We start from the raw sequence: 57,671 nt of genomic DNA on the forward strand, positions 1-57,671 counted from the left end.
TTCCTTTGTATACCCAGAGTATTTTGGGATGGACGGCGCTTCAGTCGGGTGCTTTAATGATTCCGGCGGCTTTAACGACGGCTTTCATGATGCCGATTATCGGAAGACTGCTTTCGAAAGGAGCCAAACAGCAGATTTTGGTTTCACTGGGATTGTTTATCTTCTTTATCTACAGTTTCTGGGGATATAAAATATTAACTCCGGATACAGGAAAAGATGCCTTCTTCTGGATGCTGATTGTAAGAGGAGCCGGACTGGGTTTACTGTTTATCCCGATCACCTCGCTTTCCTTAAGTACATTGAAAGGGCAGGAAATCGGACAGGGAGCTGCATTTACAGGGATGATGAGACAGCTTGGAGGTTCCTTCGGAATTGCAGCGATTACAACATTCATTGCCAATGCGAGCCAGAAATACAGAGTGAATCTTATTTCGCACCTCGACCAGACCGATTTTGCGGTACAGCAAAGATTACAGGCTCTGAAAGGCAGTTTTATCGCAAAAGGAATGACTCCCGATGCTGCAATGAACGCCGCCTACAAAATGCTCGATCTTTCGGTGACGAAACAGGCAACCGTACTTTCTTACATGGATGTTTTCCTTTATCTGGGAGTGATCTTCCTTGTCTGTATTCCGTTCATTTTATTTATTAAAGAACGAAAAAGCAAAGAGAAGATTGATCTGAGTGGGGTGCATTAAACATTTTACTTACATAAACTAAACCTCCTTTTGTGGAGGTTTTTTTTATGACTGATGAAAATTGATATTACTTTTGAAATATGATGTTGAGACTGTCATTGGTTTTCTGAATTTGCTTATAAATTTTACTCAATTCGTTGTCGTTAATTTTAGGAGAAATTTTTTTAGTCTCTTTATGAACACTTTCGAAGAACTGAATAAAATTGAATTTTTGAATTTCTTGTTTTGTGTAAAATAATTTAAAATTTCCATTTGTCTCTGAAGATATTTTCTTCATAAGTGCACTGTCTGCAGGTTTAGCTTTCATTTTTATAAATTGAAAATTTCCTTTCGAATCTATGGTTAAAGGCAATATTGTAAAATCCTTAGGAGTAATCATTGTGGTATGGATGGTAATATTATTCCTTTTTGCATCCTCCAGAGGAATTTCTAAAGGATATGATTGTATTGTTTCTTTTCCGTCGCTAAATACCATCATTGATTTATAATCAAATTCGCCAGATAAAGAATTGATCCCATTAAGCAAAGCATTAGAAAAATTAGTTCCGGGCTTTAATTTCATTATCCCCCTGTTTAATCCGTTTACAGCAGCAAATAGTTTATTTTTATCCTTTGTTAAAGGGCATAGAATATAAGAATTACCTGCAAAAACAACAATTGAAAAGGCCTGATTTTCTTTTTTATGTTCAATTATATTTTTGATTGTTTCTTTAAGAACCGAAATTCTGTCAGGTTCAAAATCCTTCGCAATCATTGTAAGTGAATTATCAACCAGAAGAGCTATGTTTTGTTGAGGAACAGATGAGTTTTTAATTGGTTTTGATTCTTTTTTGCCGCAATATATTAACATAATAAAAATCAGAAGCGAAAGATATTTCATGGTTTCAATTAATTTATTTTGAGCCGAAAATACATATTTTTTAAAGTTAGAAAGAAATCTAACGATATAAAAATTTTCTCCTGCCATACAGTTGTCATTACCGGTGCTTATATTTGCACTTAACTATCCACAAAAAATAATAACAATGAGTTATTGCGCGGCAATTGAAGGAATGCAGCCTGAAAGCAGGAGAGAACTGCACAAAAGATACCATGATAAGCATTACGGTTTTCCGATTCATGATGATAATGAACTGTTCGGGAGACTGGTGATGGAAATCAATCAGGCAGGGCTGAGCTGGGAAACCATTCTGAAGAAAGAAGAAGGTTTCAGAAAGGCGTATGATGATTTTGACATTCAGAAAGTGGCTTCTTACGGTGAATCTGACCGTGAAAGACTGCTGAACGATCCTGGAATCATCAGGAATAAGCTGAAAGTAAATGCTGCTATAGAAAATGCAAAAACCATTGTAGAACTGCAGAAAGAATTCGGTTCTTTTGAAAAATGGCTGGAACATCATCATCCCAAAACATTACCGGAATGGATGAAGCTTTTCAAAAAAACCTTCAAATTTACAGGCGGAGAAATCGTGAATGAATTCCTGATGAGTATCGGTTATCTCAAAGGTTCCCACGCAGAAAGCTGTCCCGTGTATGATGAGGTTTTAAAACATGATCCGATGTGGAACAAGCTATAGTTTCAACAATTATCTATTGATTTATAAAGCTTCGATCTGACTTTTGATTCTTTCTGAAAGCATCGTAATGATCCTTTTATTAAAAGATTTGCTGTCCGAAAGATAGACCGTTATTTCTTCCGGAGTGAGCATTCCGATTGTCATTCCGATGAAGGTATTTTTCAGGGCAATATCTTTTTGCAGGCTTTGTTCGGTGAAATTTATTTTCTGCTCGCTTTTCAGAGAAGTGAAGTCAGATATTTTTCTCACCGCATAGTCTCTTAATACCTGCATGAAAATATCATTCTGCAATTTTAAAACAGGACGAAGCACATTATTCTGAAATAATTCTGTTTCACTGCTGTTTTCAAATGTCGGAAGGGAAAGGTTTTCCCGAAGGTCTTTTTTGGTGGGCATATTTCATTTCTTTAACGAAACGCAATTTAGCAATCATTTTTGAAAGATTTCCTGTAAAGTATGGATAGGAGAGATAATTATCTCATTTTATAGAAGAAGCTGTTTCAGTTCGGAAACAGCCTCTTGTATTAAAAAGCGACAGAATAATAAATACAGAAGTTATTTTTTATTTCAAGGGAGCCTGCTTATTCTTCTTTGCTATTTCGGTTTATTTTTCTTTTCCTGAAAGAAGTCCATCAGCAGACCTATGGAAATAATAGAACCTTGCCTGAAATTAATATCCGATTTTCCGTCTGTATATTTAAACATTGCCTTGAATCCTGTTTTTGGTATTTCAGCTCCCAATGTAATTGAATAATTTCCCTGTATCTTTCCGGAAGGATTTCTTTCTTTGCTGAAATCATAAAACGAGGTTGCTTCTACAATAATGGCATAATTGTTAAAAACAGGAATATAATAATATCCGTCGATATGTGCCATACCGGATGCAAATGAAGTGATATCATTGGAATAATCATAATATCCTTTAATTCCTGCTGTTATCACTGGTTTCAGCCGTAACCGGTTGGATTCTGCTGTCGTAAGATTTATGAGATTGGGAACAATCACATTTACTGATGCATCTGCAGCAACACGTTTATTGATGAAGCTCTGATCCGACTCATTTCCCAGTTTTACACTCAGCTGGTAAGGAAGTTTCCCGGAAAAATTCTCAAACAGAAAGTTAGCAGGGTATATTTTTATATAGTTTAAAGAATCTTTGAAATTTGTACTTAATCTTGCATCCAGATTCCAATAGACAGGCATTCTCTTCGTATTTTCATTACAGCTCAGAAATCTTTTCCTGTTATAAGCATTCTGAAAACGGAGAGACAGAATGTAGTTTGTTTTAATTGAGTCCCTTCCCGGATTTACCCCAAAATCGACTTTATTCTCATGATAGTAAAAGTTGTTAAGAGAAGTAAGAAAATCTGTACGTTCATCTTCAGTAATTTTCAGTTCTTCATTAATTAGCGTGTTGATTATATCCGCTTTTATAATCCATATTCTTGAGGGATTTCCCCTTTCATCAAAGAGATTTATTCTCACATCCTTGTCAACTCTTATCGTAATCTGATTGTCATGATCTTTGTTTAAAAATCTGTCAAAAGTAGATGGTGTGAACCCTGTGATTTTAAATCCTACTGCATTTCCCGATAGCTGCCGTTTAACGGTCAGCGGGCAATCCAGTTTCTGATCAGCATACTGAAGAGAAAATACGGGCATTTCTGATGGATTGTTGAGCCAGTAATCGAAATTTATTGCATCACTCTCTTTCATTTCTAGCTGAATATCCAGATATACTGCGTTTTCTCCTTCTCCTTTATTAAAGCTAAGGCTGATTCCCTTGGGAACTGCAACAGTCTCTGTCTGTGCAGATAAACCTGACGGAATCATAAGTAAAGTGATAAATAAGAATAGATATTTCATGATAAAGTATCTGAAGTTATTAAAGATAAACGACTCTCTGGTTTTTTTTAATCCAGTTGATACAATCCTTTACAGTAGCCCAGTTATCAGTAGAATCCGGATTCAAGGCAATATCATAATAAGCCATGTGTGTAGTAGTTCCGTCATTCATAAAATAAGGAAGGGCATTTATTTTGCCTTTTAATGTAGACAGAAAAACATGCTTATGAAAATTATTCCATGCGGAAAAATTTGCTTCTTCCGGATTTTCCGGCAGAGCTGCAATCGTTTCAAGACTTTCTAAAACTACGGTTTTAATCTTTTCTCTATTTAATAGTGCCATGATTATAAATTTTTTATGTTTTTATTACTGTAAATTTATAATATTGAAAGACGGAAGACAATTACCCTTTAGGGTTAATTTTAAATAAGCAGGAAATAATAATAAGCAATTGTCTAGCCCACCGTTTTCGTATCCTCTTCCTTCAGGATCTTTTTCTCCTTCATGGAAAGCATCATTCTTTCACATTTGTATTTTTGCCAGTCGAAATTACTCAGGAAATCCAGAGCCGCAGAAAATCCACGGTTGAAGAGCTCTTCCTTTTCTTCTCTTTGCATAAAAAAATTCAGCCAGTTGCTGGTTCCGCAGTTCACGGTCTGAATGCTGAAAAGATGGTAGAACGTATGTTTGGTGAGAAAAGTCTTGTCGTTAAAACCTTTTAAGGTATCAATAATATTGCCTGCAAAAGAAAGGGGAGATTTTAAGATTTCTGCGCTGGTTTTTCCTTTTTCAGACTGAATATCGGAATCGCTGGTTAACTGTACGCCAAATAAAGGCATTCTAGGATAAAAAATATCAGTGGAATGGAAAAGATCAATTGGAAAATTCGAAATACTTCCGCCATCAATAAAAACTCCGGCAGGGTTGATGTCTTCCTGTTTCGTATTCATCCAGAATCTCCAGGCATATTTTACTGAATCATCATTTTTATCAATCTGTTTCTGAAAAGGTTCAAAAAAGAAGGGAACCGACATTGAAGCTCTCACAAACTCAGCCGGACTGATCTTTTTCAACTCTTCTTCCGACCAGTACAGATTCGCCATTGTGGGAAGTTCCACTTTTATTTTGGCATTAATATCCGTTGTAATCACGATGTATTCTGATTTTAAGGAATAGAAAGGATCTTTTTTATAATATTCGTTGTTAACAACTCCGTCGTAGAATATTTTATACCGGATTTCATCAATATGTTCCTTATTGTTATGATGAATTTCTTCAATGCTTTCTAAAGCAATATTGTAGTACTGTGTTTCATTGCCATGACGGTAATTCAGGTTGAGGTCTTTGCCTTTTTTTACAAATTTATCATTCAGGGCAGCCACTGTTTTAATGTCGAAAGCATCCAGAACATCTTTCATCTGATTCAGAAAAGTATTTCCGGGATTTAATCCTGAATTGGCTTTTTTCAGATCATTATATAACTTTCTCAGATACAGATAAGCAATGATGATCGGAATGATGGGAACCAGAAAAAGCAGTTTGGCTCTCAGCGTTGTTTCCGAAGAAATGGCAAAAGGTGCAATCACGAGAATCAACATAATGATTCCTGCGATAATGGAATTGATCTTCAGGAAGTTTTTGTTATTCAGCATGGAATGGATGGTTGTTTTTACATACGGTTTTCCATCCATAAAGTCGGAGAAATTCCAGTTGAAGAGAATATCTTTAATCACTTCACTTTTGGCTTCTTCTTTGGTTTTACACGCGGCGATCAGCATCGTATTAATTGCTCCTGCACTCGTTCCCGCTACTTTCAGAAAACGGATCCCGAAAATTTCCAGTCCGTACAGATAACCCACCAGTGCGCTTCCCCAGACTCCGCCTCCTTCCTGCACAAATTCCACATACTGATTGCCTTCCGCATCCAGTAGATCAGAAAATTCCTTCGCCGAAATACGGTCGTGCAACGCGGAAAGTTTTTCTTTGGATTCTTTTGAGAGAACATCTTCCTCAAGAATTTTTTGCAGCATTTCAGGTTTCATGGCTTTTGTTTTTTGGTTGTTTTTATTTTTTATTTGGGCGTGTCCCTTCGTTTTCCCTATCCAAACCTTATAGGTTTTTAAAACCTATAAGGTTTCCCCGCATCATCACTTCGGGTCGGGCTTCTGCAGGCTTCACTTCGTTCCGGTTTCAGCGCGGCGCGAAGCGCCGCGCTGAAACTCCTCCTTTCAGTCGGACCTTCCGTATCCCTCACGCGAACGCGGGAAATACAATATTCCTCTTTTCACTGTCATTCCGACGGAAGAAGAAATCTAATGTTAAATGCTAAAAAACTTTTGGGAAAAGAATTAGCGTATTTAAATTTTAAAAACATTCTTCTTTTTCGATTTAAAATTAGTGATATTTAAAATATTCAGTCACAGTATTTTCACGATAATTAAAGCGGGAAAATTACCATTGTTTTCTTCGCGCGTAGATAAAGGTGCAGATCACGACCAGAGCCATGACTCCTAAAACAGCATGATAACCATATTTGTAATGTAATTCCGGCATATTGTCGAAATTCATTCCGTAGACTCCTGCAATAAAAGTGATGGGTAAAAAATACACCGAGTAAATCGCCAGAACTTTCATTACCTGATTGGCTTTCTGGTCAGAAAGAGCAAGAAACATCCCGATAAGGTTGGTGATCTGTGCGTTAAGATGATCGAAATCCGCAACAACGTCTTTGTGTTTGTCTTTTAAATCATACACTTCAGAATCCTGAAGCCCCAGTAATTTAAATTTATCGATGGCATCTGTGGAAATCGTAAGCACTCTTGAATTCAGCCCCGATTTTCTTTTCAGCTTGTATAACCTTTTAATCTGGTTCGTATGATTGGTATTTTTAAGGAAAATTTCGTTTTCGATATTGTCCATCGTTTCCAGAAGACTTACCGATTCGTCATCAAAACTTTTCATGATGAGCAGTGCGATTTTCAACGCAATATTTTTGGAGGTAGTTTCGGTTTTCATGGCAGAAAGCTGTTTCTTGGTTTCTGCTATGCTCTTCGTTTTCATCCTGTGAATTGTGATGATCGTTCTCCCCAGAATAAAAATCCCGATTTTGGTACTGATGTCGCTGATCGTGTTGAGGTTTTTGCGTTCCAGCTCGGTACTTTCCCGCAGAAGGAAGAATTTTACCTCTCCGTCCTCTTCATATTTCGGTAAGTGATTGGGATCTAAGGTATCTTCCAGAAGAAGATTATTGATTTCGTACCGTTCGTGTAAAAATTTCAGGTCTTCCGCTGTGGGAGCCTCTACATCCACCCATTCGCACTGGGAATCTCTGTAAATCGTGTCAATTGGCATGCCGTAAAAATATAATATTTTGAAATACTATGTCTTAAATAAGTTTATCTTTGTCAAAATTAAAAAACTATATGATTAAAAGTACAATAAAAGGAATCGGATTTTATGTTCCAGATAACGTTGTTACCAATGATGATCTAGCAAAATTAATGACAACCAATGACGAATGGATCACTGAAAGGACGGGGATAAAAGAAAGAAGACACCGTAAAAACAGGAACGATTCTCAGGAAACGACGGCTTATTTAGGTTTTAAAGCTTCCGAAAAAGCGATTGCCAATGCGGGTTTAACGGCTAAAGATATAGATTATATTGTTTTTGCAACCCTTTCTCCGGATTACTATTTCCCGGGATGCGGTGTTCTGCTGCAGGATATGCTTGGCTGCGATACCATTGGCGCTTTGGATGTAAGAAACCAGTGTTCCGGTTTTGTATATGCAACGAGTGTGGCAAATGCTTTCATTAAATCCGGAACGTATAAAAATATTCTGGTGGTCGGTGCGGAAGTGCATTCTTTCGGGCTTGATTTTTCGGATGAAGGAAGAGGCGTTTCCGTTATTTTCGGCGATGGGGCAGGAGCGATTGTACTGTCGGCAACAGAAGATGAAAACGCAGGAGATATTTTAGCATTCAACATGCACTCCGAAGGGAAATTTGCAGATGAACTGTGCACACAGTTTCCGGGTTCTAAGTACGGATGGAGCGACAGGATGAGAAAAGAACCTGAAAATGTAACGAACAAAGAAGTTTACCCGATCATGAACGGAAATTTCGTGTTTAAGAACGCAGTAACGAGATTTCCTGAAACCATGCAGGAAGCTTTGGATAAAGCAGGAAAAACAATTGACGATGTAGATATGTTTATTCCACATCAGGCGAATTTAAGGATTGCCCAGTTTGTTCAGCAGAAATTTGGACTTCCGGACGAAAAGGTTTTCAACAACATACAGAAATACGGAAATACAACGGCAGCTTCCATCCCGATTGCTTTAAGTGAAGCGATTGAGCAGGGGAAAATAAAAAGAGGAGATTTGGTACTTCTTTCAGCCTTTGGAAGTGGCTTCACCTGGGGAAGTGTTTTGTTCGAATATTAATAACTACGAGAGACAGCTTGTATTTACATAAATGTTTTTTTTGAGGGGGATTTATTGAAAAATGATTAATAAATTAGCTTTTATTTTTAATGATTTTTTATTATTTAACGAAAATTAATAAAAAAATTGAAAATAAAATGTTTTTTTGATTTTATTATACATACCTTAGTAGAAGTTAATAACCTAACTTACCCACCAATGAAAAAAATATTTTTAACAGGGATAACGCTTATCCCTTTATTACATTCTGCTCAAATAGGTATCGGAATAGAAAATCCCTCCTCAACTTTTGATATTGCAGCTAAAAATGCAACAGGAACCGCAACTAATGTTGACGGAATACTGATCCCAAGAATTGATAGGCAAAGAGCCCAGAGCATGACGGGAGTGCCTACGTCAACTTTAGTGTATATCAATAGTATTGCTACAGGAACACAAACGGCATCTGCCGTCAATATTGATAATACCGGATTTTATTATTATGATGGTACAGTATGGTCTAAATTAAGTACACCTCTGAATATTTATAATTCTAACGGGACACTATCCGCTAACAGAATTGTAACAACAGCAGGAAACTCACTTTCTTTTGTGAACGGAACTAATAATGTGGGAATAGGAACTACGGGGACTCAGGGTATTGTTTCAGCAGCAGGATCTTCAAGAGGAGCATTTCAGGCAACCGGCGGTACAGCAGTTTTAAATATGTTTATAGATAACAGCTCTGCTGCTCAGATAACGACATCAGGAACCAGCACAGGTATAAATTTGAATGCAATTTCTGCCAATCCTGTAAATATTCTTACCAATAATACCAATAGAATAACGGTAACCGGAGCAGGAAATGCAGGGATAGGAACTCAAACGCCGCAGAAGCTTCTGCATGTTAATGGTGCTTTACAGGTTACCAATGAATTAAATGTAGGGGGCGATGGCTCTACGGCGGGAAATGCAGGAACTTCCGGACAAGTTCTCACTTCAGGCGGAACAGGATCGGCTCCTGTATGGAAAACCTTGAATACAGTATCCGGAACTGTTTCTTCTGCCAATTATGTGCAGGGAACCATAGCTCTTACAATTAATCAGGGGAATACTGCAGATGTACCCGGAGTTACTATTAGTTTAATCGTTCCGGCAGGCGTAACGCAGACTTTTTTATTTACAATTTTAGGATATGCTGTAAATGTTTCTACTGCGGCAGGGCAGGCTACACAAGGGGTATTTAGTTTGCTTCAGAATGGTACAAAAATTTCTTCGGCTTATACATCATCGGGAGATGGAGGAAGTTTGGTTAATTTACCTGCTCCAACTACATTTTTAAAATCAGTAACACTTTCTGCCGGAACATATATTTTTAAAGTTCAATATTCTTCATGGTCCGGAAACCAGAATGTGAATTTTGTTCCTTCGGGATATGCAGGTTATAATGGCGATACAGAGGCAATGCTGACAAAAATGCAGGTGCTGGTTTATAATAATTAATTTGAAAGAAAATAGGAAAGAAATCCGCAGAACAGTCTGCGGATTTTGTTTTTTATGATAGACCTGTTAAAACTTTATGACTGTCCGTAATTTGCCATCATTGAAAAACCTTTGTGGATTTTGCGAAGCATGATGAAATGAAAAATCTTCTGAAAGTTCAGCCGTTTCGGCTGTCCGGATTCATCGTTCTTTTCGGTTTTGCGTTTTCTCAATCCGAGACGGAGCCAGACTGTTTGGGTTTACACTTTCTCGGAGCGAGACGGTGTGTTTCTCTTTCAGGCTGAACTTTCTCGGAACGAGAAAGTAAGAACTTGTTTGGGTTTTGATATTCTCGGGTAGAGAATGCTTCTCCTTATTTTTCTTTCAGCATTTTTTCGATCAGTTTATTCTGCATTTCCATAAGTTGGCTGATCTGCTGCTGATTTTGCATCACGCTTTTGAATAAATCTTCATTCAAAGTATTATTTACAGTTGGAATGTTACCAATTGCAGAGTTATTGCTTATCTCTACATTATTATTAATGATGGTATCACCTTCCAAAAAATACTGGGGTTCCACTTTAAAGAACTCAGCCACTTTCTGCATAAAAATAAAGTCTAATTTTATGGCTACAGGAAGAACTTTAACCAAAGAACAAAAAAAATGGGTGGAAAAAAGACACAGAAAAGATAATAATCATCTGGATTAAATTGTCATTTAAGTTCATAAAAAAAGGTTGTCTGTTTTGAGAGACAACCTTTTTTATTATTTACTGTACATTCAAGCTTTTCAGCAGTTTTTCGGTATCAGAAGAATCCTGTCCTGTCTTTTTTGCCAGTTCGATGGATTTTTCAGCCCACAGTTTGGCGTTTTTCTTGTCGCCTGTTTTGTTGTAAAGATTGGCTAAAGTATCGGTATTCGCGAAGTTTTCGTCTTTCTTTACCGATTCCTGCGCCCAGACTAATGCCTTTTCCAAAGAAGCTTTGTTGCTTACATTTTCAAAGAAATTCCATGCAAGAGAATTCAGTTCTTCGGAGCTTAAGGCAGAAGTATCCTGGTTCAGTTCAAGAGTCAGTTTTTCGTATTTGGCAAAGTCTTTATCTCTTAAAGCTCTTGAAGCCTGTGCTTTTTTCAGGATTTTTTCAGCCTCATCTTTAGACAAAAATTTCTGAGCTTCTGTCAGGAAATAATTGTCGTCCCACGTTTTCGACTGTGCGTTGTAAGACTTTTTAAAGATACTGCTGATCTTGATATTTTTGTCAATCGCTTCATACTTTTCAGGAGTAATAATCTTTGAGATTTCATCCTTTTTTGCCTGAAAAATTTTGTACATCGGGCTGTCCGGATTCTGTGCAACGGAAAGTAACATCTGAACATCTTCTCTGTCCAGTTCTTTTTTCGAACTGAAATAACGCTCCATTACTCTTCCTGCAAACTCAGCATCATTATACATCGTAAGAGAAGCAAGGTTTTTCAGAAACTCAGGATCTTTTTCGCCGTCTTCGAATTTTTGTCTCAGTGCGGTTAATCTTTTGCTTGGATCTCCTGCATCTTTTGCAAACTGGATGAAGTCGTTTTCCTCTACATATCCTAAAGTTCTGTGTACCAGTTCTCCGTTTCCGTCTACGAAAAGGTAAGTAGGGAAGGCTTTTACGTTGTATTTTTTGGCAATTTCAATTCCTTCACCTTTCTCCATATCAATTTTTGCATTAATGAAGTGGGAATTGTAATAATCTCCTACGGTTTTCTGCGGGAAAATATTTTTCGCCATCAGTTTACAAGGTCCGCACCAGGTGGTGTATGCGTCGATAAATACAAGTTTATTTTCTTTTTTTGCTTTAGCAAGAACGGCTGTAAAGTTGGATTCCTCAAATTTTATTCCCTGCGCAAGAGCAAACGCTCCGATGAATAAGGCAGAAACTATCGATAGTTTTTTCATAAATACTTTTTATTGGTTGCAAATGTAATAATTATGTTAATAAATAAGTCTTTTCAGGAGAGAAATAGTTACAACGTTGTTTTGATTATTTTTTTAATTTCAGGTTGAAACGGGAACGGATATCTTATTAAAAACAGTAAATATTTTCGTTTTACCTATCGAATTAATTGGAAGTATTAAATTTTATTAAAAAATAAATTATTCTTAGTTTTGTGAAAAACAAAAAGACACCCCATGAAAATGATGAATTATTATAACAAGGATAATAATTTGTTGAAGTATGTCTAATAGTTTCCACCAGTTTTTATTACTACTGGTCAATATTTTTCCGGTTACCATACATGAGCATCATGAAACGATAAATGTTGCCAAGAATGTTGTCATTATTGTCTTATGTTCTGCTTTAATTGGGTTATTTCTTCATTTCAGATCGAAACAGAAAAAACAGCTTGCAAGAATCAGAAATATTCTCAGAAACCATCGGCAGGCTTTTGTTGCGGATGGAGATTTCCCTCCTGAGAATCCTTACAAAGATTTTATCAATATTTCCGTAGAAGAAATTCATCGCAGCGAGAATGAAAAAGACAGGAAAAAAGCAGAATCTCCGATGACTTCCGAAACCGAAGCGAAACTTCTGGAACTTTTGGATGATTTTGAAAAGGGAACTTCCTTCACGAATAAAAATATGTCTCTGTCGTTTCTTGCAGGAGAATTAAATACCAATACGAAGTATCTTTCGCACCTCATCAACCGCCATAAAAATTCAGATTTTAAAACATACATCAATCGTTTACGGATAAATTATATCGTTGATAAGCTTATTAATGACGAAAAATACCGTCAATATAAGATCAGCATCCTCGCTGAAGAGTGCGGATTTTCTTCTCACAGCAAGTTTGCTTCCGTTTTTAAACAGATGACAGATCATTCGCCTTCCGTATATATTAAATTATTATATATTGAAAATCAAGAGGATAATGTTTCTGTTTTTCGTGAAAATGATCAGTTACGATAATGGGTTTCTTTTCATTTTCCTGAAAACAGATAACCTTTCTTTTCTCAGAAACTATTGGGTGCATTATATTTGCGCCAGTTTTACGGGATAGCTGTTACTACTGCAGTTATCAGAATTTTTTTCGGAAAATAAAACCGTACTGCTGCACCTAAACACTAAAACTAATAATGCCGCTAGCAATGTTGTAAAATATGTAACCGATATTTTGCACCAAACCATGAAACATTAACTAGGAACGAATTAAACGGATGAGAACAATTTTTACAGTCGTTATGGCTACTGTAGGATCTAATTTTGCGCTTTCGCAGATCGGGATCAATACAGCGAATCCTATAACGAGTTTGGATGTAGTCGCGAAAAACAGCGATGGCTCCACTGCGGAGGGTATTTTGCCGCCGAGATTAACAGGAGATCAGCTGAGAGCAGGAGATTTCAGATATTCAAGCGCACACGCCGGAACTATAGTATATGTAACATCACCGGTAACTTCAATCACTTCAAAAACCAACAGGGTAGATTCTCAGGGATTGTATTATTTTGATGGTACAATCTGGCAAAAACTCATGCTTGGTGATGAAAAAACATTAAACAGCAAGAACATCGGAGATATTAAAACTTCGGTAAAAAAGACAGATCACGCAGGATGGTATCTTTTGGACGGAAGAAGTATTTCTGTACTTTCACCTGCGAGCCAGACAGCAGCGGCAAGTTTAGGATTCACGGATAATCTGCCGGATTCCAGAGACCGGGTTTTAAAATCCAGAGCCAACGGAGAAGTTCTAGGCACAACAGGAGGCGAAAACCATTTCGGAATTCTGCAGTCTAATCTACCGAATATCACTCTTTCAGGACCTGTAAACGGCGTTGCGCAAAGTGCGGGATCTCATACCCATTCTTCCACAGAAGGCGGTTTTTTGTTGGGCGGAACTACCGTTAATAATAGTTCAGGAGGTTATGTGCCGGATGGAGGATCAACAGCATGGGGCGGCATCGGAATGCTGAACAATACAGCACCTGCAGGAGCGCATATGCATACTGTGGCAGGAACAGCAACCATTTCTACAGGAGGCGGAGGAAAATCTATCGACAACCGTTCTGCTTATCTGGTGGTGAATACGTTTATTTATCTGGGAGAATAATCTTCCTAACAATACAATCGGGGTGATTGCCCGGTTTTTTTCAGTCAAGTTTTTTTAAGTACAAAACCGCAGATTTCCGCGGTTTTGTTTTTTTATTTCATTTTTGTTGAATCTGAAGCAGTTTTTGTACTGTCTGAAGGTGTTATGTTTTCTGAATTGGCAACGGCAGAATCTCCCATTCTGTTTCTTAAGGAATCTTTGTTGTGTTCTTCTTTAAATTCTTCCCTGTTTTCTTTCTTGTCGGCACAGCTGCCTAAAAAGAGCAATCCTAAAATGGCGGAAATCCATAATTTTTTCATAGTAAATTTTTAATGTTTAGTGTATATCAAATATAATGATTTAAAAAGTAAAAAGTAAAAAGTAAAAAGTAAAAAGTAAAAAGTAACTTTTAAAATTCTGATACAAATAATCCTCAGAATATTTTCCGAGGATTATTAGACTATACCTTAAATGTTGTTGTTATTTAATAGTGTTAGCTGAATCCATTTTCATCTTCATGCTGTCAGGATTTGTTCTTGCGGTAGACATTGTGTCTGTTGTGGCAGGTGCTGCAGTTTTTGTATTATCTGCTCTTACAGAATCTGAGTTGGTGGTCGACATGGAAGATTCTTTCGTACCGCAGCTTACTGCAAAAATTCCGATTGTTGCCATTAACAATAACTTTTTCATAATATTTTATTTTTGGTGTGAATAGGCTATTTACAGTTCAAGAATTGTTCCGATAAGGTAATATGAATATTAAAGTATCAATAAAATCAATTAAATTTTGTTAATAAATTATTTGGTACAGGATTTAAACAAATAAAAAGCCCCGAAATTGAAATTTCGAGGCCTGTTTGATATAAGAACAACGATTAGGTATTGTTCATTAATGATTATCCTAAATATGGATATTTGTAATCTTTAGGAGATACAAAAGTTTCTTTGATAGATCTTACAGAAGTCCATCTCAGTAAGTTCATTTTAGAACCTGCTTTATCATTTGTTCCTGAAGCTCTGCCGCCACCGAAAGGCTGCTGACCAACAACGGCTCCTGTAGGTTTGTCATTGATGTAGAAGTTTCCGGATGCATTTTCCAATGCTTTGAATGCTTCATTTACCGCATATCTGTCCTGCGCAAAAACTGATCCTGTTAAAGAATAAGGTGAAGAAGAATCTACCAACTGTAAAGTTTCTTTCCATTTTGCATCTTCATAAACGTAAACAGACAAGATTGGCCCGAAGATTTCCTCAACCATACTTTCGTACTGAGGATTTGTAGTTTCAATAACAGTAGGGTGTACAAACCAGCCTTTAGAATCGTCTGTTTTACCGCCGATTACAACGTTTGCTTCATCTGAAGCATTCGCTCTGTCAATATATCCTTTACATTTTTCGAAAGAATTTTTGTCGATTACCGCATTTACAAAGTTAGACGGATCTTCAGGAGAACCGATTTTGATAGAAGCGATCTGAGTTTCCATTACTTTTTTCACATCTGCCCAAAGAGACTGAGGAATATACGCTCTTGAAGCCGCAGAACATTTCTGTCCCTGATATTCGAAAGCTCCTCTTACCAAAGCAGTTGCCACTGCTTCCACATTTGCAGAAGGATGCGCAATTACGAAATCTTTCCCTCCGGTTTCTCCAACAATTCTTGGATATGTTCTGTAGTTATGAATATTGTCTCCGATCATTTTCCACATTCCCTGGAAAACTTTTGTAGAACCTGTAAAGTGAAGTCCTGCAAAATCTCTGTGCGCCAAAACTTTCTCAGCCGTTTCTTTTCCATCCGTGAAGATCATGTTGATAACCCCTTTTGGAAGACCTGCTTCCGTAAGAACGTCCATGATTACTTTTGCGGAATAAACCTGCTTATCAGAAGGCTTCCAAACTACTACGTTTCCAAGCATTGCCATACAGGTCGGTAAATTTCCTGAAATCGCAGTAAAGTTGAAAGGAGTTACCGCAAAACAGAATCCTTCCAATGGTCTGTATTCCACTCTGTTCCAGATTCCTGCGTCAGAAACCGGCTGTTCAGAATACATTTCCGTCATAAATTCTACGTTGAATCTTAAGAAATCGATGAATTCACAAGCGGAATCAATTTCAGCCTGATGAACATTTTTAGACTGTCCGATCATCGTTGCTGCATTAATAACGTCTCTGTAAGGTCCTGCCAAAAGATCAGCCGCTTTTAAGAAAATAGCTGCACGGTGTTCCCATCCCAGTTCGTTCCATTCTTTTTTCGCAGCCAGCGCAGCGTTTATCGCATCATCTACATGCTGCATCGTTCCTCTGTGATAAAATCCGAAATCGTGCGCATGATCCTGAGGCGACTGAAGCTGAACTTTATCTCCTGTTTTTACTTCTTCACCATTGATGATCATGGGAATTTCGATCTTTTCTGCCCACATTTTTTTGTACTGGGCGATCAGACTTTTTACTTCCGGAGTTCCCGGTGCATACGAATTTACGGGCTCGTTTACTGCAAATGGTACTTGCGAAATTGCTTTAGACATATTAGTTGTATATTTTTTATTTGCTAATGATACAAATTTACAACAATTATTTGGGTCGGAGAGAATGTGTGAATGGTCAATTTTGCTTCGCAGGTGAATTGTGAATTTTTGAATATAGCTGAGAATTGACAGGCATTACGAATTGACAATTCACAATTCACCATTGATTTTCAAAGTTAACAGTCAATTTTGCTTCGCAAATGAATTGTGAATTTTAAAATATAATTGAAAAATTGACAAGTATAACGAATTGACAATTCACCATTCACCATTGATTCCCTACATTTTCTCAGTTTCTAAAATTTTTAAAACTAATTTTTCTTCCTGTGTGAGATCTGCTTTACCATCATTTTCCTCTATTTGTTCAAGCTCATCAAGATACTTTTTGATGGTGTTGTTTTCATACAGATTAATAACCAAAGGATGGACATAATATTTTCTGCATACCGTACTTGTATTTCCAAGATGGGAAGCAACTATTTCAAGGGCTTCTTTTACTTTTTTCTTGTATTCTGTATGGGTTTCTGCATAGCCGATTTCCTTAAAAGCAATCAGAGCATTTACGGTTCCCGACCACGTTCTGAAATCTTTCGCCGTAAAATCTTCACCGCTGATTTCTTTAATATAGTCGTTTACCATTCCGGAGTCTACAGTATGGCGGTTTCCTTCATCATCAATATACTGAAAAAGCTCTCTTCCGGGAATGTCTTTGCATTTCTGTACAAGTCTGGAAAGCCTTCTGCTTTTCAGATCAATATCATGCATTACGCCTTTTTTTCCTTTAAAATGAAAGGTTATTTTCTGTCCTTTAACCTGAACGTGTTTCTCCTTTAAAGTCGTTAAACCGAAAGAACCATACAATTTTTCATACGCATTATTGCCAATTCTTATGTTGGTTCTCTGCATTAAACTTACGATCAGTGCAAGAATCTTTCTTTTTTCAAAATTTCTTAAGGCTAAATCTTTCTCCACCTGAAGACGAATATCCGGTAAAGCATACCCGAACTGAAGCATTCTGTAAAACTTTGTGTGATTTCTCAAAGCACTCCAAAGCGGATGGTAACGGTATTGTTTACGCTTTTTAACATCGAAACCTGTCGCCTGAAGATGTCCGTTGTCCAGCGCACAGATCCAGACATTTTCCCACGCAGGAGGAATAACCAGATTGTTAATTCTTGTAATTTCTTCTTTATCTCTGATCTTTTCGCCGTCTCTGTAGTAAGAATATTTTTTTCCGGTCTTCTTCCTGGTAATTCCGGCCGTTTCTGCATCGGTGGTATATATAAGATGTACCGCCTTTGCAGAGGCTACCGGATCTTTCATAATTTTTACGATCTTCGAAGGCTTCAGATGTGAAATGAGTTCTAAGTCTGAATTTTCCATACGGTTTGGTTAAGAGTTCCTACCCCTTGAAAACAGCCATAAGATAATAGCTATTACGGCGACTACTACGATAATTCCCCACCACATTCCTGCTTTAAAGATCGTTTCTACTGCTTCGCAGCTTGTTAAAGTCAGCAGACACAATGCGGTCATGCTGTATAAGCTCCATTTTTTCATGATTAATTTATTATTTGGTGTTTGTTATTTTATACTCTGTGATGATCCGGTCGCCATCTTTTTATTGATCTCTTGATCTCATCGCCCGAAATATTATCATTCAGTGCTTTGTAAAGAAGTTCTTTAAACTCATCATCGTAAGAAAATCTCAATGCAGCGATCTGGTCAAATTTCAGTCTGTTTTCAACCTCATCAGATCTCTGCTGGAAAAGTTCGTAATACCTCTGTTTAAATTCTAATCTAACCAATCGGTTCTGTAAAACCAAGGCATAATGCTGTCTCAGCATAATCGCAAGATAGAAAAGAAGAAAAATAATAGCAGAAAATAAAATCCAGATCAGTTGGTTGGTTTCATCATTAAAGATTTTATAAATGCCAAATATTTCCAGTCCCAAAAGCAATGGAAGATAAATGAAATGATGTGGCGGATAAAATTTCCTGTGATTTTTGTAATTCTGACTTTCCATATTTTGTAAGTAAGCAATAACCTTTCCAAAATGTTAAATTTTAACAACAATTGATTTTTGTGGTATCTAAATATTATCGTTTTCTTATCCGTAATTTGAAATTTCTGATTTTTTATCATCATTAAAGGATTGTTTTCAGGAGCTTTTTCCGGCTTTCCGCACTCGCTGTTTCTTGATTTTGGGATTTGCGGCGGCTCCGCCGCCGCAAATCCAAAAATCAAGAAACGAGCTCAGACAAATGCTGCAATCCGGGCTAGGATTTTTACCGTTCCACAAACATTTGCCATTTCAGAAAATCAAGAATAACAGGAACAGAAAAAAGTTGAATCATGCAGAAACAGTTTAAAAACAACAATAATTTCATCTTCAAAACTCAAAAAAATCGTAACTTCACCTCTTTAAAAAATTAAGATAAAATGACTTCAAAGGAAAAAGTAGCTGCGCTTCGTGAAGAAATGCAGAAAAATAATGTTGATGCATTTATAGTATATTCCGCAGATCCTCACATGAGCGAATATCTTCCGGAAGAATGGCAGGAGAGAGCATGGCTATCGGGATTTTTGGGTTCTGCAGGTTTTGTGGTAGTTACAAAAGATAAAGCGGGACTCTGGACAGACGGAAGATATTTTACACAGGCTCCGATCGAACTGGCTGGTTCAGGAATCGATCTTTTCAAAGACGGAATGGAAGGAACACCTCATTATATCGACTGGATCATTTCTGAAATTCCTGCAAACGGGAAAGTAGTGGTAAATGCTTTGGCAACTTCTCACGCCAACTGGGAACTTTTAACACAGAAATTAAACGCAAAAAATATTACCCTTGAAGACCTTCCTTTACTGAAAGAAATTTGGAAAGACAGAGGAACACCTTCGAAAAATCCAATATATGTACATCCAGTAGAAAGAGCGGGGAAGTCCGTAGTAGACAAAATCGCGGCAATACGCCAGAAAATGGAAGGTATTGAGGCAACGGTACATATCATTTCAAGCTTGGATGATGTAGCATGGACGCTGAATTTAAGAGGAAGTGATGTAGAAAGCAATCCTGTATTTTTAGGCTATATCATCATCACTAAAAACGATGCGAAATTGTTTACAGATCTGGATAAACTTGAAGTAGAAGCCAGAAAACAACTGGATGAAGCATGGGTGAAAATGATGCCTTATGAAGAATTCTACAACTGCCTGAAAGAATTTAAAAACGAAAAAGTTCTCGTTTCACCAAACAGCAACCAGTCGATTTTTGAAGCTTTGAAATCTGAAAACGAATTCATTAAAGCTCCGGTTCCCGGAAATCTGATGAAAGCCCAGAAAAACGAAACAGAGCTGGAAGGATTCAGAAAAGTAATGGTAAGAGATGGCGTTGCAATGGTGAAATTCCTTTACTGGCTGACTCACAACGCCGGAAAAGAAGCCATGAACGAATATTCTATCGGTGAAAAACTGAGAGGTTTCCGTGCGGAAGGTGAAAATTTCGTAGGCGAAAGCTTTGGAAGCATCGTTGGTTATAAAGACAACGGAGCCATCATGCATTATTCTGCAAAAAGCGAAGGAAGCAAAGAAGTTACCAATGATGCAAGTATTCTTGTAGATTCCGGAGGTCAGTATTTGGAAGGAACAACAGATATTACAAGAACTTTAGCTTTAGGAACGGTTTCTGATGAGTTTAAAAGAAATTCAACATTGGTTTTGCAGGGATTAATCCGTTTATCGATGGTGAAATTCCCGAAGGGAACAAGAGGGGTTCAGTTGGATGCGATTGCAAGACTTCCGCTTTGGATGGAAGGGAAAGATTACAACCACGGAACCGGACATGGAGTAGGAAGCTTTATGAACGTTCACGAAGGGCCGCAAAACATCAGAAAAGATATGAATCCGCAGGAATTATTGGTAGGAATGGTCTGCTCAAACGAACCTGGGTATTATCTGGAAGGTGAGTACGGCATCCGTCATGAAAACTTGATCGCCGTAAAAGAATCTGAAACCACCATTCATGGTACTTTCTACGAATTTGAGACTTTAACATTCTGTCCGTTCTTTAAAGATACCATTGTGAAAGAAATTCTTTCTGAGGAAGAGATCAACTGGCTGAATGCTTATCACAAAACGTGTGAAGATAAAATTGCGCCATATTTAGAAGGAGAAGTAAAAGACTGGTTCCTTGAACTGGTAAGTCCTTTGTAAAAGAAAATAAACAGATAAAAAAATCGTCCTGTAAGTATTTGCGGGGCGATTTTTTTGCATTACCGTATTTTTACGGAGGTGTTTTTAGGGTTTATCCTGAAAAATTAAAATGAAACCTAATTTATCTTTGTATCAACAAAAAGACATCATTCATATCTTCATATAGTAAATTCAAAGCAGGTAATCATCTCAGTCCTTGAGGTGATTTTTTTATTTATATGTATTGCCTGATGGAAATTCCCCTCCTTTGGAGGGGTGGCGAAAATTTCGAAGAAATTTTTGACGGGGTGGTTATAAATTGGAAAAGATAAACTTTGCTTTAAAGATGAATTTAGAAAACCAATAATTAATTTCCGACATTCTTAGCCCGGATAGAAACGGTTACCCCGCAACAAATATTGGAAGCAATGGCAAAAGCTGTGGCTTGTTTGGCGTGAGGAGTATGAGTGGATAGCCGGAAACAGCTCCAAAAAAAATGCTTGAAAGTCTTGAGATTGATTTTTATGTTACTGAAAATATTTTGAACTCGTAAAATTATTGCAATAGATAAAGGATATTTTTGTTTGCGGTTAAAAACCGTAAATTTGCAGTATGAATAACGATACCATTTGTGCGTTGGCAACTGCCAATGGAGTAGGTGCTTTAGGAATTATAAGAGTTTCGGGGGATGAAGCTTTAGCTGTTGTGCAAAAGTCTTTTCCGGGGAAAAATTTGGCAAAACAGAAGTCTCACACCATTCATTACGGATATTTTATGGATGGAGAAGAGGCGATTGATGAAGTGATGCTTTCTATTTTTCTGGCTCCGAAAAGTTTTACGACGGAAAATTCTGTGGAAATTGCTTTTCACGGGTCGCCGCACATTGGAAAACGTATTCTTGAAACCCTAATTAAAAATGGGGCAAGGATGGCAAAAGCCGGCGAATTTACGCTTCGAGCTTTCATTAACGGAAGAATTGATCTTTCTCAGGCTGAAGCGATTGCTGATGTTATTGCGTCTGAAAATGAGGCTTCGAGAAAAGTGGCAATTAATCAGTTGAAAGGAGGAATTACCAACGAAATTTCTTTCCTGAGAACCGATTTGCTAAATTTTGTATCTTTAATTGAACTGGAACTCGATTTTGCAGAGGAAGATGTAGAATTTGCGGACCGATTGGCTTTGGTTGAGCTTTTAAATAAAATCGAAATAAAGTTAAATTCCCTTATTGAAAGCTTCCAATACGGAAATGCCATCAAAAACGGAACTGCAGTTGCCATCATCGGAAAACCGAATGCCGGAAAATCGACTCTTCTCAATGCTTTACTAAAGGAAGAAAGAGCGATTGTAAGCAATATAGCAGGAACAACGAGAGACACGATAGAAGAGGTTCTTCATATAAAAGGTCATGCTTTCCGCCTGATTGATACGGCAGGATTGCGTGAAACAATGGATGAAATTGAAGCAATTGGTGTGAAAAAAGCCAAAGAAAAAGTAGAAAATGCCAATATACTGGTTTATTTAGCCGATGCTGCAACAGAAGATTTTTCCGAAGACATTGAAATGATCCAGTCTCTGCAAAGAGATGAGCTGAAACTGATTATTTGTGCAACAAAAATTGATGAGGTTTCTCCTGTAACATATGAAAAAGTTGAAGATATTTTCAGAAATGCAATATCTCAGGAATTTGATTTTATTAAAATTTCTGCTGTTGAAAATCAGAATATTCAGGATCTTAAAAATGAATTGTCTTCTTACGTAGAGCAGTTAAAAGCTTCTGAAAACAATGTTGTGATTACCAATCAGCGTCATTTTGAAGCTTTACAGAAATCTTTGGAAGCCGTACAAAAAGTAAAAGAAGCAATTACTTTCCAAATTTCCACCGAGCTTTTAGCCTACGAACTGAGAAACGCTCTGGAACATCTCGGAGAAATTTCGGGCGAGGTCACAAATGATGAGGTTTTGGGGAATATTTTTTCGAAGTTTTGTATCGGTAAATAATAGTAATAAAAGTAGTATCTCGTTATCTATGTAAATGGGATACTACTTTTGTTTATTTTTTTATTTTCCAAATACTTCTTATAATTAGTATTTTTAGCTTTATCTAGAAATAATCTCTCCAGTTTTAGGATCATATGTATATTTTTCAGTAAAACTTTCTGGTGTTTCGGGATTTCCATTTCTTGGTTCTACACTATATTAGCTTATATAAGGCGCTTTTTAAATTTTCATAAAAGATAGTATAGTTGTATTCTTCTAAACAAGTTGTTGCAAGACGTATCAATATATTTACGATTACTCAATATCTCTAAATTTATGATTTTTCAAAAATAAAACTGCTTTTAAAAATTAAAAACAGTTTTATAGATTTTATCATTTTTATTCCAAAGTATATTTTTTTAAGTAATTTAAGCCTTGTGGGGTAATAGAGTAAAACCAATTGCTTTCATCAGAAATAATGAGTTGTTGTTCTTTCATTTCTTTTAATAAATTTAATAACTCATAACCCCAAAGAGGTGCATTATTTTCAGTATTAAAAAGATTTGAATTAATTAAAATATCTAATCTTTTATACTCTATTTTGGATTTTGCCATGTGTATTGTTTCTAATACTTTTAAAACTCTGATTTTCTTTTCCATTTATCACATAATCTTTTCTTTTTTATATCCGAAATGATATACTTTTAACAAAAGCAATTTTTCAGGACTATGTTGTCTTGTACGTATTTGTTAACTTGAGTTGTAGAAATATTATAAAGTAACTAAATATTAATTAAAAAATTGGATAATCTAATTGGAAGTTCGTTTTTATTCGGGTAAAAATTTTAATGCATAATATTGAATTAAAAAATGTATATAAAATAAACCTTACCAGTTCACAAACATAAACTGATTCTTCCACGGAAGCTTCACAAGACCGATTCCCCACGAAAGTCTTTCCAGCAAAATATCCTGCGTTTTTCGTTCTACGGTAAGAGTGCAGTCGTGGTCGATGACAACCAGTTTTCCGGGACGTTGAAAAAATTCATTCTGAAGTAATTCTGAAGATGATGTTTTCATAGCGCTCCAGTTATGCTGAACACTTTCTATCAGATTTTTGACTTGAGTTTTGTGTTTACGCGAAAGCTTAATATGTCGGTTGATCGATTGATGAAGAGGAATATTGCACAAAAATTTCTCAAATATCATGTCATATTCAGGAGCATTTATTTTTCCGGTAGCAATATAATGAAGCAGATGCGCACCCAATTCCGGATCTGAAAGCTGATTAGTTTTCTTGTCCAGAAGATCACAATGCTCAAAAAAAGTTTTCATAAACGGATGAATCAGAATCAGCCCGGCATTTTGAACATATTGTCCTTCATCAGAAACAATTTCATCATCTTTTTCTTCAGAATTTTTGCTATTTTGCATTACCTCATCGTTGGTTTCCGTAAAATTTTGCTGATTTTTTTTCGTTGTCTTTTTTGTATTTTGATCGTTTTTGATGAATGTATCTTCAATTTTTTCAATCAATTCAGCTTCTTTGACCACCGGTAATATCTTTAATACTGTTTTTACATTCTGAAGATTATCTTTTGCAGAAGATGAAACTTTTAATAAAATTTCGGATTTCAATATTTCTTCTAAAAAATAATCCTCAATATGGATGCTAGGAGATTTCAGATGCCTCGACAAAATATTTAAAATCAATCTCCATACAATGATTCTGTTCATCTTATCCAGCTTTGAGATCAACTGTGTAATCTCAGATTCTAAATTGATTTTTAATGCTTTATCTTTTAAAATAACATTGCATAATTGGGCAATTTGTCCGTCAGAAAGCTGATGAATGATTCTTTCCTGCACATTTCTTTTAGAAAAAACAGGAAGAATACAGCTTTGAAAATTTTCAGCCTGAATAATAGCATTAAATACTTTTGGCTCAAGCAGAGAAAGACTTTTTTTATCAGAATTCCACCATGGCATACTTCCTCTTTCCAAAAAATAAATAAAGCTCTGAAGAATTTTTTCCTGATTGGTTACCAGATACGCTTCAGAATGATTTGCCGTAAACTCATCTGAATTTAAAACAGGGTTTGTAATTTCAGATAATTCTTCTTCGAAAACTTTTGCAATTCTATCTTTCAGATCAGAATTTAATGTGCTGCTTTTTACATCCAGATTCAATTCCAGTTTAGGGATCTGCAAAATATGGTCTTCTAATCTATGTTCAAAAGTACTGAGGTATTTTTCTATTTTCGGAAACACATCCATCGACAGAAAACTGTTGATGTCGTCTTTTATACTCAATCCTTTTTCTTTATTATTTACCGTAATTTCAATAAAAACTTTCTGAATGATATGATCTTGTTTCACATTAAATAAATTTGGGTTATACAATGGTGGAATTACCGTAAAATGCCTATTTCTTGTCAAATTCTCCACCCCAGAAACCTGCAGGACAAAGGCTGTATTTGGACCTCTGTTTTGCACTCAGTCTGCATCCGCAACCTCTTATAAAGCCGTCTTTCGGAGCTTCTGAAACTTCAAGAGTCTGAGGATGAATCCATTTTTGGGTATTGCAGTTGTTTCCGTTTTTTAAAGGACAGGCATTACAGATTTCTTCTCTTACAGAAAAAACAACTTCTTCGTCCTGATTTGCCATGCCTAGTTTTGATCTTAATTCATTAAAATGGCCGCCAATGATTTCATTGCGCTTGCCAAAAAGAGTTTTAATATTCATTGTGATTAAAGTTTAAATTATGGGGTCAAAATTAGAAGAAGAAAAACCGTAAAACGAATAATAAGACCTCGCTGTTCTGTCTTTGCAGTAGATCATAAACTTATGTTCTGATAATAAAAACGATAAATTTTTTAATTCGGAGAAGGATGAAATCTGATCAGATTTCGGAATCAGATCTTTTCAGATATTGATACTTGAAAAATATTGAGCGGATAAAAAAATCAAAAGAGAAATCTTACAACATTATACTTAAAATAATCATTTTTTATTCCTTAAAATCATCTTCAGTTAGCAGTGTTTATTTCACAAGCCTTAGATCAGGATAAATTTTTGTTAAATTTTATGGGTGTTAATTATTTGATTATCATTATTTTATATTGACTTATTTTTTAGGTTAAAAGAAAATTCAAAAAAAGCATTTACTGCAAAGACAGGATGGAGCCCCCAAAATATTCGTTTTTTAAGTCGGGCGGATTGTATGTTTGCACCATAATACTAAAGAACAAAAATTATGATAAAAGAAGTATTAACAGTTTTAAAAAATGAATTGCATTCTGCCGGTTTAGCAGATGTTGTTGTTAACGACATCGCAAAGCATGAAGACGGAGCTGCGGGACTTGATAATAAAGTGGTGATTACCTTACTGAATGTTCAGGAGGAATCTACCATGAAAAATATCTCAAGATATGTAAAAAATACATCCAATGTTACAAAAATGGAAAGTCCTTCGGCATATGTAAATCTTTTCGTAATGGTTACAGCCAACATGACGGATTATGACAGTGCTTTAATAAACATTTCAAAAGTTATTGAGGTTCTTCGTGCAAAAAATGTATTGGAATATGTTGCAACCGGTATTGGGGAAAGCAATTTTACTTTCAGAACAGAAATGCATGCCGTACCGTTTGAGCAGCTAAGTTACATCTGGGGTTTGTTGGGCGGAAAGATCATTCCTTCCGTAATGTATAAAGTAAGTGTGGTTAAGATTGGAGCTAAAAATATTTCTGATGTTCAGCTTATTAACGATGTTGATATTAAGGATATTACGGTTAAATAATATCAGAAAACAAATAACCCTTTAATTTAAAATTTATGAACATGCCAAATCCGACGACACCCGGTGTTTCTATTGAAGAACTGCCAAAACTTCCCAACTCCATTGCATTAGTAGAAACTGCAGTACCTGTATTCATAGGATATACCGAACGAAAGCCTTCCGAAGATAATAATACAAGTATACCTGATTATAAGCCTGCTAAAATTAATTCTCTCTTGGATTTTGAGAAAAAATTCGGGAGCGCAAAAATGGAAAGTATTACATTAAAAGATACAGATGCAGGAATAAAAGTTTTAGAACCAAAGGCAAAATTTTTAATGTATTATTCGTTACAAATGTATTTTGCTAATGGAGGCGGTGCTTGCTATATCGTTTCTGTGGGAGTTTACAATGCAGCACAGGTGGAAAAAAATCTTTTGGAATCAGGGTTAAATTTAATCAATAATATAAAAGAACCTCTTCTTCTTATTTTTCCGGATGCCATATCATTAAATTCTCCAAATGACTTTCATGCCTTATATAATACAGCAATTGCTAAAGCCGAATCTGCAGGAGAATCCAAAAATATGTTTGCCCTATTAGATACCTACTACGGAAATTCCACTACAAAAATCGGAAATCTTACTGCAGTGGAGAGTTTCAGAAATACAGTAAATTCCTCAAGTTATGCAGCAGCTTATTTTCCTCATCTGAAAACGGTTTTAAATTATCATTTTGATGAAAAAATAACTCCTGTTTCTCACCTCGATACGCAGAATCAGCCCGTTGGAATTGCCAATGGGGTAACATTAGAGTCCCTGAAAACAGCAAATTCTTCATTATACAATCAGATAAAAGAATTACTGAAATCTCTGAAAGTAGTTTTGCCGCCATCATCTGCAATAGCAGGAGTTTACGGAAGAATAGACAATACGAGAGGAGTCTGGAAAGCTCCTGCAAACGTAAGTCTAAATTATGTAACAGCTCCGACAGAAAAAATTTCTGATGATGAGCAATCCGGTCTTAACATTGATGATGAAGGAAAATCAATCAATGCCATCAGAAACTTCACAGGAAAAGGAACCTTGGTTTGGGGAGCCAGAACGCTTGATGGAAAAGACAAAAAGGAAGATGAAAAAGATAACGAGTGGAAGTATATCCATGTACGCCGTTATTATAACATGCTTAAACAGTCAATAAGCATAGCACTTAATGAAAAATTTATCAATCAGCCTCATGTCATTCATACATGGTTAAGGGCAAAAGCAATGATTGAGAATTTTCTTAATCAGCAATGGATAGACGGAGCATTGGCGGGAAACTCTCCTAAAGAAGCTTACAAAGTTGAGGTAAAATCCGGAGGAACAAACATCATGGATGTAAAAATTGAAGTAGCCTTAGTACGTCCTGCAGAGTTTATTGTATTAAATTTTTCTCACAAACTATAAAAAAACCAAAATCAATCACAACAAAATATTGAAGTTCAGCTTCGAGTGATAATAAATATTAACTTAAAATTTTTAACAAATGAATTACAAAACCCCTGGAGTCTATGTGGAGGAAGAGGCAAAATTTCCGCCTTCCGTAGCGCAAGTTGAAACAGCTATTCCCGCTTTTATCGGATATACAGAAGGAGGGACACAAAACAAACCCACCAGAATCTCGTCCATGCTGGAATTTAAAGAACTTTTTGGAAAAGCATATGCCGAAACTTTTGCTGTAGCTTTCAAAGATGGTGCTGCAACAGCAGTTCAGCCAAAGGTAAGCGATTTCAAAATGTATTACGCGATGCAAATGTATTTTGCCAATGGAGGCGGACCATGCTATATTGTTTCGGTAGACAAATTTGAATACAAAGAAAACGGCGTAATAAAAGAAAATAAAGTAAGTCCGGCTAAATTAGAAGCAGCTCTTGATTTACTGAAAAAAGAAGACGAGCCTACACTTATTGTTTTTCCTGATCTTCAAGGTTTGGTAGCAACGGATGATGAAGTAGCAACTGCTCAAGCCTTTGCTGATGCTGCCGAAGAAGGTGCTGATGCTGCTTTACTTGCTATTAATGCAGCTACAGCGGCAAAAACTGTTGCTGACACGGCGCTTACTCAGGCTCAACAAGCTGCTGCCGCTGCACCTAATGATGTGGATCTTGCTGCGGCTGTCGTAAAAGCTCAATTAGCAGCTGCGGCTGCGGCTCAGGCATTAATTGATGCTAATTCTGATGCGGAAACAGCATCTGATATTAGCCTTGCTGCTGATGCCAATGTAACGTCTGTTAAAAATGCGAATGATGGACAAACTATTAAAACTGTTTATTCTTTGTATGACAGTGCCTTAGATCAGGCAGAATCTATGAAAGACAGGTTTGTTATTATGGATGTTTTAGGAGATGATGCCACTTTCAGAAATAAAGTAACTTCTACAGGACTAAAATACGGAGCAGCTTATTATCCGAACCTTAAAACAATTTTAACGTACGCTTTTAAAGAAGATAAGGTTTCTGTGATGGGTGCTTCCGGCGCAACAACTTTAGCAGAATTAAAATTAAAAAATTCTGAACTGTACAATCAGGCTAAAGCGGCAATTGAATCCAAAAAAGTAGTCTTAGCTCCATCTTCAGCAATGGCAGGTGTTTACGCTAAAGTAGACAGCACTTCCGGAGTATTCAAAGCTCCTGCAAATACAGGACTTAATTATGTTGATTCTCCCGTGATTAAAATTTCCAATAAACGTCAGGATGAACTTAACGTAGATCCGACTTCAGGAAAATCCATCAACGTTATCAGATCTTTTACAGGAAAAGGCACATTGGTTTGGGGCGCAAGAACGCTTGACGGCAATAGCAACGAATGGAGATACATTTCAGTACGCAGATTCTTCAACATGGTAGAAGAATCCGTGAAAAAAGCAACAGAACGATTCGTATTTGAACCGAATACAGCCAATACATGGGTTCGCGTACAGACTATGATCGAAAACTTCCTAAACCAGCAGTGGCAGGACGGTGCATTGGCAGGAAGCAAGCCGGAAGAAGCTTATTATGTAAGCGTTGGCTTAAACAAAACCATGTCTGCACAGGATATCCTTGAAGGCAGAATGATCGTGGAGATCGGTATGGCGGCAGTTCGTCCGGCAGAATTTATTGTTCTTCGTTTCTCACACAAACTGCAGGAAGCTTAAAAATTAAACAAACAAATAACAAAATTAAATCAAGACAATTATGAATACATATCCATTAGTAAAGTTTTCCTTTGAAGTAGACTGGGGCGGAACAAATATCGGTTTTCAGGAAGTTTCGGGATTAAGCATCGAGCGCGATATCATTGAATACAGACAGGGAGCAAGTCCGGATTTCAGCAAGATCAAAATGCCGGGAATGGCAAAATTCGGAAACATTACTTTAAAAAGAGGAACTTTCAAAGGTGATAACGATTATTTCGAATGGTTGCAGACGGTTCAGATGAACACGGTAGAAAGAAGATCGATCACGATTTCTCTTTTAGACGAAAACGGTGCACCTGCCGTAACATGGAAAGTGAAAAATGCCTTCCCATTGAAATTACAGTCAACCGATCTGAAAGCTGAAGGTAACGAAGTAGCAATTGAAACTTTGGAAATTGCTCACGAAGGTTTAACTATTGAACATAACTAAATATTAATTTTAAATTTTTAACAAAATGAATTACAAAACACCAGGTGTTTACGTGGAGGAACTGGCAAAATTTCCGCCTTCCGTAGCACAAGTAGAAACAGCGATCCCTGCTTTCATCGGATATACAGAGAAAGGACCAAAAAATGAGCCGACAAGGATCTCTTCCATGTTGGAATACGAAACGCTTTTCGGAAAAGCAAAAAATGAAGCTTTTTCACTTAATATAGTTCCTGCGACTGCAAATGCGCCAAGAACGGTTACGGCGACTTTATCACCAAGTCCCTTCAAAATGTACTATGCGATGCAAATGTATTTTGCCAATGGAGGAGGACCATGTTATATCGTATCTGCGGGAGATACGGCATCAGGCTTTCCTGCTGCGGTAGATTTTGATGATCTGAAAGATGGTCTTGACACTTTGGAAAAAGAAGATGAACCAACACTTATCGTTTTCCCTGATGCTGAAGGTTTAAGCTTAGTGAATGCTTATAATCTATACGGCTTAGCTTTAGATCAGGCAGAATCAATGAAGGACAGATTCGTTATTATGGATGTTATTGGAGATACCGATGATGCAGTTGATGATTTTAGAGATAATGTAACTTCCGGATCAAGCGGAGAACGTTTAAAATATGGAGCTGCTTACCATCCAAAATTGGAAACAGTTCTTACATACAGCTATGATCCGAAGATTACTGTCGGAACCAATACATTGGAACATTGGAAAACAAATGACTCCGATTTATACAATCTTGCGAAAAATGCTATGGAATCTCAAAGAGTCGTATTAACTCCGTCCTCAGCAGTTGCGGGTGTGTATGCTAAAGTAGACAGCACTTCCGGAGTATTCAAAGCACCTGCTAATGTTGGACTTAGCTATGTAGTGGCTCCTACAGTAAAAGTTTCTCACGAAGATCAGATGACTCTTAACGTAGATCCGACTTCAGGAAAATCCATCAACGTTATCAGATCTTTTACAGGAAAAGGCACATTGGTTTGGGGCGCAAGAACGCTAGACGGCAACAGCAATGAATGGAGATACATTTCAGTACGCAGATTCTTCAACATGGTAGAAGAATCCGTAAAAAAAGCAACAGAACGTTTCGTATTTGAACCGAACACAGCCAATACATGGGTTCGCGTACAGACGATGATCGAAAACTTCCTGAACCAGCAGTGGCAGGACGGAGCATTGGCAGGAAGCAAGCCTGAAGAAGCTTATTATGTAAGCGTTGGCTTAAACAAAACCATGTCTGCACAGGATATTCTTGAAGGCAGAATGATCGTGGAGATCGGTATGGCAGCAGTTCGTCCGGCAGAATTTATTGTACTTCGTTTCTCACACAAACTGCAGGAAGCTTAAAAATTAAAACAAACAAATAACAAAATTAAATCAAGACAATTATGAATACATATCCATTAGTAAAGTTTTCCTTTGAAGTAGACTGGGGCGGAACAAATATCGGTTTTCAGGAAGTTTCGGGATTAAGCATCGAACGCGATATCATTGAATACAGACAGGGCGCAAGTCCGGATTTCAGCAAGATCAAAATGCCGGGAATGGCAAAATTCGGAAACATCACTTTAAAAAGAGGAACTTTCAAAGGCGATAACGATTATTTCGAATGGTTGCAGACGGTTCAGATGAACACGGTAGAAAGAAGATCCATTACGATTTCTCTTTTAGACGAGAACGGCGCACCTGCCGTAACATGGAAAGTGAAAAATGCCTTCCCGTTGAAATTACAGTCAACCGATCTGAAAGCTGAAGGTAATGAAGTAGCAATTGAAACTTTGGAGATTGCGCACGAAGGTTTAACTATTGAACATAACTAATCATGGCTCTTTTATATCCTCCAACCAGTTTCTCTTTTATTGTTAACGGGATTTCGACAACAGAGGGTATTGACTCCAGATTTCAGTCTATATCTGGTTTATCTACAGAAATTCAGGTCGAAGAATATGCCGAAGGAGGCGAAAACAGATTTCTTCATCAGCTTCCTCTGAGACCGAAATATGAAAATTTAGTTCTTAAGCGTGGACTGATCGTAAGTTCAGGATTAATAAGCTGGTGCAGAAATGCAATGGAAAACTTCGAGTTTGAACCCAGAGATCTTGTCATTACACTTTCAGGAGGACTTCAGTCTACAGCCCCTTTAATGGTCTGGAATGTAGTGGGAGCCTATCCGGTAAAATGGAACGTTTCAGAATTCAACGCAGAAGAAAGCAGGCTTGCTATTGAAACAATAGAGCTGAAATACAGATATTTCAAAATACCCTCATCGTTAGCAAGTTTAGGCTTGTAATTTCTAAATCAAATCTAAGCACTTACCGTGTGTTAGTTTTCGGATAACATTCAGCAAAAATTTTAAGATAAAAAAAATAAAGGATTGGTCTATAACAGGACTGAACACACGCTTTATGTGCTTAGATTTTTTTAAATAAATACGTTAAATAATTGGTTTTAAGTTTTTTACGTATTAATAATTAATTAAAATAAACGAAATGCCAATAGAAATAAAAGAGCTTCACATTAAAATAAATGTGGACGAAAAAGCAGCCGCAACGACAACTGAAGCGCCGGTAGACGTATCAAAAATCATGCGGGCAGTGAGTGAAAGTGTAGAGCAAATAACAAATATTGAACAACGTAAAAAAGAAAGATAATGGGAGGAAAAATCAAGAAATTAAGAATAACGGCTTATAGTGACTCTACATATACATCAGATAAAAAAATAGGAAAATTCCCAAATGGTGCTGATAATCCTTTCTATATTCTGATTAATCCGACAAGTTTTTCTGTAAATCATAAGATAGAATACAATGAGGAGATTCCTCAAGGAGGGACGACAAGTGATCCAAAACATAGTAAATCACTTCCCCCGAGTTTACAATTAGAATTTTTATTTGATGGGACTGGTGTTACAGAATTAAATTCAGGTAATACTCTTCTAAACAAAATAAAGAATAAAAGCTCCTTTGCAAAAACAGCCGTGTTAGACCAGATTGCTGACTTTTATGTAGCTACAGGAAGTTATGATGGCAAGATTCATAAACCTTACAATGTTACTATTAACTGGGGAGAGTTTGAATATAAAGGCGTTCTTTCAGAGTTTACAATAGATTATAAATTATTCAATAATGACGGAACACCTTTAAGAGCCATTGGAAAAGCAACTTTTGTAGGATCTGTTAGTCAGGAACTTGAAGCAGCAAGATTAAAAAAAAGCTCTCCAGACCTTACCCACAAAAGAACCGTACAGGCAGGAGACACTTTACCCTTAATGACTGAAAGAATTTACGGAGACTCCAAATATTATCTGGAAGTTGCTAAAGTTAATAATCTCATCAATTTCAGACAGTTGAAACCGGGAACTGAACTCTACTTTCCACCCATAGAAAAAATAGCATAACATGAACAACAGCGGATACATAAAAACATCAAAAAATCCGGATCTGATCACTTTTAAAGTAATGTCCGGAGGTACCGAATTGCCCGGAAAATATGGGGTAAAAAGTATTGTTATAGAAAAAGAAGTAAACAGAATTCCTTATGCCCGCATTGTTATTTTGGATGGAAGCGTACCGGAACAGGATTTTAAACTAAGCAATGAAGATCTTCTGATTCCCGGAAAAGAAATTGAAATTACCGCAGGTTATCATTCGGACGAAGAAAGCATTTTTAAAGGAGTTGTTGTAAAGCACAACATCAAAGTAAGAAACGGCTCTTCCTATCTCATCGTAGAATGCAGAGATAAAGCGGTGAAAATGACTTTAGGCAGAAAAAGTAAATATTTCTACGACAGTAAAGACAGCGATATTATCGGAGAACTGATCAGTAACAACGGATTGACTGCCGATGTTCAGGCTACTTCAAATTCACACAAAGAATTGATTCAATACAGAGCTTCCGACTGGGATTTTATGCTCACCAGAGCACAGGCAAACGGAAAACTTTGTTTTGTAGAAGACGGAACCGTTAAAATAGCAAAACCCGATTTCAGTAAAAAAGAAGTGGAAACAGTAGTTTACGGATCTTCCGTACATGAATTTGACGGAGAAATAGACGCAAGAGATCAGTTCAAAAAGATTTCAGCCAAAACATGGAGCTATACCGATCAGGAACTTACAGAAGTAGAAGCTCAGGATCCTGCCGTAAAACTTAACGGAAACCTTTCACCGGATGATCTGGCAAAAGTATTTGGAATAGACGATCTGCAGCTTAAACATGGCGGAAATCTTACCCAAAGCGAACTTCAGGACTGGAGTGATGCAAAGGCAACTTTCCAGCAATTGGCGAAAACCAGAGGAAGGGTAAAATTTCAGGGGATTCCGGCTGTAAAACCGGGAGTTTCATTAATGCTGCAAGGCGTAGGAAACCGTTTCAACGGAAAAATTTACGTAACAGGCGTCCGTCACGAAATCGCGGAAGGAAACTGGCTTGTCGATGCACAATTCGGGCTTTCTCCGACATGGTTCTCAGAAACGTACGATGTAAGTGAAATGCCGGGTTCAGGAATTATTCCTTCCATTAGCGGACTGCACATCGGGAAAGTATCCCAACTGGAATCCGATCCTGATGGAGAAGACAGGATTCTGGTGCAGATCCCGATCATCAATAACGAAGAGGAGGGAATCTGGGCGCGTGTAGCCACACTTGATGCAGGAGAAAACAGAGGATCATTCTTCAGACCGGAAATCGGAGATGAGGTAATCATTGGTTTTATTAATGATGATCCCAATGATGCAGTAGTTCTGGGAATGCTTAACAGCAGCGCAAAACCGGCTCCTATTGTAGCTTCCGATGACAACAACGAAAAAGGATTTGTTACCCGCAGCAAAATGAAGATGATTTTTAATGACGATAAAATTTCATACACCCTTGAAACACCAAAAGGCAAAAAAATAACTGTAGACGAAGATGCAGATGTCATTAAAATAGAAGACGAGCATAAAAATACTCTTACCCTCAATAAAGACGGGATCAGTATGGAAAGTGGGAAAGACATTAAGATCAAAGCAAAAGGTGATATTAAGATGGAAGGAACCAATATCGGTATCAAAGCATCCGCACAGTTCAAAGCAGAAGGAAGTTCCGGTTCTGAGCTTAAATCAGGCGCAGTAACCGTCGTAAAAGGATCTCAAGTTAAAATCAATTAATCATGAAACCGGCAGCAAGAATTACAGATATGCATACCTGTCCGATGGTAACGGGAACTACCCCGCACGTTGGCGGACCCATCATTCCGGCAGGAGAACCCACCGTATTGATCGGAGGTAAACCCGCAGCAAGAGTAGGAGACAAAGCAATATGCACAGGTCCGCCGGATACCATTGCAGCAGGATCTTCAAGCGTAATGATCGGCGGAAAACCAGCCGCAAGAATGGGAGATTCTACTGCTCACGGAGGCGTAATAAGCGCGGGTGAAGCAACTGTTTTAATAGGCGGATGAAACACATTCTGCAAGATTAAAAAATGTAAAAACATCAATAACAAAACGGTTAGAAAACTAAAACTCTATGTTACAGATGCGAGATGTTACAATTAAATATAATACAAGAACGTATGAAAATAAATACAGATTTTTTAGGAATAGGCTGGAGTTTCCCGCCTGAGTTTAATGAGACTGAAGGAAAGCTGGTAATGACTACAGATGTGGAAGACATTAACAACAGTCTGATCATTTTACTCTCCACAAGACCGGGAGAACGCGTCATGTTCCCCGATTACGGATGCGACCTGCAGGAAATGCTTTTCAAACCTTTGGACTTAACGCTGATTACCCAAATGAAAGGAATCATCGAGCGTGCCATTTTATACCACGAGCCCAGAATAAACATTTTAAATATCGACATCGATACTCAGGAAGAACTGGAAGGCGAAGTGTTGATAAAAATTGATTACGAAGTAAGGAATACGAATACCAGAAGCAATATGGTTTTCCCTTTCTATAAAGGTGAAGCTACTGAAATATAAATAATTACGGGATGTCTGTAACCATTTTGAATACTACCGAAACATTACATTAAGTATTGCATCTGACCATAGAATATAAATATAAACAAATGAAAAAAACAGATACATTTTCACATTATCGTGAAGGAAAATCACAAATGCAGCGCTTTTTAGCGGATCTGGATCCCGGCAATCTCGAATTGCACGACTTCGATCTGTTCGATTGGCTGCTATTTGCAAACAATTTTGCCAGTCATGTAAATTTTTTTGAAAAAGATGCTGATACAGCAATACCAGATAAGAAGTGGGGGAACTTTTTCTTTGGTGATGATACCAATGCTATTCCGCGCAGAGAAAGCGTAGAGTACAAGAGTATGAAAAAACAGGTTACAGATCTTATTTCCCAGTTTGAACAGGACAGCAATCTGACGCCTCACCTTACTTTGTTCGTCTGCTTTCTGAAATTGCTGGATTTTTCCAAAAAAGCTTTCAATAATTTAACGAAAAGACATCTGGATTTCTACTATAACGAGATCCTTCAGATTCAGAAAAATGATGCTAAAGAAGACAAAGTCTATGTGATTTTTGAATTGGCTAAAAAAGCAATTCAGGAAAGAATTCCGGAAGGAACACTTCTGGACGGAGATAAAGATGCGGAAGGAAAAAAACGGATCTACAAAACCAATAATGAACTGATTGCCAATCAGGCAAAAGTAGTTGAAATTAAAAGTCTTCTTAATGACGGCGGAAAACAAGAGCTTAAAATGGCTCCGGTTACCAATTCTGCCGATGGTTTGGGCGAGAAACTGCCGGAAGGCGGAAACTATTGGTGGCCGTTCGGATACAATGCTGAAGAAACAGCTTCGGAAAAATCGATCTATAAAGAACTTCCAAAAGCGAAACTGGGATTTTCTGTAGCATCATCTTTATTCGATTTAAAAGAAGGAGACAGAACAATTACCCTGAAAATAGATTTCAACGCAAATTCTGTTCAAAAATTAAAAGACCTTGTAAAAGAAGACTTTCAGAACAACATCAAAGTACTTTGCAGCGGGGAAAAAGAATGGCTATCCGACATTGCATTACAATGTACTGAAAATGGAGAAACAGGAACCAAAAGTGATAAAAAACACCGTTTAACCTTTTCTTTAACATTACCGAAAGATTTTCCTGCCATCGTAAAATACAATAAAGATGTTCTGAAGGAAACTTTCCAGACCAGCTTTCCTGTTCTCAGATTCATGATTGAAGGGAAGAAATATTATGAAGTCTATGAAGCTTTTTCAGAAGCATTGGTCAACAATATTGAAGTTTCTGTAGATGTAAAAGGAATAAAATCTCTTCAGATTGAAAATGACAATGGAGAACTGAATTCCGAAAAATCCTATTATCCATTTACTGCGCAGCCGATCAAAGGTTCCAATTTTTACATAAAATGTCCTGAAATGTTCTCTAAAAAGTGGAATACCGCAGACATTACCATCAATTGGAAAAACACGCCGGCTTCCATAAAGGATTTATACAGCGGGTATATCATGGAACCGGATACAAATATCAGTCAGCAGGATTTTAATAATTTGAAAAATTCGTCAGTTGTAACAGGAGACGATTATTTTAAGATCGATACAGCGGTGTTAGACAAAGAAATCTGGCACAATCAGGAAAGTGATATTGCTTTATTTAAAAAGAATGGAAATGTTTACCAGACACAGTTTTCTGTAAAAAGCACCAGTGATGAAGCAGGTACAGGCGAAGCGATCAGGGTAAAACTGAAGAAATCTTTATTACAGGACTTGTATCCTAAATTATATACGCTTGTTTTATCAGATCCTCAAAAAGCAAAAGTAGTTCCGAACGAACCTTATATTCCTTTTGCCGAAGATATCGAACTGAGCTACAGCGCAACAGAAACTGCATACCATTCTTTAAGAAAAGATTCTGAAGGAGAACTTCTGAAAAGTGAAGAAGTACAGATGTATCATGAAGATGCTTTCGGGCAGTATGAAAAGGAAATCGATACGAAAACCATTGTTCCGGTACATCAGAAAGGAGGCGAATTATACATCGGTCTGAAAGCAGTTCCACAAATGACGGTTTCCCTTCTCATCCAGATGCTGGAAGGAAGCGAAAATCCTTTAGCCGAGACTTTTGAAGAAAAAGAGTATATCGAATGGAGCATCCTTTCCGGAAATACATGGATTGATCTTTCAAACTCTATGCTGCAGAATGATTCTAAAAAATTCCTGGAATCCGGAATTGTAAAATTCAAAATTCCAAAAGATATTAATTTGAATCACACAAGATTTACAGATCAGTTAATCTGGGTAAGAGCAAGATCAGGAAGAAGTTACGATGCGGTTTGTAAATTTCAGGGAATATATACACAGGCAGTTCTGGCAACATTCCAGAATCAGAACAACGATCTGTCTCACTTAAATAACGGTTTGGAAGCCAATACGATTTCCAGACTTATTACCAGAGTTCCGCAGGTAAAATCGGTGAGCCAGCCGTATAACTCATTCGATGGAAAATACAAAGAAACAGATACAGAATTCTACAGAAGAGTAAGCGAAAGACTGAGACATAAAAACAGAGCCATTACACAATGGGATTACGAACATCTCGTTTTGCAGGAGTTTCCGGAAGTTTTCAAGGTAAAATGCCTGAATCATACTTCAGAAAAGTCTTATCTCGCTCCAGGATACGTTACACTGATGGTTGTTCCGAATATTAAAAATAAAAACGCTTTTGATATTTATCAGCCAAGAGTAAGCAGAGCCACGCTTAACAGAATTCAGAATTATATCAATGAATTGAATACCATGCACATCAACGCTCAGGTAATCAACCCGAATTATAAAGAAGCGAAGGTAGAAACAAAGGTGAAATTCTTCGATCAGTATGATGAAACATTTTACACAAAACAGTTAGACGAAGACATCAAAAAGTATATATCGCCTTGGGCTTTTACAGACACTAAAGATATTGATTTTAATGTGAAACTGAATGTTAATCAGCTCATTAATTATCTGGAACAACTGCATTATGTAGACTACGTTGAGGAGACCAGTATATTGGTAAATAATGTTTTACAGACACAGTCTTTAATCGAAGTAGATCCGAAATCCATACTCGTATCTGCCAAACAGCACAAAGTTACTATTGCAGAACCGGTATGCCTTTAATAACAAACAAGCAGAAACATAATTATGTCAGAAAATAAGCACATTAGTATACCCAAAAATATAGAAACGCAGGATCAGACCGATTTTCACTTTCTACGCAGAACAGGTATTGAATATATAGAAGGATTAGGAGGAAAACTTTGGACAGATTATAACTCTCACGATCCGGGGATTACCACACTGGAGGTTTTAAGCTACGCCATCACAGATCTTGGGATGAGGATGAATATGAATATGGAAGACATTCTTGCTTCAAACGATGCAAAAAAAGATATTCATAAACAGTTCCTGAAAGCTACGGAAGTTTTACCTTCCAGACCTTTAACCGAGCTTGATTACAGAAAACTCTTCATCGATATCAGCTTTGAATCCGGTCATCCGAGACCAATCAGCAACTGTTGGCTGGTTTCGAGAAACGAAACGCTGTATGTGGACTGCAAAACAGGACAGTTGGATTTTGAACCTATCGGAGAAAAGACACAACATTTTAACGTAAAAGGATTGTATGACCTTTATGTAGATTATGCCGATGATATAGACGATAGTGAGAACGAAGATTGCGACAAATCGAATACAAGAGTAAAAATACTGGAGCGCTATCACCAGAACAGAGGTCTTTGCGAGGATCTTGTGGACATCAAAGAAATCGAAACCCAGAAAGTGGCGGTATGCGCCCGCATCGGACTTGTAAACAAAGTAGATGAAGAACTGGTTCATGCAAAAGTACTCAGAGCGATCAACAATTATCTGGCTCCGGAAGTTCATTTCTATTCATTAAAGCAGATGTTGGAAAAAGGTCTTACCACAGATGAGATTTTTGACGGGCCGATTCTCGATAATGGTTTTATTGATACGGAAGAATTGAAAGCAAGTCAGTTAAGAAGAGAAGTCCGGCTTTCTGATATCATCAGCGAGATCATGAAAATCGACGGAGTGAAGGAAATTCACGAAATTTCTATTGCCGGCTGCGACAGTGCGGTGAAACAGACCGATGACTGGATGATCTGTATTGAAAAAGGTAAAAAACCGGAGCTTTGCGATCTGAGTTCATTCAGTTACACCAAAGGTGCGCTTCCGTTGAATATCAACACTAAAAAAGTTGATGAATATCTCGAAACATTAAGAAAAGAGGAGGAAGTATTGAGAGAAGATGCCAGACAAAATAAAGAGTTGACTCTTCCGCAGGGAACTTCTTACGATATCGGGAATTACGCAACTATTTTAAATGAATTTCCGGATACGTACGGAGTAGGAATTTCCGGAATCATTGGAAATCCAACCCCGGAAAGAGAAGCTTTGGCAAAACAGATGAAAGGATATCTTTTGTTTTTCGATCAGATTCTTGCCAGTTATTTCAAACACCTTGAAAAAGTAAAAGAAGTTTTAAGTATCAGCGGAGGTTTAAAGAGAACGTTCTTTACTCAGGCTCTTAAAAATATCAAAGGTTTTGAAGAATTGGTTTCAGATTATGATGAAAACGAGGACACGCTTACAGATATTTTATACGAAGAACTTGATAACAGTGTGGAACGCCGAAATGAAGTGCTGGATCATTTAATTGCCCGTTTTGCAGAAACATTCAGCGACTACACTTTCCTGATGAAATCTCTGTACGGAAAATCTACCGATGAAATTGTACTGAACAATAAAGAAACATTCCTGAAAGAGTACAAATCACTGAGCAAAGACCGTGGATTGGGCTATAATTATACATTGGATGATAGCGCGAATGTCTGGAATACAGATAATATTTCAGGGGTACAGAAAAGAATTGCCAGATTACTGGGGATTAAAAATTACCAGCAGAGAAATCTTTCTCAAACACCTGTTTCAATTATTAAATCGGTAAGTGACGACGGAAAGGTAAGCTATTCCTGGAAAGTGAAGGATGGAAATAATAATATCACTTTATCATCCGTAAATACATACCATATCGAATATGCTGCAACTAAAAATCTACATGAAGCCATTTATCAGACCATTCAGATAGACGAAGAAGATCTTAAAAATGCATTAAAGCTTTTAAAGGAAAATCAGACTCATTATGATTTGATTGGGAATATTCAGATCCGGATGTCTTCCGGAGGGAACTATTATCTTGAAATTATGGATGACAGCCAGCCGCAAAATGTAACGGCTACCCATAAAAAGACCAATCCATACACTTCTTTAGCTGAATTAAAAAAGGGAATTGAAGAATTGGTAAGGTATTTCAAATACGATTTTACCGAAGAAGGAATTTTCCTTGTAGAGCATTTGCTGCTGAAACCGGCATTCAAAGATTACAAGCTTATAGGAGGAATCGGATGTATGTCTGTGGAAGATACATTCAAAGTATTTCAGGATCTTGAAGGGATCGGAAGCATGATTATAGGAAAATCTTTTGAAGTATTTCCGAATGACGATGGAGATATTCTTTCCGGAAATCCGGTAGATTATGCAGATGCTTTAATGTCTTCCTGCGAAGAAGACTGCGAATATGATGTTTTTGATCCTTATTCTTACCGTGTAAGTGTGGTTCTTCCCGGCTTTGCCTACCGTTTTCAGGATCCTGACTTCAGACGTTATGCAGAAACTGTGATCCGACAGGAAATTCCGGCTCATATTCTGGCTAAAATCTGTTGGGTTGGAGATCGTTTAAGTGAAAAACAAACTGCTCAGAACGATTTGTCTGCATTTGAAAAGGCATTTAAAAAATATCTTTCAGATAAAGCAAAAAATAATATTAACAATTTAGGAAACAGCATTCAGAATTTACTGACGGCTCTTACCAACTTAAATAATATTTACAGACCGGGAAGACTCTTAGACTGTGCTATAGAAGATAACGACAGCCTGGACGGAAAAATAATATTAGGACAATCAAACATATAAAATTGAAAAATAATGAATGCTAAATTAGATAATGTAACAACCCAATATAGAAAGTTTAACGAAAATCAGGTACTTACAGACGGGCAGTTAAATGAATTCATAGACTATTTCGAAGATCAGGACAGGCTCTCGAGAACACTTCTCAGCGGTGTAGGAATTGTATGCGGATTTAAATCCACAATTACCAGTTCTAGTCTGATTCCGGACGTTATGGAAAAAATCGCTCCGCAAAAGGCTGAAAATGCTTTGGATACCATTGTGATAACTCAGGGAGCAGGCGTTACCACAGACGGAGATTTAATAACCCTTCGTACAGGAAAAGAGAAATCTTCAGACGTTACGATAGATTTCGATACCAAAAATTACAGATACTTCAGAGAGTATAAAGACAAAGTGAGGTATGATCATTTCCGAATCGGAGAAGAGCAGATTCCTTTATTGGAACTGGCAACCGAAGACGAACTGAAGCAAATGAAAGTTAAAGGATTAGATACAGGAAGCTTTAAAGACATTAAAACTCTGGAAAAACTGAATGAAAAAATCATCATCCTTTATCTGGAAAGCTATTCTAATGACGAGACTCCTTGTGAAGATGCCGATTGTGATAACACCGGAGCAGAGCAGGTTTCTGATCTTAAAGTGCTTTTGGCAGATTTTCAGTCTGTTTCTGATCTTATGGCGAATGGAAATGCAAAAGATACGCTGTATAAAATTCATAATTCTTACGAAGAACTTTTTGACCGCTTACCAAATATTGAGGCTAAAAGAGTGATCCTTGATCCTAAAGTTGAAACAGCCGGTCAGCTAAAAGCAAGATTTCGCAGCGCTATGGATTCTGTTACCAAGTTGTCTGAAGGTTTTGAGGCAATTGCAGATACTTTTAAAATAGACATGAACTTCAGTGGCTTATCGCTCTTCAATAAACTGAATACCCTGTTGTCTGCATCTTCCCCAAGACTGGATGATTTTCAGTACAGATATGATCTCCTGAAAGATCTTATTGATACCTACAACGAAATAAAAGGGCTTATCTTGCATCTGAATGCAGAATGTTGTCCTTCTATTGCGTCATTCCCTAAACATTTGATGTTGGGATATGCCGGAGGTTCTTTGGAACTGGGAGAATATGCGGCTTTCCGTCACGGATTTTATCATTCACCCATCACAACTCAGGATGATGAAAATTATGAAAGGCTGATATTGCTTGCCAATCGTTTTGTGCAGAAAATCAACGGATTTCAATCGTATGTAGGACCCGTTAAAATTACACCATCCAATCTTTATGTAAGATTAGGAGAAAAAGCAATTCCATATTATTATAACGTAGATAAGACTTTACTGGATAAATGGAATTTTGAAAAAACAAAGACAGACAGAGAAACCTATAATTTAAGTTATCATACTGCGAACTTATCATCAGAAGATTATATTCAGAATCCCCTGAATTATAATATCGACAACAATGATTTCTACAGAATTGAAGGACATCTTGAACTGCCATACGAAACAGCGGTACAGAATATTAATGATCTTAAAGTAAAGTACGGACTGGCTTTTGACGTTAGCGTTTTACTTTTAAATAATGGTAAAAAAACGGATGATACATCTGAAGAGCCCAGAAAAATTTCTATTGAAGAACTCAGAAATAAATTATTATCCATTTCCAATGAGATCAGCAAAGAAACTGGTGATCCTAAAAATGCGCTCCTTAATTTATCGAAATTAGACAGTGATCTTAAATTATTGAATAAAGCTAAATTTGAAACTCCTTCCGGAACATCAGACGACGTTACGATTGTAAAAGAAGATCCCAGAAAAGAAGAAATTTCTACAGAACTTTTAAGTGATTTTTTAGAAAGAAAATCCGGCTTGGAGCATCTTTCCGGTGTAGAACCGGGCGGAACGTTTGTTTTGATCGCAGAGTCAAAGGCAAACAATCAGGTTATTGCAGACTTCTCATTGCCTTATTTATGCTGTTCCAAAAAAGATCCTGTGTTCTTATCATTACCTTCAGGTAAACTTTGCCAAAATGAAAAACCGGTTCTTATGACAATCGTTCCTTTGGATGGTCAGGTAAAAGCATTTGTAAACGGAACAGAAATATCCGCCATTACCCAGACCGGAGGACAAAGTTATTTTGATCCGGCATTGGTTGGCACAGCTTATCTCGGACAAACCATTACTTTCACAGTTAATGATGATCCTGTGGATACTCAAATGATTGTTAATGAAGTTCCAAATGTTACGGTAACAACAGGAACTCCTGTAAATGGAGAAAACCCTACAAATCCTACAGCAACGGTAACATTCACTGTTTCCGGTAATAATTTAGGTAATCTTGACTATAACTGGAATTTTGGTGACGGCCAGTTAGTTATTGTAACGAAACCAGCTCCTGATGCAAATGGAGTTGTAAGTCAATCTCATACCTATAATCTGGTTGCTGGTCAGGAAGATACATTCAACCCGATACTTTCTGTGAGTAATGGAAGTGGATGCAGCACACAATATACGATAGCCCCTATAAAACTGAAAGGTCAGTCGCTCGTTCAGTGTCTCTCTAGTCTGGAGATTACCGTTCAGTACAATGAAAGCTTAGGACCATGTCCCGGAAATCACAGATGTAATAGCGCGAAATTCAATTTAATGGCGAACGGAGTGTACAGAATCGGTGGTGTGAACCTGAATAATGCAAGTGAAAGTCTTGAAAACGGACAATCACGTCCTAATGGTGAACTTAGAGGACCAAACAGGATTAATACCTTCTTCCTGAGTCCTACGGATGCACAGTCTATCGCAGCCACAGATCTGAATGGGGAAGGATTTATATCATTCTCTTTAGTATGTGCAGACAATAGCTGTCATGATGGTGTTGCATGGACTACATTAAAACTTGGCGGAGTCGTGATTTATGACGGATGTCCTAGAAATAATTTCTTAACAATTAATCCTTGTACAGGAGAAGTAAAACCATAATAGTATGAAACTGATTGATACATATGAAAAAGACGGAATTACTATCGAGGTAAACAGCTTATTAACTACAAAAGATTCTGTGATTGATATAAAGCAGATTTTTATCCTGAACGATGTGGTGTATATAAGTTTCGATACTGTACAGGACAGGATTCTTATGTCGGAAACAGCAGAGATTTTTATCCGGAAGTATAGGGAATATTTAAATACACTTACAAAAAAAGTATTTACTGCCCAGTCTTCCTGTAAATGCCAGACTTGCCAATAAGTTCAGTTAAGAATCAGAGCAGTAATTAAAATAACACCTTAGAAATACATTTGTCTAAGGTGTTGTTTAAATCATTTTAACAAATCATTAAAAATGAACAATAATGAATAATCAATTAAATAATATACCGAATCCATACCGGAAGTTCATTAAATTAAGTGATGTATCTACCCAATACCGGAAATTCAGTAAAGGACAGTACATTGAGTATACTCAGTTCAATGAGTTTTTAGACTTTTTTGAGGATCAGGATCGCTTATCCAGAGTAATGCTTCAGGGAACAGGTATAGTATGCGGTCTTAAACCTGAATTTACCTATTCCAATAAAAAACTCAACAGCATAAAACTTTCGCAAGGAGTTGCAGTTACAACCGACGGAGATTTGCTTACCCTCAGTAATACGAGTAAAGTAAGCGAAGAATTATACGTAAGTGATCTAAAGACAATCAGTATTGATAGTAAAGAATATACTCATTTTAAAAAATACGACAATTTTAAAGTAAACTATCCTGCATTTTATGATGAAAACGGAGGACAGATTGAACTTTGGGAACTGGCGACAGCTCAGGAAGCAACTTCAGATTTTCAGCAGGTAGCCAACTTTACGGATCTCGAAGATCAATACCTGATGCTCTATCTGGAAAGCTATGAAAAAGAAGTAAAACCTTGCAGGGGAGTAGATTGTGACAATCATGGAATCCAGCAGATCCGAAATCTAAAAGTATTGGTTACAAACGAACAGGGTGTTAATTATATTCTTCAGAAAGACCGTATTCAGCCGCATCCGTTATTTATAGAGGATATATTAGGCTCGGTAAAGCAGGAACGCGTTATTCTGGAAAGACTTATTAAAGAAAAGGGAATTGAAGCACAATTTTCCTTTGCAGATTTAAAAAGTCTTTACACAGAAGTTTTGGAAAGAAACAACTATGGTGAACTTGTTTTTAAAAAAATCAACGAAATTTCTAAATTATTTAGACTTTCTGCTGCAGATCATTCTTCCTTTAAAAAAGTTTTGGAAGGATGTCTTAGCCTGCCATCGGGTTTTCAGTATGCTTATGATGTGGTAAAAGATTTCGCGGATACGTATTCGGAAATTATCATACTGCTCCCTAAAACATTTACAAAATGTCTTCCCGATTTTGCTTCTTTTCCTAAACATATTATGCTGGGGAAATTAAATTCACAAACGAAGCTGGACTCTTCAAGACATCAGTTTTACAATTCACCGGTCTTGGATGATGAAAATGCGATGCAGAAAGTTAAAACATTAATTAGCCGTTTCAATCTGCAGGTACAGAATTTTAAATATCCAAACCGCCATGTAGAAGTAATTGGGAGTGATATACCAATAGAAGCGGAATCCGCCATTAAAATTACTCCGTCTCAAAAGTCAGACCTTTTAGGAAATAGAGCGATCCCATTCTATTACAGAATTACTGATGAGTTTCTGAAAGTCTGGGATTTCAATAAGATACGAACTCCGTCGTTCCGTAATAACGCAGGCTATAATGCGGGTATGTTTTCACAGGAAGCCTATGTAAAGAAACCATTGGATTTTAACACCGACAGAACTCCGTTTTATAATATTGAAGGACATCAGGGAATGCATTATCAGGATGCTTTTGATGAAATAAAAAAGATCAGAGACAAGCAGCAGCTGGGATTTGATATTATGCTTTTGTCATTTAAAGAATTATTGAAAAATAAAGATCTTTCAAAAGCTTACTTTAATGAATATATCGATAAATATTCGGGTTTAGAACATAAACGCGGAGTTGCAAAAGGAGGTACTTTTATCATGGTGTATGATCATATTGGGAGAGATGAAGTTATTGTGGCAGATTTCTCACTTCCGTACATCTGCTGTACGCCGAAAGTGAAGATTAATCTGACTTTACCTGATACGACTATTTGTGCAAAAGCAGAGAAAATTCCGTTTACGGTATTCCCTTTCAACGGCATCGTAACGGCAAATGTAGATTCTGATTTGAATGGCGGAGTACAATTAATTGATGGATTGTATTTCTTTGATCCTGCATCTGTAAGTCAGGAATTACATAACCAGCCAATTAGCTTTAGCGTTAATGGAAAATCTACAGATTGTACCATTACAGTGATTACAGAACCGCAGGTGAGAATTGTCGTGGAGAAAGTTGATATTCCTGAGTCTGATTCAACATCAACTGTTGTGAAATTTAAAATAACAGGAGATCACTTCATGGATTATCAGTACAGCTGGGATTTCCTTGATAACGGAAGTCAGGTAATTCAAAATCCGGATTCGGAAGGTTTTGTTACTCATACATTCAATAATCTTTCTCCGAGAAAAATTCCGAACATAAAAGTAAAAGTTATTGGAGGCGGATGTGAACAGAATATATCTCTTGAAAATTGGTACGAAGAAACTCCCATCATTATAAAAGGTATCGTCTTCGAGAAAGGAGGAGATTGTTGTGAAGGCCGTGTTCCTAAATAAATATCAAAATAACGAAGGGTGCCTTTATTCAATTGAAAAATTAAAAAATCACCCTTTGTTTATTAAATTTAATAACAATATAAAAACAAAACAATGGCAGCAGAAACATGCAATATTTCGTTTAAGATAGATTACACATCTTCTAAGCCAATAAAAAGCGCAATTGCTTATTATAAAAATAAAAACGGGAGTCCGTCTGATCCGTATTCCGAATACAATATAAGCCCCATTCCAAGCTCTTCAGACACCGTAAAGCTTCCTTTTATTCCGGATCAGGGAGAATACGAGTTGATTATAGAATTGATGGATGAAGATGGAGTAGCGGTTAAAGAAAAAAGTTCTTTTAAAATTGGAAATTGTTCGGGAGATAAACCAAAAGTGAGCATTAAATGGAGAGATAATTCAGGAACAGAAGACAGAATCTGTACTACAACTAATTGTGAAGAATATGTCATTTCTGCTAATTATTCTGATGCGGATAATAATATAAATACTGTAGAAGTATTTATGAGCCAGGATAATGGGATAACCTGGTCAAGTATTATTTCTAACTTATCGGGGAGTACTACTTTTGGTACAGGTGCATTATCCACAATTGGTAAAAGATTATTTAAAGTTGTTGTTACCGATTTATCTGGTAATATAGCTGAATCAAATTGGCTTTCTTACACAAAAGAAGAAGAACAGCTTTCAATTTGCAAAAGCTTATCTAACTTTAAGAATTCAAGGTCGGATGTAAATGCTTTACCGGTTACAAAAGATTGGGTAACGGCAACAGTAGATGTAGATGCGTCTGCAATTGGTACATCAATGAATTTATCTCATGAAATATATTATAGAAGATGTAATGACTTATTTCTTAACAGAGTTCAGGTAATAGGAACTAAAAATGAGATTTTACAGGATTTCAACGTTCCTAATGATTTGCAAAGCGGAGTTACGGGCTACAAGTCTGTGCCTTTTACATATATTCCAAAGGCAGCAGGACAGATAAAAGTTAGAATCAGCGAATATACCTCTTTCGCAATGGCAGAGGATACACCGGCATATTTGCACATAGATTCTCAGCTTCTATTCCTGGATAATGGAAATGTATGCAGTAGTATTTCTGCAGAGCATAATTTTTCAATATATCGTGGCACTGATTGTATTAGCTCTGATTAACATATTACATTATTAGACTTTAAAAATAAAAATCCTCAAAATTTCTTGAGGATTTTTATTCTATGATAAAGCTTTCTATCACCTTCTGTTATTTTTACGCCTTGTACTGATGATATTGAAGAGCTTGGCAACATCCTGAAGATGAATTTCAAAATCTTCATAATATTCATTCAGAGAATGAAGGGTGATAATGCCTCGTTCCACATCATGATTGATGATCCTTTTCACGAGAATCCCTTTTTCTTTGTGTACAATGACAAAATCCCATTTATCATAATGCAGCTTGCTCATCCAGTAATCCTGGCGGATATTTCTGCATAAAATAATATCGCCTTCAAGATAGCTTTCGTAGGAGCCGTCGTCCATACTGTCTCCCCGAACTTCGAAACACATATATTCGCCGCGGTGTTCCACATCATCACTGAAAGGAATCGTGGGTAAACTTTCTATATATTCCTCATCTGCAAACCTGCTCAGATATCCGGCTTGTGCGTATTGGTTCGCCAGCGGAACGTACATGATCTTTAGATCCGAATAAGCAACCGGCGATGCGCTGTTATTGGGTTTCTGCTGCTGTTCCTGCAAAAGGTTTTTCACAAAATAAGCAGTGGTTTCCGGTATTTTTCTTTCGCCTTTTTCCCAGTACTGAACGGCTCTCGTACCAACTCCTATCGCCTCGGCGATCTCAGCCTGCTTCATTTTTAGTTTCTTTCTGATCTCTTTGAATTCTAAGTTGGTCATTTTGATATGTTTATCGTTATTTATGAAAAAATACGCAAAATATTTTTCTTTTTTATTTTGAAATACGAACAATGTTCGTATATTTGTCTCGTTGTTAAAACAGAATACGGCAAATGTACAAAAATTATCACAACAATTTAATATATATTTGATGCTTTTTAATTTTTTTTGCTTTAATATGGGTTGTTAATCAAATATTTAAAATTGTTTATGTGCTTTTTGTTGACAGACAGAAGATAAAGTTTCAATAATAGAAATCACTGTAAAAAGTGCGCTTTTATATTGGTGTGAATATTTTTATTATTGATTTTAAATTCTTTTTCCGAAAAATGTGCATTTTTTAAACCTGTAATGCGAACATTTGCTGTTTTGTTTTAACGGTCATAAACACAGACCGTGAAAATGTAAGACAAAGTTACTGTTCAGATTATAAAATATCGATTCATTATAACTGTCAGTAATAATTTAAATACATTCCAAAGCGGGGAATCTGAGTTTGCAGAAAGAAATTCATTCTTTAATATGAATTTGTTTAAACCTTTTTAAATAAAGAGATTCTTGTTGGAAGAAGCAAAGACGCAAGATTTTATTGATCTCAAATCTTTTGAGGCGCAGGAAAATCCAAGATTTTCAATAAGGATTGATGCTTAATTTATCGCAGATAAAATCTTTGCGCCTTTGCTATTAAGTTTAAACAAATTGTATATGAAGATACTTTTCGCATACGAAGGAAAATAAAATTCAGGAAGACAGGCTCATAAAACTACGCCGGAAAACACAAGAAGCCGACTTCTGAGAATTAAAATCAAACAACATCATTAAACATCTTTTCAGAGGCAGACTATAAGCCTTTGCGGGATTTTATTGACTCAACTGATCAAAAAAAGACACGAAAAATTATTTTATTAAAACAACTTTTAACCTTTTTAAAAATGAAACGTAGTAAAGAACTTGTAGAGAAAAGAAAAGACTTTGTCAACGATTATGTAAAGCGCAATCAGGACAAACAAATGAAAGTTATTGTAACCGAACTTACGGAGATGCTGTTTTTGTCGGAAAGAACCATTTACAACATCATTCAGGAGTAAAACGGAAAAACAAAAGCCATTAAAGATCCGCATTTCGTGCGGTTTCCTCAGGACAATCTTTTACAACTGATCCACCATCACAAAAAATTAGAGCCGGAAAATTATATTCTAAAAAGCTTAAGACCAAGCAACCGCACAGTTCAGTGCTTCTAATTCAATCTGCCCATCAGATCAATAAAAGATTGTCTTTTCATTATCCATTTAATTTATAGAGAACAACAGCAAGGTAAAAACTGTTTTACTTTCCGGAACTATGCTTTTGAGGCTAAAGATTAACCTGCAATACAATGGTTTTGAAAGTAACAGGAAGAAATTGAAAATTAAAAATCAGCATTAATAAATTTTGGTAGTCATGGAAAAAGAAGAGAACAAAAAAATTAAAGAAAACTTAGAAAAATTTCAGGATCCGGATAGAGACATCAGTGATCTTATAGACGAGCTGGCTTACCTCAGCGAAAACGAAAACATCGAGACGAGCAGAAAATTTCTGGATGATATGTATATGCTCGATCAGGACGATTAACAACTTAGCGTTGTAAAAAAATCAATTTTAATGAATAACAATATGAAGAATGAATTTAGATAGTATAAAAGCCCTCCTCATAGGAACTGCCATTGCATTTTCGGGAGGACTGTTAAGAGTATTGATCTCCATACAGAACAAAGAAAAAAAAAGGCCTTGGGAACATATCATCACCTTAATCATCGTGATTATTGTCGGTTTCACCATGAGCTATGTTATGAAAAGTGCCGAACTTCACAACAAATGGTATTCCACAGGAATATTGTTTGTACTCGGTTATGGCTACGACAAGTTCCTGAAAATGATTACGACCAATCTTCCCAACTGGATTGATACAACCATGAATCTTTACATCGGAAACCAGCCAAACAGACAGCCTGAAGAAGAAAAAGAGAAAAAAGAAGAGATCAAATAAGAGCCTAAAGAACTCCTCCGAAGCACGACAAGTATCAAAAACAATTAATTATTGTTGTTAAAAACAAACATCTGAAAACGTCATTACATGAAGTAGGCTAAACTCCTTTAAAATACTATTTGAATCTTGTGTACTAAGCTTTAGGAAAGTGGGTTGGAATAAAATTGTAATGCGGTAAGGTTAAAATAACGTGAACTCGATCTATATTCTTATTATTTTGGGCAGCTTTTCCGCCCTCCGTTCCCGCTTTTTGTAGTTTTGCCAAAGCTTTTCCAGTCACAAAAACCACAAAAGAGCTCCACTCAGGTCGGGCTGCAACAGCATTGTGCAAAAATACTCCAAAACAAATCGTAAATATTTGATATACAATTTTTTATTACTGAGTTAACGTTAAAATATAGTATACCGGAGTATGGAATGAATGAGCAGTAGTAAAAATGTACTGTAGTAAGCTTAAAATGTTAAGCAGTAAGTATCAGAAGAGGTGAGCAGTAGTAAAAATGTAGTGTAGTAAGCCTAAAATGTACTGTGTTAAGTATCAGAGGAGGTGAGCAGTAGTAAAAATGTAGTGTAGTAAGCCTAAAATGTACTGTGTTAAGCAGCAGAAAAGGTGAGCAGTAGTAAAAATGTACTGTAGTAAGCAGTAGAAAAGGTGAGCAATAATAAAGTTGCAGAACAGTAAGCCTTCAATCTAAGACAGTAGAATGTAAATGGAGAACATTTTGTTAAAATTGCTGTACAGTAAACATTCAATCCATAACAATGGAATATAAATATACAATACTGCAATAAAAATACATCACAGTAAACTTTCGGTACAGGACAGTGGAGCGTAGAGAAAGAATACTGCAATAAAATTGAATAACAGTAAACGTCCCATTTAAAATAATCAGGACATTAAAAAATCTTTGATTTTTTTAACTTATGTGCTCTTTTTTTTCATAAACCTGTTTAAACTTTTATTTTTCTGAGAAACAAAATAGAAAAAGCCAGATAATGCAAACTCATCCATGTAATATTTAAAGTTTCAAACCTTACTAATAGTGCTTTGAAGCTATCCAGCCATGCATTTGCTTTTTCTATTTTGAATCTTCTTTTATACAGTTCGGAATCAAAATATTTTTCATGCTGTGTATTTCCATTCCGTGGATTCTCTTTAATATTGGCAATCATTTCTTTTTTCTCAAGAATATCTCTGCATTTTTTACCGTCAAAACCGGAATCTGCATTCAGGAATAATCCTTTACACTCTATATCAGCTTCATCCAAAAGAACAAAAATCTCCTCTAAAGTTTCTTCAATCTGATAAAGGTCATGATGTTCTCCGCTCACCGGCTCTCCCATTGAAAGCATTTGTCCCTGATTATCACAAAGGAAGATACAATTACTGGTCTTTGATGATTTTCGTCCCTGATAACCTACCGATTCGCCACCGGTTTTACTGCGCGTATGACTTCCGTCCATCTGAACACAGGAAAGATCTAAATTTCTTTTATTCTTTTTAAGAAGGGAAATCCAAATTCGCCTGAAAGAACCATCCTTACTCCATTTATTAAAATAATAATAAATCAGTTGCCAACTGATTCCCTGATTGGTAAAGTACTCTTTAAGACTCAGCTCGCGCCATTGGCAGCCTGTTTTTAAACGCTTAATAATGAGTTGAAAGATTTTCCCTAAATCAAATCTTGTTGAAAATCCCCGTTTTCCTCTGCTCAAATGAGGAATTATCCATTTTTGACTTCGTCGAACCACTTCGTTAGGTTTCCAGTTTATCTTTGCTTATGAGTTCCAGATTTTAGTTATTTTAAGTTGCAATCCAAAATTGCTAATTTTCTGGATACTCTTTCCGTAAAAAAGTTTAAACAGGTTTCATTTAAGCATTAAACTTAAAAAAACTAAAGTGTTTAAATCTCTTGCATCTTTTATGGTAAAAGTTTAAAGTAAATTTCTGTATTAACCGTCATCAGAAATCATTTCGGGAAACCACTTACTGCAACTACAGAATCCCCCGCTCCAAAAAAGGCTTATTCTCCTTAAAAATTCTGAATTTTGAATCTGGAATTTCAGCCGGATCAAAAGAAAAAAGCACAGCACTTCCGATTTCTCATCATAACGCTGTGTACACCTTACAGGCAGTAAAATCTTAAAAAACTACAATACCGGGTATGATTTTCAGTTTCATCAGGTACGGTAAAGCGCAGCTTCCATTGTTGTGCTTTACGTGCCTTTTAAACAAAATATAATTAAAAAACACCAAGTCAATGAAAGCAGCAAAACCTGTAGAAAAAGACAACAAAAACCATCATAGCCAGAGCAAAAAGCAGAAAGCTAAAAAGTCGGTGGTAGTACCTCTGCCTGTGGCGGAAGTGGCTCCTTTACAAACCCAAAAGCCTGAAGAATCTGCAGCTCTTGCAGGATTCGCAACCCCGAATATCAATAAGACGAATGCAAGCGGAATTATCGCTCCGGTTTACGGTTCACAGACCATTTACGATCAGGGTTCCGAAATAGCATATGGTAGATTTCAGGAAAGTATGGCAGAAACCAGGGATATCAGTCATCCGGATACCAAAGAGCAGGAAAAAGATTATATATCGACTCTGAATATTGACCAGATAAAAGATTATCATGATCAGAAGTCCGGAACGTATATGCCAAAAACATTAGAAGAACAGGCAGCAGCTCATCAGGAAAACAAAAAAAATCTGGAAGCCAAGCAGCAGATAAAAACAGAAGGCAAAGCCAGTGCTGATTTTTCTTTGGCAGACTTGTCCCATTCTCCGGCGACACAACTGGCAGATCATTTTAATGCAGTTCAAAACAACAGTACTACACTTTTACATAACCAAGCCGAGAAAGCCACAACCGGACTTCCAAAAGTAAATGCAAAAACGGGCAGTGCTTTTTCCGGATCTAAAGGAAAAAATAAAACAAAAGCTAATAAAACAACAGCAAAATCAGGCAAAAAGATTGTTAAATCTGTAAGTCAAAAATCACAGCAGAAAGAAATCTCATTTCCACAAAAAGATCCGCTTAAAAAAGTTGATTATACTTTTAAGGCTGCAAATGTAAAGGGAGGTATTGAAAAGCAGGCCCAAAGCCAGCTGGATGCGATTAATCTAAATACTTCTGCAATTCCTGCAACAATGCAGCAAAGCGCACGATTAGATCTTACGGGAGAAGCAGATCTAGAGCACCTGTCTATCGAGCAGCATGATGTTGCTCAGGATCTCAGCATCAAAAAAGATCATGCAGGACAAGATATTCATAAAGATTACGGTGAGAACGACATTATTAAGAAACCAAAAGATGAAATTCTGAAACCTTCACACAAAATAACTTCCAAGGCAGCTAAAAAGCAGCCTATTAATGCACTGAAATTGGAAGGTATTGATGAAACAGGAATCAATGCTCAGTTTGCACCTGTTATTCAGACGAAAATAGGAGCAGAGAATGAAAAATATCAGGCAGCAGAACTGGAGCATCATCAAAAAATGCTTGAGCAGGAACAAAATGCCGAAACAAAGATAGGAGAGGAAAAAGACAAATCTCACCAAAATCAGCTTAAAACAGTAAAAGATGCCCAGTCGGATGTTCACAGTTCCAGAGTGGAATGGCAAAATGCACTTGATAAAACGGAGGCAGATTTTGCTAAAAAATCTAATGACCATACCAAAGCAACACTTGGCAATATAAAAACGGAAAAGAGCAAAGGCGAAACGGCAGCTCAGGGTCATATTGATACGGCTAACAAAGAAGCTCTCAAGAAAAAACAGGAAGCCGACAAAAATGCACAAGAGAAAAAAGCTGAAAAGAAAAAAGAAAGCGGCGGATTCTTCGGCTGGGTTGCAGACAAGGCTTCAGCATTCATTAATGCGCTTAAAGATGCATTGAATTATATTTTCACCAAACTGCGGGAAGCAGTTAAAGCCATTTTTGAGGCTGCCAAAAAATTAGTTTTGGCTGCGCTGGAAATTGCCCGAAAAGCTATTGTAAATCTTATCAAAGGATTCGCTTCATTATTAAAAGGCTTTCTGGATATTGCTTTGGCGGCGTTCCCTGCTATCAGAGACCGACTGAAAGCCAAAATAGATAAATACGTAGCTGCAGCCGAAAAATTGGTGAATCAGGTTTTTGAAGTCTTTAAGAAAGCGGTTGCTGCTATTATTGATTTCATGGCTCAGGCAGTAGATACCTTACTGGGAGCGTTGCAAGCGGTATATAATTTTGTGCTTGATGCGATTAATACTATTGTTTCCGGAATAATTAAAATGCTTGAGTTTATCTTTGATATTGAAAAGCAATACAATCTTTTCAAAAATTTAATAACCGGAATTCAGGAGATTTGGAACGATCCAAAGATTTTAGAAAAATATGTTATTGGTTTTATAGCTCCGTTTATAGAAAAAATACCCGGAGAAGCAAACAATCAGTTTAAAAAATTCTTTGGGCAAGCCGGAGTATCATTTGCAAAACATATTACAGGAGTATGGACTTACCTGCAGCCTATCTTGGGTTATATGGCGGGCAATTGGTGGGGCGAAATGAAAAAAATGATATGGTATTTAGTTTGGCCCTTTGCAGAAGGGGGTCCTGTTCGTACAGATGCTCCGAAGTTATGGACACTTATCCCAGAAATATGGAAAAATATTTCTAATAATAATTTTAGTAAAGCTGTTGATGGCGGATTAGAATGGATGCAGACTTTAAATAATGTTCTTGGTGCATTTTCTGGTTGGATTACCATTGGAAGCGTATTGATTGGAGGTATAATAGGTGCGTTTTTTGGCGGAGTCGGAGCAATACCTGGTATTATGGCGGGATTGGAATTTGCGACAGCATTAGGTGAAGGCTTATTAATATCAATGTTAGCAACAGAAGGCAGTATTATAACAAAAGCTGTTTTTGATATACTTACTGTTGATGATGATGGTGTAGAAGGAGAGGCTGTCAAAAAGAAGAAACAAAACGAAAATAATGAAAGCGGGCAAGGTGGTGAACAATCAAAAGATGATAATTCAACGGTTAATTACGAAAGTAATGATGTTGAAACTGGTTATGATCGTTTACAATATGCTTATCAACGTATTGCTAATAGTGGATTTGCATTGGCTATTATTGCTGTGTTCATGGCTTTAGGGGCTCTGGCTACCAGAATAGTAAAAGCTTTAGAGCCTAAATTTTCACCCAAAATTGCCAATTTTAAGGCAAAGATTAAAAATACTAAAGTAGGCAAAGCTTACAGCAAATTCAAAGGAAAAATTATTGAGAAGGGGAAGAAAGATTATCGCCCTGAGTGGATGAAGGAAAAAGGAAAATCCAGTATTCGGGAGGAGGATGTAAAGCCTATCCAAACCGAGCATGGAAAATCTTACGGACAGGCAAAAACCCATGAAGGACATACGGTTACTATCACTGAAAGAGGAGAAATATATATATGTGCTTCGCCTTGTGCACCCATTCGTGAAAAATATGTGTTGGAATTGGAAGATAATCCTGAACTAATGCGTCAAATTGAAGAGCTTGAAGCGGATACTATGCTAACCGATCAGGAAAAAGCAGATTGGATTGCGGAAGAAATAGAACCAGAACTTTCGAAGATAAGGAAAGAGAATAAAGCGCAAGTAGAAAATGACCTTAGCAAAGTCACTAAAACTACACGATTTAGTCCAAAAAATACAGTTCGGGAAATAAGAGGTAAAGAATTTATTCAGTCAGAAGATATTAGTCCTGCTGGGAAACTCCCAATTGGGAAAGAAAGAGTAATGGAGATTCAGGAA

49 protein-coding genes (2 of these 49 cut by a window edge) are annotated in these 57,671 nt (G+C 36.8%); 30 read left to right on the forward strand and 19 right to left on the reverse strand.

The annotated features are described in order from the left end of the window. Positions 1–698, forward strand: the 3' portion of a protein-coding gene (locus WFH39_RS14285) for a DHA2 family efflux MFS transporter permease subunit (protein WP_336690410.1). It extends 877 nt beyond the left edge of the window; the window shows 698 of its 1,575 coding nt (coding positions 878–1,575); its start codon lies off the left edge, out of view; the stop codon is at positions 696–698. A gap of 67 nt (positions 699–765) precedes the next feature. Here the strand turns inward: WFH39_RS14285 and WFH39_RS14290 are convergent, their stop codons facing one another. Then, positions 766–1,665, reverse strand: coding sequence for a vWA domain-containing protein (locus tag WFH39_RS14290; protein ID WP_336690411.1), 900 nt, complete (start codon positions 1,663–1,665; stop codon positions 766–768). Between the two features lie 58 nt (positions 1,666–1,723). Here WFH39_RS14290 and WFH39_RS14295 point away from each other — a divergent pair, with 58 nt between their 5' ends. Beyond that, entirely contained in the window at positions 1,724–2,275 is a 552-nt protein-coding gene (locus WFH39_RS14295; RefSeq protein ID WP_336690412.1) for a DNA-3-methyladenine glycosylase I, read from the forward strand. A gap of 21 nt (positions 2,276–2,296) precedes the next feature. Here WFH39_RS14295 and WFH39_RS14300 read toward each other — a convergent pair whose 3' ends face one another. The 5 genes from WFH39_RS14300 to WFH39_RS14320 all read right to left on the reverse strand — a co-directional run bounded on the left by WFH39_RS14300 (position 2,297) and on the right by WFH39_RS14320 (position 7,472). Beyond that, positions 2,297–2,671 (reverse strand): glyoxalase, encoded by a 375-nt coding sequence (locus tag WFH39_RS14300; protein ID WP_336690413.1) that lies wholly within the window; start codon positions 2,669–2,671, stop codon positions 2,297–2,299. Between the two features lie 198 nt (positions 2,672–2,869). Further along, a complete protein-coding gene (locus WFH39_RS14305) occupies positions 2,870–4,141 on the reverse strand; it encodes a hypothetical protein (protein WP_336690414.1) in 1,272 nt (423 codons plus the stop codon). 19 nt (positions 4,142–4,160) lie between these two features. After that, positions 4,161–4,463 (reverse strand): hypothetical protein, encoded by a 303-nt coding sequence (locus WFH39_RS14310; protein ID WP_336690415.1) that lies wholly within the window; start codon positions 4,461–4,463, stop codon positions 4,161–4,163. Positions 4,464–4,576: 113 nt separating this feature from the next. Beyond that, positions 4,577–6,163, reverse strand: a complete 1,587-nt coding sequence (locus tag WFH39_RS14315; RefSeq protein ID WP_336690416.1) for a patatin-like phospholipase family protein — start codon at positions 6,161–6,163, stop codon at positions 4,577–4,579. Between the two features lie 409 nt (positions 6,164–6,572). Beyond that, entirely contained in the window at positions 6,573–7,472 is a 900-nt protein-coding gene (locus WFH39_RS14320) for a magnesium transporter CorA family protein (protein WP_336690417.1), read from the reverse strand. A 71-nt stretch (positions 7,473–7,543) separates the two neighbouring features. Between WFH39_RS14320 and WFH39_RS14325 the strand changes: the two genes are divergently transcribed. Both WFH39_RS14325 and WFH39_RS14330 read left to right on the forward strand, forming a co-directional pair. Next, complete coding sequence (locus WFH39_RS14325) at positions 7,544–8,566, forward strand: 3-oxoacyl-ACP synthase III family protein (protein ID WP_087711319.1); 1,023 nt, start codon at positions 7,544–7,546, stop codon at positions 8,564–8,566. A 198-nt stretch (positions 8,567–8,764) separates the two neighbouring features. Further along, positions 8,765–10,048 (forward strand): hypothetical protein, encoded by a 1,284-nt coding sequence (locus WFH39_RS14330; protein WP_336690418.1) that lies wholly within the window; start codon positions 8,765–8,767, stop codon positions 10,046–10,048. 352 nt (positions 10,049–10,400) lie between these two features. Here WFH39_RS14330 and WFH39_RS14335 read toward each other — a convergent pair whose 3' ends face one another. Further along, complete coding sequence (locus tag WFH39_RS14335) at positions 10,401–10,634, reverse strand: hypothetical protein (RefSeq protein WP_214590379.1); 234 nt, start codon at positions 10,632–10,634, stop codon at positions 10,401–10,403. 163 nt (positions 10,635–10,797) lie between these two features. Further along, the gene (locus WFH39_RS14340; RefSeq protein ID WP_336690419.1) at positions 10,798–11,967 is read right to left on the reverse strand and encodes a thioredoxin family protein; all 1,170 of its coding nucleotides are present in this window, start codon (positions 11,965–11,967) and stop codon (positions 10,798–10,800) included. A 280-nt stretch (positions 11,968–12,247) separates the two neighbouring features. Here WFH39_RS14340 and WFH39_RS14345 point away from each other — a divergent pair, with 280 nt between their 5' ends. Together WFH39_RS14345 and WFH39_RS14350 are read left to right on the forward strand one after the other, a co-directional pair. Then, complete coding sequence (locus tag WFH39_RS14345) at positions 12,248–12,982, forward strand: helix-turn-helix domain-containing protein (RefSeq protein ID WP_336690420.1); 735 nt, start codon at positions 12,248–12,250, stop codon at positions 12,980–12,982. A gap of 248 nt (positions 12,983–13,230) precedes the next feature. After that, a complete protein-coding gene (locus tag WFH39_RS14350) occupies positions 13,231–14,121 on the forward strand; it encodes a hypothetical protein (protein ID WP_336690421.1) in 891 nt (296 codons plus the stop codon). 92 nt (positions 14,122–14,213) lie between these two features. Here the strand turns inward: WFH39_RS14350 and WFH39_RS14355 are convergent, their stop codons facing one another. The 6 genes from WFH39_RS14355 to WFH39_RS14380 form a co-directional block, all read right to left on the reverse strand. Next, on the reverse strand, positions 14,214–14,420 hold the full coding sequence (locus WFH39_RS14355; protein WP_336690422.1) for a hypothetical protein: 207 nt from the start codon (positions 14,418–14,420) through the stop codon (positions 14,214–14,216). Between the two features lie 160 nt (positions 14,421–14,580). Then, positions 14,581–14,790 (reverse strand): cytochrome C551, encoded by a 210-nt coding sequence (locus WFH39_RS14360; RefSeq protein WP_336690423.1) that lies wholly within the window; start codon positions 14,788–14,790, stop codon positions 14,581–14,583. Between the two features lie 206 nt (positions 14,791–14,996). Next, complete coding sequence (pruA, locus tag WFH39_RS14365) at positions 14,997–16,622, reverse strand: L-glutamate gamma-semialdehyde dehydrogenase (protein WP_336690424.1); 1,626 nt, start codon at positions 16,620–16,622, stop codon at positions 14,997–14,999. Between the two features lie 279 nt (positions 16,623–16,901). Continuing rightward, positions 16,902–18,005, reverse strand: a complete 1,104-nt coding sequence (locus WFH39_RS14370; RefSeq protein WP_336690425.1) for a DNA topoisomerase IB — start codon at positions 18,003–18,005, stop codon at positions 16,902–16,904. 9 nt (positions 18,006–18,014) lie between these two features. Further along, positions 18,015–18,158: a phosphatidate cytidylyltransferase gene (locus tag WFH39_RS14375; RefSeq protein WP_336690426.1), complete on the reverse strand. Its 144-nt coding sequence runs from the start codon at positions 18,156–18,158 to the stop codon at positions 18,015–18,017. Between the two features lie 53 nt (positions 18,159–18,211). Continuing rightward, positions 18,212–18,649, reverse strand: a complete 438-nt coding sequence (locus WFH39_RS14380; protein WP_336690427.1) for a DUF6526 family protein — start codon at positions 18,647–18,649, stop codon at positions 18,212–18,214. Positions 18,650–19,065: 416 nt separating this feature from the next. Here WFH39_RS14380 and WFH39_RS14385 point away from each other — a divergent pair, with 416 nt between their 5' ends. After that, positions 19,066–20,835, forward strand: coding sequence for an aminopeptidase P family protein (locus WFH39_RS14385; protein WP_336690428.1), 1,770 nt, complete (start codon positions 19,066–19,068; stop codon positions 20,833–20,835). A gap of 591 nt (positions 20,836–21,426) precedes the next feature. Then, on the forward strand, positions 21,427–22,812 hold the full coding sequence (mnmE, locus tag WFH39_RS14390; RefSeq protein ID WP_336690429.1) for a tRNA uridine-5-carboxymethylaminomethyl(34) synthesis GTPase MnmE: 1,386 nt from the start codon (positions 21,427–21,429) through the stop codon (positions 22,810–22,812). 378 nt (positions 22,813–23,190) lie between these two features. On the opposite strand, the gene WFH39_RS14395 is transcribed toward mnmE, so the two are convergent. The 3 genes from WFH39_RS14395 to WFH39_RS14405 all read right to left on the reverse strand — a co-directional run bounded on the left by WFH39_RS14395 (position 23,191) and on the right by WFH39_RS14405 (position 25,537). After that, complete coding sequence (locus WFH39_RS14395) at positions 23,191–23,451, reverse strand: hypothetical protein (protein WP_336690430.1); 261 nt, start codon at positions 23,449–23,451, stop codon at positions 23,191–23,193. 228 nt (positions 23,452–23,679) lie between these two features. Beyond that, a complete protein-coding gene (locus tag WFH39_RS14400; RefSeq protein ID WP_336690431.1) occupies positions 23,680–25,170 on the reverse strand; it encodes a contractile injection system tape measure protein in 1,491 nt (496 codons plus the stop codon). 46 nt (positions 25,171–25,216) lie between these two features. Further along, positions 25,217–25,537, reverse strand: a complete 321-nt coding sequence (locus WFH39_RS14405) for a hypothetical protein (protein ID WP_336690432.1) — start codon at positions 25,535–25,537, stop codon at positions 25,217–25,219. A 511-nt stretch (positions 25,538–26,048) separates the two neighbouring features. On the opposite strand from WFH39_RS14405, the gene WFH39_RS14410 reads away from it, so the two are divergent. The 18 genes from WFH39_RS14410 (at position 26,049) to WFH39_RS14495 (ending at position 49,124) form a co-directional block, all read left to right on the forward strand. Continuing rightward, positions 26,049–26,594 carry a DUF4255 domain-containing protein gene (locus WFH39_RS14410; protein ID WP_214590345.1) on the forward strand — a complete coding sequence of 182 codons (546 nt, stop codon included), beginning with the start codon at positions 26,049–26,051 and terminating at the stop codon, positions 26,592–26,594. Positions 26,595–26,635: 41 nt separating this feature from the next. Beyond that, the gene (locus WFH39_RS14415) at positions 26,636–28,021 is read left to right on the forward strand and encodes a phage tail sheath family protein (RefSeq protein ID WP_336690433.1); all 1,386 of its coding nucleotides are present in this window, start codon (positions 26,636–26,638) and stop codon (positions 28,019–28,021) included. Positions 28,022–28,100: 79 nt separating this feature from the next. Next, a complete protein-coding gene (locus tag WFH39_RS14420; RefSeq protein ID WP_336690434.1) occupies positions 28,101–29,750 on the forward strand; it encodes a phage tail sheath family protein in 1,650 nt (549 codons plus the stop codon). Positions 29,751–29,790: 40 nt separating this feature from the next. Further along, on the forward strand, positions 29,791–30,222 hold the full coding sequence (locus tag WFH39_RS14425; protein WP_076394813.1) for a phage tail protein: 432 nt from the start codon (positions 29,791–29,793) through the stop codon (positions 30,220–30,222). Positions 30,223–30,247: 25 nt separating this feature from the next. Next, complete coding sequence (locus tag WFH39_RS14430; protein ID WP_336690435.1) at positions 30,248–31,585, forward strand: phage tail sheath family protein; 1,338 nt, start codon at positions 30,248–30,250, stop codon at positions 31,583–31,585. 41 nt (positions 31,586–31,626) lie between these two features. After that, a complete protein-coding gene (locus tag WFH39_RS14435; RefSeq protein WP_076394813.1) occupies positions 31,627–32,058 on the forward strand; it encodes a phage tail protein in 432 nt (143 codons plus the stop codon). Positions 32,059–32,060: 2 nt separating this feature from the next. Then, positions 32,061–32,528 (forward strand): phage tail protein, encoded by a 468-nt coding sequence (locus WFH39_RS14440; protein ID WP_087711256.1) that lies wholly within the window; start codon positions 32,061–32,063, stop codon positions 32,526–32,528. A gap of 199 nt (positions 32,529–32,727) precedes the next feature. Beyond that, positions 32,728–32,889 (forward strand): DUF5908 family protein, encoded by a 162-nt coding sequence (locus WFH39_RS14445; protein WP_336690436.1) that lies wholly within the window; start codon positions 32,728–32,730, stop codon positions 32,887–32,889. Next, entirely contained in the window at positions 32,889–33,635 is a 747-nt protein-coding gene (locus WFH39_RS14450; protein WP_336690437.1) for a CIS tube protein, read from the forward strand. The genes WFH39_RS14445 and WFH39_RS14450 overlap by 1 nt, the downstream gene beginning before the upstream one ends. 1 nt (position 33,636) lies before the next feature. Then, positions 33,637–35,382: a type VI secretion system tip protein VgrG gene (gene vgrG / locus WFH39_RS14455; RefSeq protein ID WP_336690438.1), complete on the forward strand. Its 1,746-nt coding sequence runs from the start codon at positions 33,637–33,639 to the stop codon at positions 35,380–35,382. 2 nt (positions 35,383–35,384) lie between these two features. Next, complete coding sequence (locus tag WFH39_RS14460) at positions 35,385–35,675, forward strand: PAAR domain-containing protein (RefSeq protein ID WP_076394823.1); 291 nt, start codon at positions 35,385–35,387, stop codon at positions 35,673–35,675. A 113-nt stretch (positions 35,676–35,788) separates the two neighbouring features. Continuing rightward, a complete protein-coding gene (locus WFH39_RS14465) occupies positions 35,789–36,199 on the forward strand; it encodes a GPW/gp25 family protein (protein WP_087711249.1) in 411 nt (136 codons plus the stop codon). Positions 36,200–36,288: 89 nt separating this feature from the next. After that, a complete protein-coding gene (locus tag WFH39_RS14470; protein ID WP_336690439.1) occupies positions 36,289–39,363 on the forward strand; it encodes a baseplate J/gp47 family protein in 3,075 nt (1,024 codons plus the stop codon). A gap of 24 nt (positions 39,364–39,387) precedes the next feature. Then, entirely contained in the window at positions 39,388–42,237 is a 2,850-nt protein-coding gene (locus WFH39_RS14475) for a hypothetical protein (protein WP_336690440.1), read from the forward strand. Between the two features lie 12 nt (positions 42,238–42,249). Then, positions 42,250–45,213, forward strand: coding sequence for a PKD domain-containing protein (locus WFH39_RS14480; protein ID WP_336690441.1), 2,964 nt, complete (start codon positions 42,250–42,252; stop codon positions 45,211–45,213). 4 nt (positions 45,214–45,217) lie between these two features. Next, on the forward strand, positions 45,218–45,481 hold the full coding sequence (locus WFH39_RS14485) for a hypothetical protein (RefSeq protein WP_214590336.1): 264 nt from the start codon (positions 45,218–45,220) through the stop codon (positions 45,479–45,481). Positions 45,482–45,584: 103 nt separating this feature from the next. Continuing rightward, the gene (locus tag WFH39_RS14490) at positions 45,585–47,960 is read left to right on the forward strand and encodes a hypothetical protein (RefSeq protein WP_336690442.1); all 2,376 of its coding nucleotides are present in this window, start codon (positions 45,585–45,587) and stop codon (positions 47,958–47,960) included. A 93-nt stretch (positions 47,961–48,053) separates the two neighbouring features. Further along, positions 48,054–49,124: a hypothetical protein gene (locus WFH39_RS14495; protein WP_336690443.1), complete on the forward strand. Its 1,071-nt coding sequence runs from the start codon at positions 48,054–48,056 to the stop codon at positions 49,122–49,124. Positions 49,125–49,202: 78 nt separating this feature from the next. On the opposite strand, the gene WFH39_RS14500 is transcribed toward WFH39_RS14495, so the two are convergent. Further along, positions 49,203–49,865: a S24 family peptidase gene (locus tag WFH39_RS14500; RefSeq protein WP_214590333.1), complete on the reverse strand. Its 663-nt coding sequence runs from the start codon at positions 49,863–49,865 to the stop codon at positions 49,203–49,205. Between the two features lie 932 nt (positions 49,866–50,797). Between WFH39_RS14500 and WFH39_RS14505 the strand changes: the two genes are divergently transcribed. The 3 genes from WFH39_RS14505 (at position 50,798) to WFH39_RS14515 (ending at position 51,891) form a co-directional block, all read left to right on the forward strand. Next, positions 50,798–50,953 carry a hypothetical protein gene (locus WFH39_RS14505; protein ID WP_157967284.1) on the forward strand — a complete coding sequence of 52 codons (156 nt, stop codon included), beginning with the start codon at positions 50,798–50,800 and terminating at the stop codon, positions 50,951–50,953. Positions 50,954–51,305: 352 nt separating this feature from the next. Continuing rightward, positions 51,306–51,476: a hypothetical protein gene (locus WFH39_RS14510; RefSeq protein ID WP_157967283.1), complete on the forward strand. Its 171-nt coding sequence runs from the start codon at positions 51,306–51,308 to the stop codon at positions 51,474–51,476. Positions 51,477–51,525: 49 nt separating this feature from the next. Then, a complete protein-coding gene (locus WFH39_RS14515; protein WP_076394835.1) occupies positions 51,526–51,891 on the forward strand; it encodes a hypothetical protein in 366 nt (121 codons plus the stop codon). A 951-nt stretch (positions 51,892–52,842) separates the two neighbouring features. Here WFH39_RS14515 and WFH39_RS14520 read toward each other — a convergent pair. Beyond that, on the reverse strand, positions 52,843–53,607 hold the full coding sequence (locus WFH39_RS14520) for an IS5 family transposase (protein WP_336690444.1): 765 nt from the start codon (positions 53,605–53,607) through the stop codon (positions 52,843–52,845). A 545-nt stretch (positions 53,608–54,152) separates the two neighbouring features. Between WFH39_RS14520 and WFH39_RS14525 the strand changes: the two genes are divergently transcribed. Continuing rightward, positions 54,153–57,671 carry the 5' portion of a hypothetical protein gene (locus WFH39_RS14525; protein WP_336690445.1) on the forward strand. It continues 474 nt past the right edge of the window, so 3,519 of the gene's 3,993 nt are visible here — the first part of the coding sequence; the start codon lies at positions 54,153–54,155; its stop codon lies off the right edge, out of view.

The sequence above is a fragment of the Chryseobacterium sp. MMO-72 genome, assembly GCF_037146035.1.
GTDB lineage: Bacteria > Bacteroidota > Bacteroidia > Flavobacteriales > Weeksellaceae > Chryseobacterium > Chryseobacterium indicum.

Coding starts and splice junctions, on each gene's coding strand:
- WFH39_RS14450 (WP_336690437.1), top strand. CDS start 32,889: ATGGGAGGAAAAATCAAGAAATTAAGAATAACGGCTTATAGTGACTCT.
- WFH39_RS14370 (WP_336690425.1), bottom strand. CDS start 18,005: ATGGAAAATTCAGACTTAGAACTCATTTCACATCTGAAGCCTTCGAAG.
- WFH39_RS14355 (WP_336690422.1), bottom strand. CDS start 14,420: ATGAAAAAATTATGGATTTCCGCCATTTTAGGATTGCTCTTTTTAGGC.
- WFH39_RS14420 (WP_336690434.1), top strand. CDS start 28,101: ATGAATTACAAAACCCCTGGAGTCTATGTGGAGGAAGAGGCAAAATTT.
- WFH39_RS14350 (WP_336690421.1), top strand. CDS start 13,231: ATGAGAACAATTTTTACAGTCGTTATGGCTACTGTAGGATCTAATTTT.
- WFH39_RS14465 (WP_087711249.1), top strand. CDS start 35,789: ATGAAAATAAATACAGATTTTTTAGGAATAGGCTGGAGTTTCCCGCCT.
- WFH39_RS14380 (WP_336690427.1), bottom strand. CDS start 18,649: ATGGAAAGTCAGAATTACAAAAATCACAGGAAATTTTATCCGCCACAT.
- WFH39_RS14435 (WP_076394813.1), top strand. CDS start 31,627: ATGAATACATATCCATTAGTAAAGTTTTCCTTTGAAGTAGACTGGGGC.
- WFH39_RS14505 (WP_157967284.1), top strand. CDS start 50,798: ATGAAACGTAGTAAAGAACTTGTAGAGAAAAGAAAAGACTTTGTCAAC.
- WFH39_RS14490 (WP_336690442.1), top strand. CDS start 45,585: ATGAATAATCAATTAAATAATATACCGAATCCATACCGGAAGTTCATT.
- WFH39_RS14295 (WP_336690412.1), top strand. CDS start 1,724: ATGAGTTATTGCGCGGCAATTGAAGGAATGCAGCCTGAAAGCAGGAGA.
- WFH39_RS14385 (WP_336690428.1), top strand. CDS start 19,066: ATGACTTCAAAGGAAAAAGTAGCTGCGCTTCGTGAAGAAATGCAGAAA.
- WFH39_RS14330 (WP_336690418.1), top strand. CDS start 8,765: ATGAAAAAAATATTTTTAACAGGGATAACGCTTATCCCTTTATTACAT.
- WFH39_RS14360 (WP_336690423.1), bottom strand. CDS start 14,790: ATGAAAAAGTTATTGTTAATGGCAACAATCGGAATTTTTGCAGTAAGC.
- vgrG (WP_336690438.1), top strand. CDS start 33,637: ATGAACAACAGCGGATACATAAAAACATCAAAAAATCCGGATCTGATC.
- mnmE (WP_336690429.1), top strand. CDS start 21,427: ATGAATAACGATACCATTTGTGCGTTGGCAACTGCCAATGGAGTAGGT.
- WFH39_RS14470 (WP_336690439.1), top strand. CDS start 36,289: ATGAAAAAAACAGATACATTTTCACATTATCGTGAAGGAAAATCACAA.
- WFH39_RS14445 (WP_336690436.1), top strand. CDS start 32,728: ATGCCAATAGAAATAAAAGAGCTTCACATTAAAATAAATGTGGACGAA.
- WFH39_RS14300 (WP_336690413.1), bottom strand. CDS start 2,671: ATGCCCACCAAAAAAGACCTTCGGGAAAACCTTTCCCTTCCGACATTT.
- WFH39_RS14290 (WP_336690411.1), bottom strand. CDS start 1,665: ATGGCAGGAGAAAATTTTTATATCGTTAGATTTCTTTCTAACTTTAAA.
- WFH39_RS14310 (WP_336690415.1), bottom strand. CDS start 4,463: ATGGCACTATTAAATAGAGAAAAGATTAAAACCGTAGTTTTAGAAAGT.
- WFH39_RS14340 (WP_336690419.1), bottom strand. CDS start 11,967: ATGAAAAAACTATCGATAGTTTCTGCCTTATTCATCGGAGCGTTTGCT.
- WFH39_RS14415 (WP_336690433.1), top strand. CDS start 26,636: ATGCCAAATCCGACGACACCCGGTGTTTCTATTGAAGAACTGCCAAAA.
- WFH39_RS14320 (WP_336690417.1), bottom strand. CDS start 7,472: ATGCCAATTGACACGATTTACAGAGATTCCCAGTGCGAATGGGTGGAT.
- WFH39_RS14475 (WP_336690440.1), top strand. CDS start 39,388: ATGTCAGAAAATAAGCACATTAGTATACCCAAAAATATAGAAACGCAG.
- WFH39_RS14430 (WP_336690435.1), top strand. CDS start 30,248: ATGAATTACAAAACACCAGGTGTTTACGTGGAGGAACTGGCAAAATTT.
- pruA (WP_336690424.1), bottom strand. CDS start 16,622: ATGTCTAAAGCAATTTCGCAAGTACCATTTGCAGTAAACGAGCCCGTA.
- WFH39_RS14485 (WP_214590336.1), top strand. CDS start 45,218: ATGAAACTGATTGATACATATGAAAAAGACGGAATTACTATCGAGGTA.
- WFH39_RS14395 (WP_336690430.1), bottom strand. CDS start 23,451: ATGGAAAAGAAAATCAGAGTTTTAAAAGTATTAGAAACAATACACATG.
- WFH39_RS14335 (WP_214590379.1), bottom strand. CDS start 10,634: ATGCAGAAAGTGGCTGAGTTCTTTAAAGTGGAACCCCAGTATTTTTTG.
- WFH39_RS14440 (WP_087711256.1), top strand. CDS start 32,061: ATGGCTCTTTTATATCCTCCAACCAGTTTCTCTTTTATTGTTAACGGG.
- WFH39_RS14495 (WP_336690443.1), top strand. CDS start 48,054: ATGGCAGCAGAAACATGCAATATTTCGTTTAAGATAGATTACACATCT.
- WFH39_RS14345 (WP_336690420.1), top strand. CDS start 12,248: ATGTCTAATAGTTTCCACCAGTTTTTATTACTACTGGTCAATATTTTT.
- WFH39_RS14460 (WP_076394823.1), top strand. CDS start 35,385: ATGAAACCGGCAGCAAGAATTACAGATATGCATACCTGTCCGATGGTA.
- WFH39_RS14500 (WP_214590333.1), bottom strand. CDS start 49,865: ATGACCAACTTAGAATTCAAAGAGATCAGAAAGAAACTAAAAATGAAG.
- WFH39_RS14510 (WP_157967283.1), top strand. CDS start 51,306: ATGGAAAAAGAAGAGAACAAAAAAATTAAAGAAAACTTAGAAAAATTT.
- WFH39_RS14480 (WP_336690441.1), top strand. CDS start 42,250: ATGAATGCTAAATTAGATAATGTAACAACCCAATATAGAAAGTTTAAC.
- WFH39_RS14375 (WP_336690426.1), bottom strand. CDS start 18,158: ATGACCGCATTGTGTCTGCTGACTTTAACAAGCTGCGAAGCAGTAGAA.
- WFH39_RS14305 (WP_336690414.1), bottom strand. CDS start 4,141: ATGAAATATCTATTCTTATTTATCACTTTACTTATGATTCCGTCAGGT.
- WFH39_RS14410 (WP_214590345.1), top strand. CDS start 26,049: ATGATAAAAGAAGTATTAACAGTTTTAAAAAATGAATTGCATTCTGCC.
- WFH39_RS14315 (WP_336690416.1), bottom strand. CDS start 6,163: ATGAAACCTGAAATGCTGCAAAAAATTCTTGAGGAAGATGTTCTCTCA.
- WFH39_RS14405 (WP_336690432.1), bottom strand. CDS start 25,537: ATGAATATTAAAACTCTTTTTGGCAAGCGCAATGAAATCATTGGCGGC.
- WFH39_RS14325 (WP_087711319.1), top strand. CDS start 7,544: ATGATTAAAAGTACAATAAAAGGAATCGGATTTTATGTTCCAGATAAC.
- WFH39_RS14425 (WP_076394813.1), top strand. CDS start 29,791: ATGAATACATATCCATTAGTAAAGTTTTCCTTTGAAGTAGACTGGGGC.
- WFH39_RS14515 (WP_076394835.1), top strand. CDS start 51,526: ATGAATTTAGATAGTATAAAAGCCCTCCTCATAGGAACTGCCATTGCA.